We start from the raw sequence: 57,671 nt of genomic DNA on the forward strand, positions 1-57,671 counted from the left end.
ATGGCCGACAGCGCTACCCGAACCTGCCCGGGCCCCAGCGGAGCGTCGGCGTCGGGGATCCGTTCCAATCGCAGGTTCTCGAAGGTGCCGCGACTGCTCATGCCCAGCCGCCACGGGCCCTCGCCCGGTGGCACCAGGAGACCGCCGACCGCACGGCTGCCGTGGACACGGGCGATGTAAACCTTTGCACCACGCAGTAACACCTGCGGCTCGCCGGCGGCCAGTACCGCGGCGACCGCCTCGTCGTCGAGCGGTCCGTCGGTGTCGGCCAGCACGATCCGACCGGGATGCTCGGTCTGCGCCGACCGCACCAGGCCCCACACCGCAGCACCGGCCAGATCGGTGATGTCCTCCCCCGGCAACGTCATCGCGCCCCGGGTCACCACCACCAGCGTGCCTGCGCCCTCACGGGCCAACCACGACTGCAGCACCGGCAGCACCGCGCGGGTGGCGGCGTACACCCCGGCCAGAATGTCGTCGGCGACCGGTGCCGACTCGAACACCACCGCCGACCGTTGTCCCTCCACGGACTCCGATTCCGTTGCGCCCCAAGCGGACACCGAGACCGGTTGTACCGAGGATGACGGCTGCACGATCCAGTCGACTTCGAAGAGCCGGTCCGGGCCCGAGTTCGAGACCGCGGCCAGCAACTGTTGATCGGTGACGGGCCGGGCGACCATCGACGCCACCGAAAGCACCGGCAGCCCAAGGCCGTCCGCCAGCTCGATGGACACGGCAGAATCTCCTACCGGCACGATCCGCGCCCGCACTGCCGCCGCACCCGCGGCGTGCAGCGCGACCCGCTGCCAGGAGAACGGCACCAGCATCGAACCCTCGGCGAGTTCGTCGCCATCAGAAGCCAGGATCACCGCGTGCAGCGCGGCGTCGAGCATCACCGGGTGAACGCCGAATCCGGCCACCGACACCCCGGCGTCCGAAGGCAGCGTCACTTCGGCGAACACCTCATCACCGCGACGCCACATCGCGGTCAAGCCGCGGAACGCGGGCCCGTAGCCGTATCCGCGTTCGGCCAGCCGCTCATAGCCGTCGCCGATGTCGACCGCAACCGCACCGACCGGCGGCCAGGCCGACAGGTCGGCGCTCGGTTCGGGCGAGGCCGCGCGCAGCACGCCCTCGGCGTGCAACGACCAGCCGGAACCGGCCTCGCCGCGGGAGAACACCGACACCGCACGAGCACCTGCCTCGTCGGCACCGTCGACCACCACCTGGACCGCGACCGATCCGCCGGCCGGTAACACCAAGGGCGCCGCGAGATTCAATTCGTCGACGACTCCACAGCCGACCTCGTCGCCGGCGCGGATCGCCAGCTCGACGAATCCGGCTCCGGGGAACAGGACGACGCCACCGACGGCGTGGTCGTTCAACCAGGTCTGCACGCCCGGCGATAGCCGGCCGGTGAGCACCACCCCGCCCGAGGCCGGCAACTCGACCACCGCGCCCAGCAATGGATGTTCGCTGGCCGCCAGGCCCAGGCCGGCCGCGTCGGCCGGGCCTTTGTCACCGGCGAGCCAAAAACGCCGTCGCTCAAAGGCATAGGTGGGAAGCTCGACGAATTTGGCCCGGCCGATGGCGGCGCGCCAGTCCACGTCGATGCCGGCGACGTACCCCTGCGCGATCGCCGTGGCCAGAGTTTGCGGCTCCGGACGGTCTTTGCGCAGCGCGGACATCGTGACGATCGGTGCATCGGGAAGCGATTCTTCGATCGATGCCGTCAGGCCGCCGCTGGGTCCGACTTCGAGGAACCGGGTTGCACCAGCGGCGTTCACGAACCGGATGCTGTCAGCGAATCGCACCGCCTCGCGTACGTGCCGCTTCCAGTACGCCGCAGTGGCGAAGTCGTCGCCGGCCAGCTGCCCGGTCACATTCGACATGATCGGGATGGTGGGCTTGCCGATGGCGAGTCCGGCCGCGACCGTGCCGAATTCGTCTATCATCGGATCCATCAACGGCGAGTGGAACGCGTGCGAGACGGCCAGTTGGTGCACACGGCGGCCGTCGGAACGAAGCCGCTCGGCGATCGCGGTGACCCCGTCTTCGCCGCCCGAAATCACCACGGAGCCCGGCGCATTGACCGCCGCGATGCCGGTATCGGCGGTCAGCAACGGGCGCACCTCTTCTTCGGTGGCCTGCACGGCCAGCATCGCCCCGCCCGCGGGCAGCGCTTGCATGAAGCGACCGCGGGCGGCCACCAGTACCGCGGCGTTCTCCAGGGACAAGACACCGGCGACGTGCGCGGCGGCCACCTCGCCGATCGAATGACCGATCACGAAGTCGGGTCGCACACCCCAGGATTCGAGCAGCCGGAACAGGGCGACTTCCACCGCGAACAAGGCGGGTTGGGCGAATTCGGTGGTGTTGAGCAGGTCTTCGTCGTGACCCCACATGACGTCGCGCAGCGGGCGCAGCAGGTGCCGGTCGAGTTCGGCCACCACAGCGTTGAACGCCTCGGCAAACACCGGGTACCCGGCGTGCAATCCCATTCCCATTCCCAGCACCTGGGAGCCCTGACCGGGGAAGACGAAGACGGACTTGCCTGTCGTGGCACTGCCGCGAATCACCGAAGCTGCCTCACCGGTGGCCAATTCGTCCAGACCGGCCAGCAACTGATCGCGATCGGTGCCGGCGATGACGGCCCGATGTTCGAAGTGCGACCGGCCGGCAAGTGACCACGCCACATCGGCGGACTCGAGGTCACGGTGAGCACGCAGGTGCGCGGCCAGCCGGGACACGTGAGAGCCCAACGCCGACAACGACTTTGCCGAGACCACCCACGGCAGCACCGGTGCTGCTGCGCGCTCGACGGCGTCGTCAACGTCAGTGGGGGCAGCCTCGATGATGACGTGGGCATTGGTGCCGCTGATGCCGAACGAGGAGATCCCGGCGCGGCGTGGGTGATCCGCGGCCGACTTAACCTTCCAAGGCCGCGCCTCGGTCAGCAACGACACCGCACCCGCCGACCAATCCACATGCGGGCTGGGCTGATCCACGTGCAAGGTCGCCGGCAACAGCTCGTGGCGCATCGCGAGCACCATCTTGATCACACCGGCCACGCCCGCAGCGGCCTGGGTGTGCCCCATGTTCGACTTGATCGAGCCCAGCAGGAGCGGCTCGGTGCGGTGCTGCCCGTAGGTCGCCAACAAAGCCTGGGCCTCAATGGGGTCGCCCAAGGTGGTGCCGGTGCCGTGGCCCTCCACCACGTCGACGTCGGCCGTCGACAACCCGGCGCTGGCCAATGCGGCGCGCACCACACGTTGCTGCGACGGGCCGTTGGGCGCGGTCAACCCGTTGGAGGCACCGTCCTGATTGATGGCCGAACCGCGTACCACCGCCAGTACCGGATGACCCAGCCGACGGGCGTCCGACAGCCGCTCGACGACGAGCATGCCGCCGCCTTCGGAGAATCCGGTGCCGTCGGCGGCTCCCGCGTACGCCTTGCACCGACCGTCGACGGACAAGCCGCGCATCCGGCTGAACTCCACGAAGATGTCGGGGGTGGCGTTGACCGTGACACCGCCGGCCAGGGCCAGGTCGCACTCGCCAGACCGCAGCGACTGTGCGGCCATGTGCAGCGCGACCAACGACGACGAGCACGCGGTGTCCACCGACACCGCGGGACCCTCCAGCCCCAGCACGTAGGACACCCGGCCCGACGCGACGCTCGAGGATTGACCGGTCAGCCGGAAACCCTCCGCGGTCGGCGCGGCGCCGATTCCGTAACCCTGCGTGTAGACCCCGGCGAACATGCCCGTGGCGCTGCCGCGCAACGCGCCGGGCTCAATCCCAGCTCGTTCCAACGCTTCCCACGAAAGTTCGAGGAACATCCGCTGTTGCGGGTCCATCGCGAGTGCCTCGGTGGGCGTGATGCCGAAGAAGGCGGGATCAAAGTCCCCGACCCCCTCCACGAAGCCGCCGGTGCGGGTGTAGCAGGTGCCCGGAACATCGGGGTCCGGGTTGTAGACGCCGGCGATATCCCAGCCGCGGTCGCTCGGGAATTCGGTGAGCACATCACGGCGCTCGGTCAGCATCTCCCACAGGTCCTCGGGAGAGGTCACCCCACCCGGGTAGCGGCACGACATGCCCACGATCACGATCGGGTCGTCTCCGGTGACCGCAACGGCCGAGGGGGCCACGATTTCTTGCGGAACCCCGGCGAGTTCCTTGCGGATGTAGCCGGCCAGTCCATTGGGCGTCGGGTAGTCGAAGATCAATGTGGGCGAAAGCGCCAGTCCCGTCGCGGTTTTCAGCCGGTTGCGCATTTCGACCGCGGTCAGCGAGTCGAAGCCCAGGTCCTGGAACGCCTTGTCCGGGTCGATCGCCTCGACGGTCGTGTTGCCCAGCACGGTCGCGATGTGCGAGCGGACTAGATCCAACAGCACCGCATGCTGTTCGGGCTCGGCGAGCCCGTGCAGCCGGTGCGCCAGAGCAGATTTCGACTTCGCGGCGGCCAGCGAGTCGTCGACCTGGCGACGGGCCGGCGCATTGAGCAGGTCGGTGAACATCGGCGGTACGGCGGAGGCATGGGCCCGCAGCGCGGCCAGGTCGATGCGGGCGGGTGCGAGGAATGCCTCGTCGACAATCAACGCGGTGTCGAACAGTTCCATCGCTTCGTCCGACGACAACGCCCGAATGCCATCGCGGCTCAACCGGGCGAGGTCGGCGGCGTCGAGTCCACCGGTCATGGCGCTGGCCTGGTCCCACAGCCCCCACCCCAGCGAGATGGCCGGCAATCCGTGCGCCCGGCGATGCGCGGCCAACCCGTCCAGGAACGTGTTGCCCGCAGCGTAGTTGGCCTGGCCCGACGAACCCACCAGGCCGGCCATCGACGAAAACATCACGAACGCAGACACATCCAGTTCGCGAGTAAGCTCATGCAGGTTCCAGGCCGCAGCCACCTTGGCCCGCAACACCGCATCCACCCGCTCGGGCGTCAGGGAGGTCACCACGGCGTCGTCGAGCACACCGGCGGCGTGAATCACGGCGGACAGTGGCTGCTGCGCCGGGATCTCGGCGATCACCGCGGCCAGTGCGGCGCGGTCGGCCGCGTCGCAGGCGGCCACCTTCACCCGGGCGCCGGCCGCCTCCAATTCGGCGACCAGCTCGGCGGATCCTTGCGCATCCGGGCCACGCCGGCTCAACAGCACCAGGTTCTGCACGCCGTGGTGCGCCACCAGGTGACGGGCGAGCGTCGAGCCCGCCATCCCGGTCCCGCCGGTGATCAGTACGGTGCCGGCACCCAGCCCACCACCGGTCGCGCAAGGAAGAGTCATGACGACCTTGCCGATGTGGCGGGCCTGGCTCAGGTACCGCAACGCCGAACGGGCCCGTCGCACATCGAAAGTCGTTACCGGCAGCGGCCGTAGCACGCCCGTGTCGAACAGTTCCGCAAGCTCGAGCATCCACTCGTGCATCCGGGGACGGCCCGGCTCGAACAAGTCGAAGGCGCGGTAGCGCACGCCCGGGTACTCCCGGGCGACTACACCGGGATCGCGGATGTCGGTCTTGCCCATCTCCAAGAACACACCGCCGGGAGCGACCAGACGCAGCGATGCGTCGACGAATTCACCGGCCAGCGAGTCCAATACCACATCCATGCCGCGCCCCGCGGTGACCGCGCGGAATTTGTCCTCGAAGTCCAGGCTGCGCGAGTCGCCGATGTGGTCGTCGTCAAAGCCCATGGCCCGCAAGGTGTCCCACTTGCCGCGGCTGGCGGTGGCGAAAATCTCCAGACCCAGGTGCCGGCCGAGCTGTACGGCGGCCATACCCACGCCGCCGGCGGCCGCGTGCACCAACACCCGCTGACCAGGTTTGACGTCGGCAAGATGGATGAACGCCATGTACGCGGTGGTGAAAACCGCCGAGATGGCGGCGGCTTCGGCGTAGGACCAGTCGGCGGGCTTGGGCAGCAGCAGCCGGGTATCGCCGGGCACCAGCGTGCCGCTGCCGTCGGGGAAGAATCCGTAGACGGAATCGCCGACCGCGAATTCGGTGACGCCCGGACCGACTTCAACCACCACGCCGGCCCCCTCGCCGCCGAGCAGGGCGTCGTGGGTGAACATGCCCAGAGTGATCATGACGTCGCGGAAGTTGGTGGCGATAGCCCGCAGTGCCACCCGAACCTGGCCCGGTTCCAACGGTGCTCCAGCGTTGGGAACCGGCTCCAGGCATAGGTTTTCGAAGGTGCCTGCGCTGCCGATGCCCAGGCGCCAGGGCCCCTCGGCGGGCGGCACCAAGATATCGTCGACCGCGCGGCTGCCGTGTACTCGTGGGGTGTAAAGCGTTGCGCCACGTAGCAATACCTGAGGCTCGCCGGCCGCCACGACCGCGGCTGTCGTGTCATCGTCAAGGGGCGCATCGGAATCCACCAGCACGATCCGGCCCGGGTGCTCGGTCTGCGCCGATCGCACCAGGCCCCACACCGCGGCGCCCGGCAAATCGGTGATGTCCTCCCCCGGCATTCCCATCGCACCGCGGGTGGCCACGACCAGGACGCCCGAGTCGTGTTCGGTCAGCCACGACTGCACGGCCGCCAACGCGTGGTGGGTGCGCAGATACGTGGCCGCCACCGGATCGCCTTCCGCGGCAACGGATTCAAACAGCTGGTGGGAGGATCCGTGAGCGGTGGCGGCTGTCGGCGCGGGTGTCCACACCACCTCGAACAGCCGGTCCGGGCCGGAGCTCGAGATCGCCGCGCGAAGTTGCTGTTCGTTGACGGGGCGGGCGACCACGTTGCCCACCGAGAGCACCGGCAACCCGAGCCCGTCGGCAAGCTCGATCGAGAATCCCGAAGGCCCCGCCGGCGCAATGCGTGCGCGCACCGCCGACGCGCCCGCCGCGTGCAACGATATTCGCTGCCAGGCGAAAGGCAACACGACATCGGTGGCCTGGCCGTCGGCCTCCTGTGCCATGACCATGGAATGCATTGCCGCGTCGAGCAATGCGGGGTGCACTCCGAACCCGCTGACGCCGCCCGCCGCGTCCGGCAGTCGCACTTCGGCGAACACCTCATCGCCACGGACCCAGGTCGCGGTCAAGCCCTGGAACGCCGGGCCGTAGCCGTACCCGCGGGCCGCCAGCTTCTGGTAGCCGTCGGCCGCGTTCACCGCGATCGCGCCCGCCGGGGGCCACACCGACAAGTCGGTACCCGGCTCGACCGGCGCGGAGCTCAACGCCCCCTCGGCGTGGCACACCCACGAGGAGTCGGCGTCGGCGCGCGAGAAAATCGCGACACTGCGCTGCCCCGATTCTTCGGCCGGGCCCACCACGACTTGCACTGCCACGGAACCGAATCCGGAGTCGCCGACCGGCAGTAGCAACGGCGCCTGCAGCGTCAGCTCGTCGACCGTCGAATAACCGACTTCGTCGCCGGCGCGGATGGCGAGCTCCACGAACCCGGCGCCGGGGAACACCACCGTGCCGGACACGGCGTGATCGGCCAGCCAGCTCTGCGTGCTGGGTGACAGGCGGCCGGTCAGCGCCACTCCACCCGAAGCCGGCAGCTCGACGACCGCGGACAGCAGCGCGTGCTCGCTGGTGCCCAGCCCCAAGCCCGCGACGTCGGCGCCGATGCCTTCGCCCGAAAGCCAAAACCTGCGTCGGTCAAAGGCATACGTGGGCAGCTCGACGAAGCCGGCTCCGTCGAGGACCCCGCGCCAGTTCACGTTGACGCCCGCCGTGAAGGCGGCGGCGGCCGAGGTCAGGAACCGCTCGAGTCCGCCGTCGTCACGGCCGAGGGTGGGAATGACGATGGCCTCGGTGTCGCCGGCGGTGTTGCTGTGGTTGAAGGTGTCCTCGATGCCGGCGATCAACGCCGGATGCGGACTGGATTCGATGAACGTCCGGTATCCGTGTTCGCAGGCGGTACGCACCGCTTGCTCGAATTGCACGGTCTGTCGGATGTTGCGGTACCAGTAGGCGGGATCCAAACCGGCCGTGTCCAAACGAGTTCCGGATACGGTGGAGAAGAAGGCGACCCGCGAGGTGCGCGGTTCGATGCCGGCCAGCGCCGCGGTCAGCTCGTCACGAATCGCCTCGACCTCGATCGAATGGGATGCGTAGTCCACGTCGATACGGCGGGTCCGCAGATCGAGATCGGCGCAGAAACCGATGAGTTCCTCCAACGCGGCGACCTCACCCGACACCACGATTGCGGACGGGCCATTGACCGCGGCGATGCTGATCCGGTTGCCGTAGGGCGCCAGCAATTCTCGAGCACGCTCGGTGCTGCACGCGATCGAAACCATGCCGCCGGGGTGGGCCAGCGAGCGCAGCAGTTTGCTGCGCAGCGTCACCACGCGGGCGGCGTCGTGCAACGACAGCGCACCGGCGACATGCGCCGCGGCAATCTCGCCCTGAGAGTGGCCGATCACCGCGTCGGGGTTGACTCCGACCGACTTCCACAATTCGGCCAGCGACACCATCACCGCGAACAGCACCGGCTGCACCACGTCGACGCGGTCCATACCCGGAGCCCCCGGCGCCCCGCGCAGGACGTCGATCAGCGACCAGTCGACGAACTCGGCGAACGCGTCCGCGCACGCCTCGATGTGCTGGGCGAAAACCGGCGCGGTATCGAGCAATTCGATGCCCATGCCGACCCATTGCGAGCCCTGGCCCGGAAAGACGAAGACGTGTTTGCCTGCGGGCAACGCGGTGCCCCGGATGATCGAGGCGCCCGGATCGTCGCCGGCCAGTTCCTCCAGCGCGGCCAGCAACCGGTCGCGGTCACCACCGACCACAACGGCCCGGTGCTCGAAGGTCGCCCGGCCCGCCAATGACCACGCCACGTCGGCGATGTCGAGCCCGTCATCGGCGGCAACGTGCGCAGCCAACCGTGAAGCCTGAGACGCCAACGCCCGCAACGACTTTGCCGATAACACCCATGGCACGACCGCGGGGGTCGGCGCGGGTTCCCGCGGTTCTTGCGGCGGGGCGGATTCGACGATCACGTGGGCGTTGGTGCCGCTGATCCCGAACGACGAGATCCCCGCGCGGCGTGCGTGATCCGCGGCCGACTTAACCTCCCAGGGCCGCGCCTCGCTCAGCAACGACACCGCGCCCGCCGACCAATCGACGTGCGGGCTGGGCTGATCCACGTGCAACGTCGCGGGCAGCGTCTCATGGTGCATCGCCTGCACCATCTTGATCACGCCTGCCACCCCGGCGGCGGCCTGAGTGTGACCCATGTTCGACTTGATCGAGCCCAGCCACAGCGGCTCGGTACGATCCTGGCCGTAGGTCGCCAACAACGCTTGGGCCTCAATGGGATCGCCCAAGGTGGTGCCGGTGCCGTGGCCCTCCACGACATCGACCTCGGTGGCCGACAACCCAGCGTTGGCCAACGCCGCGCGCACCACCCGCTGCTGAGACGGACCGTTCGGCGCGGTCAACCCGTTGGAAGCGCCGTCCTGGTTGACCGCGGAGCCGCGCACCAGCGCCAGCACCGGATGACCGAGCCGGCGTGCATCCGACAACCGCTCCACGACCAGCATGGCGCCGCCCTCGGACCAGCCGACCCCGTCGGCCGCGCCGGCGTAGGCCTTGCACCGGCCGTCCGGGGCGAGCCCCCGGTGGCGGCTGAACTCGATGAAAACCGTGGGCGTGGCATTGACGGTCGCGCCGCCGGCCAGAGCCAGGTCGCACTCGCCGGACCGCAGCGACTGCACCGCCATGTGCAGGGCCACCAACGACGACGAGCACGCCGTGTCCACCGACACCGCCGGGCCCTCCAGCCCCAGCACGTAGGACACCCGCCCGGAGGCGACGCTGGAGGTCATCCCGGTCAGGCGGTAGCCCTCGATCTCCTCGGCGAGCATGCCGTAGCCCTGCACGATGAGTCCGGCGAAGACCCCGGTGGCGCTGCCGCGCAACCCGCTGGGGTCGATCCCGCCCCGCTCCAATGCCTCCCACGACAGTTCCAGCAGCATTCGATGCTGGGGGTCCATCGCGAGCGCCTCGGTGGGCGCGATACCGAAGAACGCGGGGTCGAAGTCCGCGACGTCGTCGACGAAGCCTCCGGTGCGCGCGTATGTCTTGTGCCGCGCGTCGGGGTCGGGGTCGTACAGCCCCGCCAGATCCCAGCCGCGATCGGTCGGAAAGTCCGAGATGACGTCGCGGCCGTCGGCCACCATTTGCCACAGCCGCTCGGGGGTATCGACCCCGCCCGGGAAGCGGCAGGACATGCCGACGATCGCGATCGGCTCGCTCGAGCGCTCCAGCAGCGCACGGTTGGTGCGCTTCAGGCGTTCAACCTGGACCAGCGCTTTCCGCAGCGCCTCGGTCGCATGCTGGAGTTGATCCACCTCAGTACCCCTTGCCTAACATTGGCCGTTCAACCACCGGATGCCGCGTCACGGCAGTTGCGACACGAACGACGTCGTCGTGCTGCTACGACCCAAGATGTCGCTGGTGAGTATGGCCAACTCCGACAGGATTTCAAAACGTCCCGTAATCCGCAGGAACGGCCGCCCGTCCATGGCGCGACTGTACCCGGCTCACCATTTGTCGTGGTCGAGTGCGGTCAGACGACGGCTCGACGCCAGCCGTCGGCGGCCTGGGCCGCGCGGATCAGCACTTCGCAGAGCTCGCGCAGTTCGGTCGCCTCGGCGCCTTCCTCCAACGCTGTCGCGACATCCTCCGCGGCGCATCGGACCTGGTAGACGCGATCTGATAGGTCGGATGCATCGTCGGCCGACAGCACCACGGCATCGACCGGTAGGGCCGTCACCTCGCCCCGGTTGATGGAGGCCCGCTGCTCGTAGGCCCGCTGCCGGCAAGACTGCCGACAGTATTGTCGGCGCCGACCCATCCCGACGTCGGTAACGTCTCGACCGCACCAGCGGCATGGTTGTGGGTGGGAACGGCGGCTCACGCCTGCCGACTTTAGTCGGCCCCACTGCGCGATCCCGGTATCATTGACGGTCGAGTCGCGTATGCCGCGTGTCGACTCGGGAACTACGCACAACGGCCTAACGTTTGCTATGCGAATAGAATCGCGTCACCGGAGCCTAGAGCTCAGAGCCATTAAAAGGAGTAACAGCCATGGCTGATCGTGTACTGAGGGGCAGTCGCCTCGGAGCCGTGAGCTATGAGACCGACCGCAACCACGACCTGGCGCCCCGCCAGCTCGCGAAGTACCGCACCGAGAACGGCGAGGAATTCGAGGTTCCGTTCGCCGACGACGCCGACATCCCCGGCACCTGGCTGTGCCGCAACGGCATGGAAGGCACTCTGATCGAGGGTGACCTGCCCGAGCCGAAAAAGGTCAAGCCGCCGCGCACCCACTGGGACATGCTGCTGGAGCGCCGCTCCGTCGAAGAACTCGAAGAACTGCTCAAGGAGCGCCTCGAGCTGATCCGCTCGAAGCGACGCGGCTGACCCGGGCGGTGCGCCCGGTCGGCTAGCTGTGGTTGGCCGCGCGAGCGGCCCGAGCGCCGTGCCGGCGGCTCTCAATGCCCCATTTAGCGACCTTCACCAGCGCCTCGCGAATGTTGGACCCACTCATTTTGGAGACGCCGAGTTCGCGCTCGGTGAAGGTGATCGGCACCTCGACGACGATGAATCCGTTGTCCAGGGTGCGCCGGGTCAAATCGATCTGGAAGCAGTAGCCCTTGGAGTCCACGCCGTCGAGATCGATCGCTTCGAGCACCTCGCGGCGGTAGGCCCGGTAGCCGGCGGTGATGTCATGGATGTCGATGTCGAGCGCCAGGCGTGCGTAGGTGTTGGCGGTCCAGGACAGGGCCCAGCGCCGCTTCGGCCAATTTCGCACCGCTCCGCCCTCGACGTAGCGCGAACCGATGGCCAGGTCGGCCCCGGCGTCGACGGCGTCCAGCAGACGGTGCAGCTGTTCGGGTGCGTGACTGCCGTCGGCGTCCATCTCGACGAGGACCGCGTAGCCCCGACTCAAACCCCAGCCGAAACCGGCAAGGTAAGCGGCGCCCAGGCCGTCCTTGGCCGTGCGGTGCATGACGTGGGTGCGACCACCGTCGGCGGCGGCCAGCTCGTCGGCGAGTTCGCCGGTCCCGTCGGGGCTGCCGTCGTCGACGATCAGCACGTGCACATCGGGGCAGGCGTCCGTCAGCCGCCGATGGATCAGGGGTAGGTTCTCCCGCTCATTGAAGGTCGGGATGATAACCAGGACACGCTGGCTTCCACGATTGCCCGGAGCCCGGGTCGCCTGCTCGCCGGTGGTCATTTATCTCCTCTGTGTCGCCCGAGATACCGCGGTTGTCGGCCGCCCTTTTGGTGGAGCGGAGTGTAGTCGCCGTCGGTGTCCGGCGGAGCGTCGTGCGCGGCCGCCAGGACTTCCTCGTCGGGCCCGGGTTCTTCCGGGGCTGCCCCGACGTCTGCCGATTCAGCCGGTGGCCTGGACCGCAGGCGAATCGAACGCGGGAAGCTCCCATTGTGCCGTATTCCGGCCAGAATGACCGCTCCGGCCGCCGCGACCAAGACCCACTGCACAATCGGGGCCCACCGAGTCGCCGGCGTCAGCATCGTCTTGAGGCGCACCTGGATGTCCAGGTAAGCGGGCTGGAAGAAGTCGGTACGGACCAGCTCGGCACCGTCGGGAGCGATCACCGCACTGATCCCGGTGGTACCGGCGACCACGACGTATCGGTCGTGCTCGACGGCGCGCACCTTGGCGAATGCGAGTTGTTGCTCACTCATGCGCTTGTTGAAGGTGGCATTGTTGGCAGGCACCGCCAACAGCTGGGCACCGTTGAGTACGGCCTTGCGCGGCACCCGGTCGAAGATCACCTCCCAGCAGGTGGCCACGCCGACGGGGACGCCGGCGATCTGCACCACGTCCGTGCCCTTGCCGGGGACGAAATTGCCCGCCAGGCCGGCCTTGCTGGACAGATGCTCGAAAAGCCACCGCATGGGCAGGTATTCGCCGAACGGCTGGACGATCTCTTTGTCGTGGCGATCGGCCGGGCCGGTGACCGGATTCCAGACGATGGCGGTGTTGGTGTACTGCTCGGGGCCGGGTCCCTGGTCGTGGCCCGGCACCGCGAGTACCGAACCAATCAGGATCGGCGCGTTGATCGCGTGCGCCGCCTCCGCGATGCGCTGGGCGGCATCGGCGTTGACGAAGGGGTCGATGTCGGAGGAATCCTCAGGCCAGATCACGAACTGGGGTTGCGGGGCCGCCCCCGCCCGGACGTCCTCGGCCAGCCGCAGGGTCTCGTCGACGTGGTTGTCGAGCACCGCGCGCCGTTGTTCGTTGAAGCCGAGGCCGAGCCTGGGCACGTTGCCCTGCACGGCCGCGACCGTGACCGTCGGTTCGCCCCCCGATCCGGCGCCGGAGTGCCGCACCGGTGGCCAGACCATGACCGCGGCGAAGAGCACCAGACAGAAGCAGACGCCGGGCAGCACGACCGCGGGCGGCGGGGCCGCTGCTACGCCGGTCTCGCCGGCCGAGGCGTCGCCGCGCGCGCGGCCGCCGGTCCGCCACCACTTGACGATTTCCAGCGCGATCGCGGTCGCGCTGAAGCCCAGCAGCACGACCCCCATGGAAAGCAGCGCCACCCCGCCGAGCTGGACCAACGGCAGCAGTGGGCCGTCGGCCTGGCCGTAGGCCACCGCGCCCCAGGGAAAGCCGCCGAACGGGACGATCGACTTCAGCCACTCCTGGGCCGTCCACAGCACTGCGAACCAGAGCGGCCACCCGGGCAGTCGACGCACCACGACGGCGAAGAAACCGAACAGGCCGCAGAACAGCGCGCACATCGTGGCCAACGTCAGCCACGGGACGGCGCCGACCAGCAGGCTGATCCATGGCAGCAGCGGGACATAGAACGCGAGCCCGAACAGGAATCCGTAACCGGATCCGCCCGCCAGTGTCGTACCGGGGTGTTTGAGCACCCAGGCCAGCAACGCGGCGGCGACGACGGCCGCCCACCACCAGTTCACCGACGGGAAGCTGGCACACAGCAGCGCTCCACCCCCGATGGTGGCCACCAGCCTCGGCACCCGGGGTGCCAGCGCGGCCCCCACGCCGGGGAGCCGGGCGATCGCCCCCGTGCCCAGCCGCGCTAGTCCGTGGCCGGTGGCGGCGGCCATTCGACGGGCCCGGCCTGCACGGTCGGGCTCCCGCTGGTCGGGCTTCGGCTGGTCGGGTTCCCGCTCTTCCTCGGCTTCGTCGTAATCCTCGGCCGCGTCGTCGACCGGCCGCGGTTCCTCCCTAGCCATGGATAACAGCACCTCGGTGGACGGTGCGCCGGCACCGCGGGAGCTCGTCGTCCGGGTCCAGGCGCGGCAACGCGGGAACCCGCGACCGCGGATCGGTCGACCACCGCTGCACAGTGTCGTCCGGGGCGTGGACGTCGAGGTCTCCGGCGTCCCAGACCGCGTAGGAGGCCGGAGCACCCGGCACCAGGGCGCCCATGTTCTCGTCACGGACACCACACGCGCGCCACCCGCCGCGAGTGGCACCGGCGAAGGCCGCCCGGGCCGATACGCCACTGCCGGCGGTGTGGTGATGGACGGCCGCGCGCACACTCCCCCAGGGGTCAAGCCCGGTCACCGGGGCGTCGGAACCTAGCGCGAGTGGCACGCCTTGGGATGCTAACAGCGCGAGTGGGTTGAGCCGGCTGCCTCGTTCTGGGCCAAGACGGTCGGCATACATGCCGTCGGGACCGCCCCAGCGGGCATCAAAATTGGGCTGAATGCTGGCGATGACGCCCCATGCGCCCAGTTTGGCGGCCTGGTCGGCGGTCACCATCTCCAGGTGCTCCAGCCGGTGCCCGCAGCGGGCGACGGCAACCACCCCGAGGTCGGCGACGACGCGTTCGAACGCGTCGACGGCCGCCGAGACCGCGGCATCGCCGATGACATGGAAGCCCGCCGTCACCTGCGCCTCGGTGCATGCCCGCAGGTGAGCTTCGATGACCTCGGCGTCCAGGTAGCAGGTGCCGACGCGGTCTGGGGCGTCGGTGTAGGGCTCGTGCAGCCAGGCGGTGTGTGAGCCCAGCGCGCCGTCGACGAACAGGTCACCGGCCAGCCCTCGGGCACCGGTCTGCTCCATCAGCGCGCGGGCCTGCGCGGGGGTGGCGACCGCCTCACCCCAATAGCCGATCACCTCGACGCCGTGGTCGAAGGCGTTCAGTTGCAGCCAGTCGTCGAGGCCACCGATGTCGGGTCCCGCGCATTCGTGGACGGAGACGATGCCGGCCGCGGCCGCGGCTCCCAGCGCGGCGGTTCTGGCCTGCGCTAACTGTGCGGGCGTGAGCAGGCCGCGGGCCACGGCCCGGACCAGGTGGTGCGCATCTGCGGCCAGCGGCCGGTCGGCGGTGAAACCGCGCGCGGCCGCCAGGTCTGCAACCAGCGTGCGCAGCCCGGTGGAGGCCAGCGCGGAGTGGACGTCGACGCGAGCCAGGTAGGCCGGCCGGTCACCGACCACCGCGTCGAGCTCGGCCGTGGACGGCGGGCAGTTTTCGGGCCACGACGACTCGTCCCAGCCGTGCCCCCAGATCGGCTCGCCGGGGTGGGCGGCGGCATAGTCGGCAACCATCCGCAGGCACTGCCCGCGCGAGGTGGCCCCCCGCAGATCCAGGCCGCTGAGGGTGAGGCCGGTCGCGGTCACATGGATGTGGCTATCGACGAATCCCGGGGCCACGAAGCCACCCTCGAGGTCCATCACCTCGGCGTCGGGAAATTGCCGGCGACCGACGTCGTCGCTGCCCAGCCACGCGACCACCTCGCCGCGCACCGCCATCGCGGTCGCGTCTGGATGGGTAGGGCTGTGCACCCGCCCGTTGAGCAGCAGCGTGGTCGGAATCGGAATCACAGCGCAAAACTACGTGGAGCAAGAGCCCATCAGTTCGGGCCGGACGCGTAGCGGGGCCCGCCCCAATGGTCGTCGGCGGGGCGGTTCTTCGGCAGCGCGGCCGGCTCGACGTCGTAGACGTCGATGACCTCGCCGTCGATGTAGTCCCCGCGATCGGAGGTGAACTCGGCCATGACCAGCGGCGCCTTTCGCTGGAAACTCCGCAGCGCCATCCTGGTCAATCCGGGCCCGGCGGCCGCACGCACCGGCGGCAGGAGCAGCAACGTACCCAACGCCGTCGTGACGAATCCCGGGGCCAGGACCAGCGCCGTCGCCATCGTCACCAGCGCGCCGTCACCCAGGGTGGTGCGAGGTTCCTTGAGACCGGAGCGCATCCGCCCGATGTCGCGAATCAGCTGAGACCCCGCGATCGGAGCCAGCAGGCCCCAGCCGAGAACGAACGTGACCAGCAGGCCCAGCAGGGTCCAGCCCCACCCGACCGTCCAGACCAGGGCGAAGACCGCCGCCAGTTCAACGACGGCGTAAACGAGTAACAACCGGCTCACCATGTGATGCCAACGTCCGTGCATTGCACTCGAGTTCCCCTGGTGATCGGTGTGGCGGCTGCAGTTAGATGACGATATGACCACGATTGAGATCGATACGCCGGATGGACCGATCGATGCGCTCCTGAACATTCCAGCCGGTGATGGCCCCTGGCCGGGTGTGGTGGTGATCCATGACGCCTTCGGCTACGGCCGTGACAAGGAGCAGACCAACGACCGCATCGCGCGGGCGGGCTATCTCGCGCTTACTCCGAACATGTACGCGCGGGGCGGCCGCATCCGTTGCATCACCCGGGTGATGCGTGAGCTGATGACACAACGTGGCCGCGCTCTCGACGACATTCTTGCGGCCCGCGATCACCTGCTCAAGCGGCCGGATTGCAGCGGGCAGGTTGGGATCGCCGGCTTCTGCATGGGCGGACAGTTTGCACTCGTCATGTCGCCCAAGGGTTTTGGCGCTTCCGCTCCGTTCTACGGCGCTCCCCTGCCCCGGCACCTGAGCGACACGCTGGAGGGGGCGTGCCCGATCGTGGCAAGCTTCGGCGGGCGCGACCCGCTGGGCAAGGGTGCACCTGAGAAGTTGCGCGAAGTGATTGCGGCCAAGCAGATCACCAGTGACGTCAAGGTTTACCCCGACGCCGGGCACAGTTTCGCGAATACGCTTCCCACCCAACCACTGCTGCGCATCGCCGGCTTCGGCTACGACGACGCCGCGACCGAAGACGCCTGGAGCCGCGTCTTCTCATTCTTCGGCGAGCATCTAAAGACGTAGTTTGTCGGACACGATGCCCGCGAAGGTGTGGGTGTCGCCGGGCCAACGCGCCGAGATGTAGTTGCCGTCGTCGACGACGAACGCGGGCCGCGAGTCGGTCGCCGTGTCCCGCGCTATCCCGGACGACTTGCGCCGCCAGTGCGGCGTACCGCGTGTGACGTCGCGGAAATCCGTCGGATCTTCAAGCGCGCGTGTGACTTCCGACTGCACGGACATGTAGCCCTGCACCTGGCCGGGCGCTTCGGTGTAGGTCCGGTAGTAATCGGGATCCCAGAATCGGGTGATCCGGGTCAGCCGCCAGGCCAACCGCTCCATCGCCCAGGTGAGCGCCGTGGTCTTGCGTCCGTAGAGCACCGAGCGACCCGTGTTGGGATCGACACTGCGCGCGGCCAGCAGCACACCGTGACAAATCGCCGCCACGATCATGTCGCGGGCAAAGGCCTCGACGACGAGGCGCTGCAGGATGTCGCTGTCGATGTAGCTACGCATCCCGCGGGCGCGATGACCGCCGGGCAGCAGCACCGCGTCGACGCCGTCCAGCGTGGCCGCAGTCCAGCTGACGGAATGCCGATGCTCCGGTGAATCCAGCATGGCGGCGTAGGCGTCGCGACCGTTCTTGTCGGCGCGCAGTGCCAGCCCGATGAATGGCAGTGCGCCCAGTACCGGCAGCGCGGACCAGATGTCCAGTCCTCGACCGGTCACCATGATGTCGTCTGCCACGCCGGGCGCGCCGCTTTCGGTCGCGAAGATCACTCGGTGACCGTTGTCGGTCAAGACCCGCCAGCTGACGGCGACCTCGGTCGGGTCGAAGTCACGGTCCGGGATCGGGATGAGCACCGTACTCATCAGCGCCCTGCGGCCTTCCTAGCCTTGGGCAACTCGGAGTTCGAGGCCGATGTTGCTTTCCATACCGCCGCGCAGCTTGCTGAAGAAGTTGAAGACCCTGCCAACGATGCCGTAGCGCTTGCCGATCGCGTCGTAAACGGCGCCGGTGTCCGACTTGTCGAGCAGGGCCGCGGTGCCCTCGACCGCCTCGCTGGTCGGGCGACCACGCATGGTGCAGGTCGCCATCGTCACGCGGGGTGTATTACGAATCCGCTTGACCTTCCAGGAGTTTGCCTGCGTGATCACTAGCAGGCGGTCCCGGTCCGGAGCGGTCCAGATCGGGGTTGGCTTGGCTCGACCGTCCTTGGTGAAGGTGGTCAGCAGGATGTATTGCGCCTTGGCGAGGTCGGCAAAAGTGGGCGTCACGGTCTCAACCTACCTGTGAACGTTGACATTCTCAGCAGTCAGCTGCCATGGTGTTAAGTGAAAACATTGTTTTCGTTTAAGCATCTGTCGCGACGACCCGAGCGAGGACCCGCGTGCGCGATCCGAACACGCCCATGGCATGGCTGCCGTTCTCGATCAACGAGGCAGCGCTGACCGGCTCCGACGCCGACGATGTCGACCTGTCCCAGGCGTGGTCGTATCTGCAGGACCGACTGGGCGACGCGGCGCGGATCGTGCAATCGGACCCGGCCGGCCGAAATCGGGTCGACCTCGCAGCGGGAATGCGCCACCTGCTGGTGCTGCTCACCGCCGGCATTCACCAGGTGCTGCGGTTCGATCCCGATCCCATCCTGTGTGTGCAACGCACCAGCACCGACGATCTCGTGACCTGGGGAATGGAGTGCCCGGACTGCATCTACACCAGCGCCGTGCTACGCGGGGGTGAAAGTTATCGGTTGTTCGGCAATCGGGGCACCGCACGCTACGTCGGTCTGCAGACGATGAACGGCATCGTCGCAACCGCCAACGAACTGGTCGACGAACTCGAGGTGGATGCCGACGGGGACTTCGAGGTGGTGCTGTCCGCTGCGGAGCAGTCGGCGGGCAATTGGATGCGGCTCGACGGCGATAATCCGACATTGACGGTGCGCCACTTCTTCTACGACTGGAACACCGAAGTCGCGTCGTCGTTGCGCATCGAACGGATCGGCGACCCGGTGGGGGCAGCCGGCCGCGCGGTCGATCCGGCGCTGGCTTTGTCACGCCAGCTGATCGCCCTCGGCGATTTCGTGCAGGACAACCTCGCGTTCTTTCTGCAGTTCGGCGCCGCGGCACCGACGAACGGATTCCTGCCGCCGATCGACCGCTCCGATATCGGCGCGGCCGCCGAAAACCGGCCGGTGATCGGCCGGTGGGAGCTGGGCCCGGGTGAGGCACTGATCGTGGAATCCGAACCGCCCGAAGGGATTTACTGGAGTTTCTCGATCGGCAATCCGTGGTGGGAGACGATTCATTACGGTCGTCATCAATCCAGCCTGAATGCCTTCCAGGCTGCCGTGGATTCCGACGGTCTGGTACGGGTGGTGCTGTGCTCGCAAGACCCGGGCGTCGCGAATTGGCTTGACACCGCAGGCTTCAGCAATGGGCCGATCATCTTGCGTTGCGTACGAACCAAAACGGCGCCGACGCCGTCGACGCGAGTCGTGCCGTTCGACGACATTCACGCGGCGTTGCCCCCGGACACCGCAATGGTGACGCCCGAGCAGCGCGCGGGCATCATCGCGGCGCGCCGCACCGCCGTGCGAGAAAGGTTCGACCAATGACGTTTGACGCCGACGATTTGGAAACCGGCGCCCGCGCCGCAACAGGTCTCGACGATTTCGGATCCTCGTACTACCGCGAGGGACTCGACCGTATCGTCGACGCGCTGAACACCGAGGCTGACCTCAACGAGATCGGCGCGGTCATCCAGCACGCGACCATCAGCAACGCGTTGATTCAGCGTCTGAAAATCGAGGACACCTACCGACAACATCCCGAGATCGACGACCAGGTGGTCGACGGCCCGGTGTTCGTGATCGGCCTGCCTCGCACGGGCACCACGGCATTGAGCCAACTGATCGCCGCCGATCCGCAATTCCGGTCGCTGCGGACGTGGGAATCTCAGGCGCCCACCCCGCCGCCGGAGGCCGCGACACAGCACACCGATCCGCGAATCGCGCAGGCCGAGGCGGGCCTGAAGATGCTCGACGACATGTTTCCGTTGATGAAGACGATGCACAACTCCGAAGCGACGGCCGCGACCGAATGCCAGGACCTGATGGGAATGAGCTTTCGTACCTTCCACTTTGACGGCGCGGTGCGCGCCCCCGGATATCTGGCGTGGCTGATGGACTGCGACATGCGCGAGACGTACATCTTTCACCGGCGGGTGTTGCGCCTGTTGCAATGGCACTGCCCGCCGACCCTGTGGCACCTCAAGACCCCGGTGCACATGTTCGCGCTCGACGCGCTCGTCGAGGCCTACCCGAACGCCAAATTCCTGTGGAGTCACCGCGATCCGGCCAAGGTGCTGGGTTCGGTGTGCAGCCTGATCCAGTACGTCCGCAGCTGGAGCAGCGATCGCAACGATCCGCATGAGCTGGGCGCCGAGCAACTCGACAGCTGGGTCGAAGCCGTCCGGCGAGCAATGGATTTCCGTTCCCGAATGGGGAATGACCGCTTCGCCGACGTCTCCTTCGCCGATTTGCAAACCGATCCGGTGCGCACGCTGCAGGCCGGTTACGAACGCCTGGGGCTGAGCTTCACCGACGCCGCGTCGAACGCGGTCAGGCGATGGGCCGAAGGGCACAAACCCGGCTCGCGCGGCGCGCATGACTATGACCTCGCCGAGTACGGCCTGACATCGGAAGGGGTTCGCGAACGCTTCGCGGACTACCGCGCCGCCTACGATGCGACCGCCTGACAGCGCGAGCGCTCCTCGAACCCGGCGCCGCGACAAGCTGGAGCCGGATCCGGCGGTGCGCCGCGAGATCCTGGCGGCCGCGTCGGCGACCCTGCGCGAGCAGGGGGTTCCCGGCTTGAGCATTGCCGCGGTGCTGGACCGCGCCAAGTTGAGTACCCGCGCCTTCTACCGGCATTTCGACTCGAAGGACGAACTGGTCGCGGCGGTGTTCCTGGAGACCGCCCGCGCGGAGAGGCGACGGTTGCAACGGCGAATGTCGGGCGCCGCCACGGAGATTGAAGCGGTCGCTGCCTGGATCGACGGGCGGCTCGACCTGGCGTTCGACGACAACATCAAATCCGATTTGCGGCGGCTGTCGCTGGAAGCGCAATCGCAAACCTCGATCTCCCCCAGCCTGATTCAGCCCGCGTACGCCGAGATGCTCAAGCCGCTCAGCGATGCGTTGCGGCGGGGATTGCAGGCCGGGGTGTTCCACCACATCGACCCGGTCAACGACGCGGAGTTCATCCAGGGCGTGGTGTGGGCAAGCATCAACCGGCAGTGGCGAACCGGCGATTGCGACCGCACCGAAGTCCGCGGCGACGCGCTCCGGTTCTGCTTACGTGCGTTGGGCGTAGCCCTCGCTGCGATCAACCAGACCTGTTCAACGACTGACTGAGGGAGTATCGATGGACCTGGGTTTTGCCGGATCGACGGCGGTGGTGACCGGTGGCAGCAAAGGGATGGGACTGGCCATCGCCGAAACGCTTGCGGCCGAAGGTGCCAGCGTGGCGGTGATGGCACGGAGCCGGGAAGCGCTCAATGCCGCGGTGGAATCGCTTCTGGAAGCCGGGGCTCCCGACGCCGTGGGAATCAGCGTGGACATGCGTGACGCGGAATCGATCGCCAACGGTTTCGCCGCCGTTTCCGAGCGCTGGGGTCGACTCAACAGCCTGGTCCACACCATCGGACCGGGCGACGGTTACTTCGAGCAGATGGACGACACGCAATGGGACGAGGCGTTCACGCTGGGCACCATGTCGGGCGTGCGGTCGATTCGCGCGGCGTTGCCACTGCTGCGCGCGGCGGACTGGGCCCGCATCGTGACGCTGTCCGCGCACTCCATTCAACGGCAGAACCCACGCATCGTGGCCTACACCGCGTCCAAGGCGGCGTTGGCCAGCGTCACCAAGAATCTGTCGAAAAGCCTTGCCGCCGATGGCATCTTGGTCAACTGTGTGTGTCCGGGAACCATCGTGACAGCCAGCTTCACCGAAAACCTGAAGGACATCCTGGCGGCCGACGGCCTGGACGCCACCGACCCGCACGACGTCATGACCTGGATCGACAACAACTTTCATCAACCCTGCGACCTTGGTCGCGCCGGGCTTCCAGAAGAGGTCGCGTCCATCACCGCCTACTTGGCCTCCCGGCGCAACGGCTACGTCACCGGGGCGACGGTGAACGTGGACGGCGGATCCGACTTCATCTAGCGGGCCGCATCAGCTCTCCAAGTCACCCTCGGTCTCCAGCAGCGCCTGGCGCAGCCCGTCCAGGGTTTGCTGCGTCGGCTCGGCCCACATGCCGCGCCCGGCCGCCTCCAGCAGCCGTTCGGCCATGCCGTGCAGCGCCCACGGGTTGGACTCCGTCATGAATTTGCGGTTCTCCGCATCCAGCACGTAGCGCTCGGTCAGCTGCTCGTACATCCAGTCCGCCATCACCCCGGCGGTGGCGTCGTAGCCGAAGAGGTAGTCGACGGTGGCCGCCATCTCGAATGCGCCCTTGTAGCCGTGCCGGCGCATCGCGGCCATCCAGCGGGGGTTGACCACCCGGGCGCGAAACACCCGCGTGGTCTCCTCGGACAGCGTGCGGGTGCGGATCGCGTCGGGTCGGGTGTTGTCGCCGATGTAGGCGGCGGGCGCCGTGCCGGTCAGCGCGCGCACGGTGGCGACCATGCCGCCGTGGTACTGGAAATAGTCGTCGGAGTCGGCGATGTCGTGCTCGCGGGTGTCGGTGTTCTTGGCGGCCACAACAATTCGCCGGTACTGGCGGTTCATGTCGTCGACCGCCTCGCGACCGTCGAGGTCGCGTCCGTAAGCGAACCCGCCCCAGGCCGTGTACACCTGGGCGAGGTCGGCGTCGTCGCGCCAGTTCCGGCTGTCGATAAGCTGCAGCAGCCCCGCGCCATACGTGCCCGGTTTAGAACCGAAAATCCTTGTGGTAGCGCGCCGTTGGTCGCCATGCTGGGACAGGTCGGCCTGCGCGTGCGCTCGGACGTAGTTGGCCTCGACGGGCTCGTCGAGTCCGGCGACCAAGCACACCGCGTCGTCAAGCATCGTGACGACATGCGGGAATGCGTCGCGGAAGAATCCCGAAATGCGCACCGTCACGTCGATGCGCGGGCGGTCCAGCTCGGCCAACGAAATGGGCGTGAGTCCGACGACCCGGCGCGATGCGTCGTCCCAGACCGGCCGAACGCCCAGCAGCGCAAGCACTTCGGCGATGTCGTCGCCGGAGGTGCGCATCGCCGAGGTGCCCCACACCGACAGCCCGACCGATTGCGGCCACTCTCCATGGTCGTTGCGATACCGGTCCAGCAGGGAATCCGCCAGCGCGACACCGGCTTCCCAGGCCAGCCGCGACGGCACCGCCTTGGGGTCGACGGAGTAGAAGTTGCGGCCGGTGGGCAGCACATTGACCAGGCCGCGCAGCGGGGAACCGGACGGTCCTGCCGGTATGAACCGGCCGTCGAGTGCCCGCAACACCTGGTCGATTTCGGCTGCGGTGCCGGCCAGCCGGGGCACTACTTCGGTGGCCGCGAATCGCAGCACCGTGGCCACGTCGGCGTTGTCGGTGATCGTGTCGGCGACATCGGGGTCCCAGCCGCCGGCTTGCAGCGATGCGACCAATTCGCGGGCGAGGGCCTCGGTTTGATCGACCGTCGTCCGCTCGTCGGTGCCGTCTTCGGCAAGACCGAGTGCTTGTCGCAAACCGGGGATCGCCTGCTCGCCACCGAACAGCTGGCGGGCTCGAAGAATGGCGAGTACCAGGTTGAGTTCTGCTTCCCCGGTGGGCTTTTGCCCGAGGATGTGCAGCCCGTCGCGGATCTGGACATCCTTGATCTCACACAGCCAGCCGTCGACGTGCAGCAGCATGTCGTCGAACGAGTCTTCTTCGGGCCGTTCGGTCAGGCCCAGATCATGGTCCATCTTGGCGGCCCGGATCAGCGTCCAGATCTGCTGGCGGATGGCGGGCAGCTTGCCGGGATCCAGGGCGGCGACGTTGGCGTGCTCGTCGAGCAGTTGCTCCAAACGGGCGATGTCGCCGTAGCTTTCGGCACGGGCCATCGGCGGAATCAGATGGTCGACGAGCACCGCGTGCGCCCGGCGCTTGGCCTGAGTGCCCTCGCCGGGATCGTTGACGAGGAACGGGTAAATCAGCGGCAGGTTGCCCAGTGCGGCGTCGGATCCGCAAGCCGCCGACATGCCCAGCGTCTTTCCCGGCAGCCACTCCAGGTTTCCGTGCTTGCCCAGGTGCACCACCGCGTGCGATCCGAATCCGGCGTCGAGCCAGCGGTAGGCGGCCAGATAGTGGTGACTCGGTGGCAGGTCCGGATCGTGATAGATGGCAACAGGGTTCTCGCCGAACCCGCGCGGCGGCTGTACCAGCAGTACCAGGTTGTCGGATTGCATTGCGGCGATGACGATCTCACCGTCGGGATCGTGGCTGCGATCGACGAACAACTCTCCGGGCGCCGCGCCCCAATGGGTTTCGACGGCCTCGCGGAATTCTTCCGGCAAGGTAGCGAACCAGGCGCGGTAGTCCGAGGCCGAAATCCTGACGGGGTTGCCGGCCAGCTTCTCTTCGGTCAGCCAGTCGGGGTCTTGCCCACCGCGTTCGATCAGCGCGTGGACCAGCGCGTCGCCGTCGTTGGCGTCGATTCCGGGCAGATCGCCGACCCGGTAGCCGCGGTCGCGCATCGCCCGCACCAAGGCCACCGCGCTGGCCGGGGTGTCCAGTCCCACCGCGTTGCCGATGCGGGCGTGCTTGGTGGGATACGCCGAGAACACCAGGGCCACCCGCTTGTCGGCGGGAGCGACGTGTCGCAGCTGCGCGTGCCGGATGGCCAGGCCCGCGACCCGCGCACAACGTTCGGCGTCGGCCGCATAAGAGATCAGCCCGTCGTCGTCGATCTCTTTGAACGAGAACGGAACCGTGATGATGCGCCCGTCGAACTCGGGCACCGCCACCTGAGTGGCCACATCGAGCGGGGACAGACCGTCGTCGTTCTGGCTCCACTGATCCCGCGAGGTCGTCAGGCACAGCCCCTGCAAGATCGGAATATCAAGGGCGGCAAGGTGTTCGACGTTCCAGCTGTCGTCGTCCCCACCGGCCGACACGGTCGCGGGCTTGAGTCCCCCGGCGGCCAGCACCGTGACCACCATGGCGTCGGCCTCGCCGAGCCGTTGCAGCAGCTCGGGCTCGGCGGTACGCAGCGACGCGCAGTAGACGGGCAGCGGTCGTCCGCCGGCTTCCTCGATCGCCGTGCACAGCGCGTCGATGTAGGCGGTGTTGCCGGCCAGATGTTGCGCGCGGTAGTAGAGCACCGCGATCGTGGGGCCCGACGTCTGCTGCGGCGCAGGCCGCTCGAGTTCGCCCCAGGTCGGGGTCACCACCGGCTCGGTGAAGCCGACTCCGGTCATCAGTACGGTGTCGGACAGGAAGGCGTGCAGCTGGCGCAGGTTCTCCACGCCACCGTGCGCCAGGTAGATGTGCGCCTGCACCGCGATTCCGGCGGCCAGGGTGGACAGTCCGGTCAACTCGGCGTCGGCGGCCTGCTCGCCGCTGACCAGGATCGCCGGAATGCCACTTGCGATGACGGTGTCGATGCCGCTTTGCCAGGCGCGATAGCCGCCGAGGATCCGGACCACCACAATTTCCGCGCCGGCTAACAGGTCGGGCAGCTCTTCATCGGATAGCCGCGCGGGGTTGGCCCACCGATAGTTTTTTCCGCTGGAACGCGCGCTGATCAAGTCGGTGTCGGATGTCGACAGCAGGACGATCGTCGGCTCAGCCACCCATCATTCGTACCGTAACGCGACCGGTGGGCGGACAGCGCCCGCTCAGGTCCCGGTACAGATGCTGATGAAACGTATCGGCGCGCAGATGCTGACCCAGACGTGCGGCCGTGGGCCGGACCACGCCGGGGGAGGCGGCGGGGGTGGCGGAGCAGCCGGGGGTGCCGGAGGCGGGCCCTGCGCGGCGACGACGCACGTGTTGGTTGGCGCGTCGTAGACGGTCCCTTCGCCACATTGGGCCGCTCGACTTATCGCCGGCGACATCGCCGTCGCGGTAACGGCGAGCGCGAACGCGGCCGGGAGGATGAGTGCTAAGCGATTCGCTATCCCGAACATCACAGCCCTCCGTGCGGACCAATTCCCCCCTCAGCAAACATTGCCACAAATGGCGCTGGGCCGCGCGTGTTCATGCTGTTTTCAATTGAGTACAGCCACGATTCGTGCGGCGACCTCGCCGGTCACGTTTGCCGGCTCGGCCGCGTGGTAGCGATCGGCGGCCGGGTCGTACGCCGCCCCGGCGATCGACCCGTGATCGGCCGCCAACTCCACCAGCTGCGCGGGCCACCCGACCCCTGCGAGCTGGGCGGCGAAGTCGCGGCTGGCCGTCACCGGAACCACGTCGTCGTCCCGGCCATGCAGCAAGGTGAACGGCGGACCGCTCCGGCCGGGAGTCAGTTCGTCGCCCGGGAGGCGACCCGTGATCGGGTCGGGGGCCGTGAAAGCGCCTGCCAGACAGACAGTATGGGTCAGTCGGACATCCCGGCAAGCAAGGGTCAGACCTGCCGCCGCAAGGCCGCCCATTGACCACCCGACGAGCACGAAGCGGTCGCTGCGCTGCTGCATGAATTCGACCGATCCCAACAAGTCCGCGCGGCCACCGTCGCGGGAGTGGGAATCCCAATCCACCACCACGACCGTGGCACCGTGGCCGGCCAGCAAGCGGGCCAGTGGCCGGACGACGGCGCGGGCATTGGCCTGCATGCCGTGCCATACGAGAACTGCCGGTTGATTCGGGTCACCGAAGACATCGGCCAAGCGTCCCGGGGCGTACTCCATCGTCTGCATTACCGGAGGGTGCCCAGCGCGACCCGCGGCAAATCTTCTGTCGGTGGCCGTCGCTACGATCGAAAGTATGTTCGATGGCTTGCAGGACACAGCTGAGCTGGCGCGCGCTGACGACGCGACCGTGGTCGCGGCGATCGGGGATTGGACGCGAGCCGAAGCCGCCGCTTCGTCGCGCCGGCTGGCGGCCATTGCCGAACTGGTGCGCCGCCACGCGATGGGCCCCGTCGACCATGCCATGTGGTCGTGTGACAACTGGGATGCGATGGCCGCCGAAGTCGCTGCTGCACAAGGCATTAGCCACGGCACGGCGTCCGGTCAGATGTATCTGGCTGTCGCACTGCGCGACCGGCTACCGCAAGTAGCTGCCCTCTTCTATGACGGCGCAATCGGCGCGCGGTTGGTCGCGGCCATCGTGTGGCACACGGATTTGATCAAGGATCCGGACACACTGCGACTGGTCGATACGGCACTGGCCAAGAATGCGGCCCGATATGGGCCGCTGTCGGCGAACAAGACGGCACAGGCCATCGACGCGATCGTCGACCGCTACGACCCCGGTGCCTTGCGGCGGATCCGGGCGGCCGCGCGCAGCCGCGACTTGGTGGTCGACCTGGCAAACGACGAGTCGGGAACCGCCGCGGTGTGGGGTCGGCTGTATGCCACCGACGCCGCGGCTTTGGACAGACGCCTCCTGGACATGGCCCTCGCTGTCTGCGACGACGACCCGCGCACCCTCGCGCAGCGCCGGGCCGATGCGTTGGGCGCGCTCGCCGCGGGAGCGCAGCGGCTCCGCTGCGGCTGCGACAACGCCGAATGCGCGGCGCGCCCAGAGTGCGACGAGCGCGCGACGGGTGTCGTCATCCACGTCGTCGCCGAGGCATCGGCGTTGGAGAGTGAACCCGCAACCTCGGGCGTCAACCGGCCCTCCGCGTTGATCGCCGGTGGCGGAACGGTTCCCGCGCCACGGCTGGCCGAGCTCGCCCGGGAGGGTGCGAAGGTGCGGCCGTTGCGTCATCCCGGCAACGACATCGCGGCCGAGTCGAGTTATCGCCCCTCGGCGGCGCTAGACGCATTTGTGCGATGCCGCGACCTGACCTGTCGATTCCCTAATTGCGATCGTCCCGCCGAGATCTGCGACATCGACCATACGATCCCCTATCCGTTCGGCCCCACGCATCCGTCAAATCTCAAGTGCCTGTGCCGAAAACATCATCTGCTCAAGACTTTTTGGACGGCCTGGCGCGACGAGCAGAGCCCGGACGGAGCGGTTGTCTGGACTTCGCCCAGTGGGCACACCTACACCACCCGGCCCGGCAGTCGCCTGCTGTTTCCGACGCTGTGCGTGTCAACAGGCGAATTACCCAGCGCGCCAAGCGCTGACGATCGGCTCGGCTGCCGCGGGGTGATGATGCCCCAGCGGCGGCGCTCCCGAGAGCAAGATCGCCTCTGCCGCATCAACGCCGAGCGTTCCCTCAACGCCGCTCACGTCGCCGAACGAAATCAAGCGCCGCCGTTCTGAATCTCCCTTAACGTGGAGACGTGGACCGAACCCGAGACAGCGATGCCTGCCCCGGTGCGCTGCAGGTGCATCAGGCCGCCGACGGCGCTCTGGTGCGCGTGCGACTGCCCGGCGGGATGATCACTGCCGCGCAGCTGGCGGCGCTGGCCGGCCTGTCCAGCGGCTTCGGCTCGGGAACCTTGGAACTGACCGCGCGCGGCAACGTGCAGTTGCGCGCGATCACCGACGTGGCGGCCGTCGCTGAGGGCATCGCCGAGGCCGGGCTGCTGCCGTCCGCGACGCACGAACGGGTGCGAAACATCGTCGCCTCGCCGCTGTCCGGGCGCGCGGGCGGACGTACGGACGTGCGGGCCTGGGTGAGCGCGCTGGATGCGGCGATCTGCGCCGAGCCCACGCTGGTGGATCTGGGCGGCCGGTTTTGGTTCAGCATCGACGACGGCCGTGGCGACGTGTCCGGACTGGGCGCCGACGTCGGCGTGCACGTGTGCGAGGACGGGTACGCGCTACTGCTGATGGGACGCGACACCGGCCTGCGTATGACGGCCGACGACGTGGTCACCACGCTGGTCGGGGTCGCCGTCCGGTTCACCGAAATACGCGAAAGTGCTTGGCGTATCAATGAACTGGACGACATCGAAGATCTAGTGCCCGGCGCCGATTTCGGTGCCGCCCCGGTTGCGCCGGTCTCCAAACCACCGGTGGGCTGGATAGCCCAGGACCGGCCAGGTCAGGAAGGCCGGGTTGCGTTGGGCGCCGCGGTACCGCTGGGTGTGCTGCCCGCGCAAGTCGCGGAGTATCTCGCCGTGATCGAGGCCCCGATGGTGATCACGCCGTGGCGCTCGGTGCTGGTGTGCGACCTCGACGAGGGCGTGGCCGACGCCGCGCTGCGGGTGCTGGCACCGCTGGGTCTGGTGTTCGACGAGAACTCCCCCTGGCTCGACATCAGCGCCTGCACGGGCAGCCCGGGCTGCGCGCGCTCGGCCACGGACGTGCGGGCGGACGCGGCGAACCTTGTCGGGACGGATTCGTCGGTGCATCGTCACTACGTCGGCTGCGAACGCGCCTGCGGCAGCCCGCCGACCGGACAGGTGCTGGTCGCTACCGGCGACGGATACCGGCTGCTTCGGCCGTAGGGTGAGCAGGTGCTCGACTACATCCGCGACGCGGCGGAGATCTATCGCCAGTCGTTCGCGATCATCCGCGCCGAAGCCGACTTGGCCCGATTCCCCGCCGATGTGGCGCAGGTCGTCGTCCGGTTGATCCATACCTGCGGGCAGGTCGACGTCGCCGAGCATGTGGCCTTCACCCGGGACGTGGTGGCGCGGACCGGCGCCGCACTGCGAGATGGCGCTCCCGTGCTGTGCGACTCGTCGATGGTGGCCGCCGGGATCACCAAAGCACGGTTGCCCGCCGGAAACCAGGTCGTGTCGTTGGTGGCCGACCCTCGCGCACCCGAGTTGGCCGCGCGACGACAGATCACCCGCTCCGCGGCGGGCGTGGAACTGTGGGCCGACCGGCTCGACGGCGCGGTGTTGGCCATCGGCAATGCGCCAACCGCGCTGTTCCGGCTGCTCGAGCTGATCGACGAGGGCGCCGCGGCGCCGGTGGCGGTGCTGGGTGGACCGGTGGGATTCGTCGGCTCGGCACAGTCCAAGGTGGAGCTGATCGAACGCCCACGCGGGATGTCGTATCTGGTGGTGCGGGGCCGCCGCGGCGGCAGCGCGATGGCCGCCGCCGCCGTCAACGCAATCGCGAGCGACACCGAATGACCACCCGGGGCACGCTGTGGGGCGTCGGCCTGGGCCCCGGCGATCCGGAGCTGGTGACCGTCAAGGCGGCGCGGGTGATCGGCGAGGCTGACGTCGTCGCCTACCACAGCGCCCGGCACGGCCGCAGCATCGCCCGCGGCATCGCCGAACCGTATCTGCGGCCAGGTCAGATCGAGGAGCACCTCGTCTATCCGGTGACCACCGAAGTGACCGATCATCCCGGCGGCTACGCCGGGGCGATCGAGGACTTCTATATCGAGGCCACCCAGCGCATCGCCGGGCACCTCGACGCGGGGCGCAATGTGGCGCTGCTGGCCGAAGGCGATCCGCTGTTCTACAGCTCGTATATGCATCTGCACACCCGGCTGACACAGCGGTTCGACGCCGTCATAGTGCCCGGCGTGACATCGGTAAGCGCCGCGTCGGCGGCCGTCGCAACCCCACTGGTGGCCGGCGACGAGGTGCTGACGGTGCTGCCGGGAACCCTGCCCGTCGCCGAGCTGACCCGCCGGCTCGCCGACGCGGACGCCGCTGTGGTGCTCAAGCTGGGTCGTTCGTATCACGCTGTGCGGGAAGCTCTTTCGGCATCCGGGCGACTGGGCGAAGCGTTCTACGTGGAGCGGGCCAGCACTGCCGCGCAACGGATCTCGCCGGCCGCCGACGTCGACGAGGCCAGCGTGCCCTACTTCTCCCTGGCCATGCTGCCGGGCGGACGCCGGTTCGAGGAACGCTCGCCGGTCGGGGGGGTCGCCGTCGTGGGACTGGGCCCGGGAGACCACGACTGGATGACGCCACAGAGCCGGCGAGAGCTGGCCGCCGCGACCGACCTGATCGGCTACGGCAACTACCTCGATCGCGTCCCGGTGCGCGACGGGCAGCAGCGCCACCCCAGCGATAACACCGACGAACCCGCGCGGGCCCGCCTGGCCTGCGCGCTGGCCGAACAGGGCCGCGCGGTGGCGGTGGTGTCGTCGGGCGATCCGGGCGTGTTCGCGATGGCCACCGCCGTGCTGGAAGAGGCCAAACAATGGCCCGGCGTCCAGGTGCGCGTGATCCCGGCGATGACCGCGGCGCAGGCCGTCGCCAGCCGCGTCGGTGCGCCGCTGGGTCACGACTATGCGGTGCTGTCGCTGTCGGATCGGCTCAAGCCGTGGGACGTGATCGAGACGCGCCTGACGGCCGCGGCGGCGGCCGATCTGGTGCTGGCCATCTACAACCCGGCGTCCAAGAGCCGGACCTGGCAGGTCGGCGCCATGCGAGACATCCTGCTGACCCATCGCGAACCGGGAACGCCGGTGGTCATCGGCCGCAACGTGTCCGGTCCCGACGAGAACGTCCGCGTGGTGCGGCTCGCCGACCTTGATCCGGCCGACGTCGACATGCGCTGCCTGCTGATCGTTGGGTCGTCTCAAACCCAGTGGTACACAGACGATTCCGGTGACAAGGTGTTCACGCCGCGGCGCTACCCGGGCTAGTCGCTACCCCAGCTGCTCGGCAGCATCGGCACGGACGGACCGTCATTCAGCTGGTCACCGGTCAGCGTCGTCAGTCCTGCGGCGTGGTCCGCGCCGGATTTGGCTGCGGCACCGGCGAATCCGAGCGGCCCGGCGCCGGACCCCCCGGCCGTGGTGACGGGCTCCTCGTCGGGGCCGGGGGCCACGTCCTCGAGGTCCATGTACTCGTAGCGGTAGGCCTTGTCCTTCGCGGTTCCGCCGCGACGGCGGCGGGCCTTCACTTTCTGCTTTCCGGCAGCCGACGCGGCGGCTGCCGGGGCGTCGGCATCGTCCGGCGCCGGCTCCTCGGTCTTGCGGCGGGACCGGTTCCGCGCGCTGGCGCTCCCCGAAAGTCCGGACAGCCCAACGGCGTACAGCGCGTCAGACAGGCCCGCGCCGAGTCCGGTCGTGCTGGTCGGGCCGAAGCCGACGCCGGGTGGGGCGCCGGCCGGCGGGGCGCCGCTCGCCGGGGCGGCGGTCGCGGAAGCGGGGGCAGGCGCGGGGGCGGTGGCGCTCGAACTGGTCGGCACATTGCCGAATCCCGCTGGGGCCGGCGTGGTGGGCATCGGCGTCGGTGCCATTGCGGGCAACGGCGGCTGGATCGCCAGGGGAACCGCGGTGCTCACCGCAATCGCCGCGGCGCCCGCTGCTGCCCCGGCAGCGCCGGCCGCGGCGACGACCATCATGGCCGGGATGGCGACGACGGCCAGTTGAACCGCCACCTGAATGAACGGCCAGAAGATCATCAGCGTGTGGAAGATGGCCCAGCCCATGGCGCTGGCCAGCGTGGGCGACAGCCCCAACTGCGTGAAGAAGGAGGCGAGGCTGTTGACCCAGGGCACCGGCGGGAAGGGCCAGCCGCCGGGGTTGAGGTCCTTGGACACCGGCCACGCAAAACTGGTCGTGTACTGCCGAATCCACGCCTCGAGCTGATCCATCCAGGACGGGTACTGCTGCGCCGCCGTGGTCGCTTGCTGCTGGGTGGTCGACGTGTTGGCGGCCGCCACCATGATCTGCGGCGCGGGCGTCGACGGCGGCACCGCGGCGAGCGCGGATTCGCTGACGGCCTCGTAGGTGCTCATCGTCGTGGCGGCCTGCACCCACATCCGCGCATAGTCGGCCTCGTTCACGGCGATCGGGATCGTGTTGATGCCGAAGAAGTTCGTCGCGACCAGGGCGCCGTGAATCGCGTGGTTCGCGGCGAGCTCGCCCATCGTGGGCATGGCGGCCAGCGCGGCGGTGTAGGCGCCGGCGGCCGTTTCGTGCAACGCAGCCGCGGCCGTGCTGTCCGCGGAGCTGGTCAGCAGCCAGGTCAGATACGGGGCGTGGGCGGCGACGTACTGCTGCGCGCTCGGGCCTTGCCACTCTCCGGCCTGCACCGCACCGAGCAGCCCGGTGAGTTCGTCGGCGGCGTCGGCGTATTCGGTGCTCAGCGCCGACCACGCACCGGCCGCGGCCAACAGTGGCCCCGGCCCGGGCCCACTGCTCAACAGCGTGGAATGCACCTCTGGTGGAAACGCGAGCCAGACGGGGGCGGTCATTGAAGCGGGCCTTCCGGGGCGATGTGGGCTGTGCTTAGTGGTCGTCGCGCCGCGCGATTTAGTTCCCACCGGGTTTCTTCTTTGCGCGCGGCGCACGCATGCGCAACGATGCAGGGATGCGGTGTGATGTTGCGCGTGAAGCGCTTTCCGCCCGATTGGACGGCGAGCGAACAGACGTGCCCGTCCAGCAGGTGGATGCCCATCTGGAGACGTGCCGCGGGTGCCGCACCTGGTTGATCGGCGCGGCCACGCAGACTCGTCGGCTGGCCTCGATCGAGCCCGGTGACGGCCCGGACCTGGTCGCGCGGATCATGGCGAGCATCGACGAGGACCCCGCAGCACGTCATGGCTGGATGCGTGCCGTACGGGCGCGCTACGCGCGGTGGGGACTCATCGCGGTGGGTGCCTTTCAGGTAGTGCTCGCGGCTGCTCAGATTGGCGGAGTGAACTTCGGCATGGTGTCGCATCACATGCACGGCGCGATGTCCGGCGAGCACCTGCTGCACGAGTCCACGGCCTGGTTGCTGGCGTTGGGGACAGCCATGATCGCGGCCGGCGTCTGGCCCGTGATGGCGACCGGCGTAGCGGCGATAGCGGGTGCGTATTCCCTAGGGCTGATCTGTTACGTGGCCGCCGACGCCCTGGACGGCCAGGTGACCGCGACGCGCGTCGCAAGTCACGTGCCCGTGCTGCTGGGGCTGGCGTTCGCGGTGCTGGTGGCGCGCGAACGAACCGGCGGTCGCGGGTCAGGCGAGTCCGACTTCGACGCTTTCGAAGGCCAGCTGCCCGCCAGTTTCCCCACTCGTCGCCGCGGCCATCTGCGGCCGATCAATCGGTCTCCGTCGGACCTCGCCGCAAACTCTACGACGACCTGTCGTAGACTGACCGGACCCGCGCAACTAAGGTGGTTGGCCATGACCGCGTCCAGCAACGACGAGGCCGTAACCGAACTGGCCTTGGCAGCCGCGCGCGGGAACGAGCGAGCTCTCGAAGCCTTCATCAAGGCCACCCAGCAAGACGTATGGCGGTTCGTCACCTACCTTTCCGACGCGGGCAGCGCCGACGATCTGACTCAGGAAACCTTCCTGCGGGCAATCGGGGCGATCGAGCGGTTCGCCGGCCGCTCCAGCGCCCGCACCTGGCTGCTGTCCATCGCGCGCCGCGTGGTCGCCGATCACATTCGCCACATCCAGTCGCGGCCACGCGCCACCCCGGGTGCCAACCCCGAGCACGTGCGCAACGGCGACCGGCACGCGCGCGGATTCGAGGACGTGGTCGAGGTGACGACGATGATCGCCAACCTCGCTCCCGAGCAACGCGAGGCGCTGCTGCTGACCCAGCTGCTCGGGCTGCCCTACGCCGACGCCGCCGCCGTGTGCGGCTGCCCGGTGGGCACCATCCGGTCCCGTGTCGCCCGGGCCCGCGATGCGCTGCTGGCCGACGCGGAACGCGACGACCTGACCGGTTAGGCTTGGCGCGCAACCCAATCCGCGGCTTGTTCGACGGTGTCGGCCTTGTGCACGTCCTTCGGCAGCGGCGGGCGGTCCACCATGACCACCGGGATGTCCAGTGCCACAGCGGCATCCAACTTCGCCTTCGTCATGTCGCCACCGCTGTTCTTGGTCACCAGGGCGTCGATGCGGTGCTCGCGCATGATCGCGATTTCGCTGTCGTAGTCATATGGCCCCCGGGACAACAGCAACTGGTGGTTTCGGGGTAAGGCATGGACATCGGGTTCGGTGACCGCGCGGATCAAAAACCACGCGTCGCTGCCGACGAAGGCGCTGGTGCCCGAGCGGCCGGTGGTGAGAAATATCCGTTCATAGCGTTGGGCAGCAACGGCTTTCGCGGCTTCGCTGTCGGATGTGACGACTGTTGCGGCGCCGTGATCCCAGGGCGGGCGGGCCAGCACCAGGTGATTGATGCGCAGTTCTTTACAGGCCTGCGCGGCGTGCGCGGTCATGGTCGCCGCGAACGGGTGGGTGGCGTCGACAACCGCGTCGATGTCGTGTTCTCGCAACCAGCTTTTGAGGCCGTCTACACCGCCGAACCCGCCGATGCGCACTTCACCGACGGGCAGCGCCGGGTCGGGGACCCGCCCGGCCAGTGAGCTGATCACGTCGACATCGGGGTGCAAGGTCTTGGCGAGCGCGCGGCCCTCGGCGGTGCCCCCGAGCAGCAGCACTCGCATCAGTGTGGGCCTTTTGCTCGGCGCGCGGTCGAGTATAGGTAGCTGTCGGTAAAGCCTTCGGCGGCAAGCACGTCGCCGACGATGATGACGGCGGTCTTGGTGATGTCGGCCTCGTGCATCTGGTCGGCGATGTCGGACAGCGTGCCGCGCAAGGTTACTTCTTGCGGCCAGCTCGCGAAAGCAACGACCGCTGTTGGGGTTTCGGGCCGGTAGCCGGCTTTAAGGAGTTGCGGAACAATGGTGTCGATCTGGGCAGCAGCCAGATGCAGTACCAGTGTGCCGCCCGATTGGGCGAGGGTATGCAGGTCTTCGCCGGCCGGCATGGCGGTCGACAGCGTCGATACCCGGGTCAGCGTGACGGTCTGCGCCACTCCCGGGACGGTGAGCTCGCGGTTGAGGGCGGCGGCCGCTGCGGCGAAAGCCGGTACACCAGGCACGATTTCGTAGCCGATTCCCAGCGCGTCGAGTCGTCGGCACTGCTCGGCAAGGGCGCTGTACAGCGACGGATCACCGGAGTGCAGCCGGGCGACGTCGTGACCTTTGTCACTCGAATCGGCGAGTTCAGCGACGATCTGCTCGAGCGTCAACGGACCGGTGTCAACGATTTTCGCGCCGGGCGGACACAGGGCCAGCAGCTCGTCCGGCATGATCGAACCCGCGTACAGGCACGTTTCGCATCGTTGCAGAAGTCGTTGGCCGCGAACGGTGATCAGGTCGGCGGCCCCGGGGCCGGCGCCGATGAAGTAAACGGTCACTTCGTCACCGCCCACTGCGTGACCGGGTATTGCGGGCGCCAGCCGGTGAAGTCGCCCAGCGGTTCGCCCTGGTAGAGCTGAAAGCGTCGCAGTTCACCGCCGATTGTCGAGTGCGCGCGTAGCAGTTCAGCTTCCGATTCTGTGGTCACGACGTTGGCGACCAGTCGGCCGCCTGGTGGAAGGCGGTCAAGGCAGGCATCGAGAAGGCCGGGATGGGTAAGTCCGCCACCGATGAAGATGGCGTCGGGCGTCGGGGCACCGTCGAACTCGCCCGGCGCTTGGCCGCGCACGTCGATCGTGACGCCGAAGGCGACGGCATTGAATTCGATGTTGGCGCAACGTTTCTCGTCTTGCTCGAAGGCCACGGCGGTGCAGGTGGGCCAACTGCGACACCACTCGACGGCGATGCTGCCCGCCCCAGCGCCGACGTCCCACAACCGCTCGCCGGGCCGAGGCTGGAGGGCCGCGAGGGTGACCGCCCGGATGCCGTGCTTGGTGATCTGTCCGTCGTGTGCGAACGCTTCGTCGGGCAATGGCGTGACGCGTTCGTCGGGCAGGTAGCGGATGGCGATCACGTTGAGGTCGTCGACGTTGCTGTTGACCCAGTTGCGGGCGACGCCGTCGCGGCGGCGTTCGGCCGGGCCGCCCAGTTGTTCGAGCACGCTGATTTCGGAGTCGCCGCGGCCGTGTGCAGTGAGCAATTCTGTGAGGGCTCGTGGTGTTGCGCTGCTTTGCGACAGCACGATCGCTTGGCCGCCGCGGCGTACCGCGGTGCTCGGCGGAGCGGTGACCAGGCTGATCACCTCGGTGTCGTGGACGTTCCACCCCATTCGGGCGCAGGCCAGCGTCACCGATGAGACGTGCGGTACTACGCGGACGTTTTCGGTGCCGTAGATGCGGATCAGGGTGCCGCCGATACCGTGCATGAGCGGGTCGCCGCTAGCGACGATGTGGATGTCTGGGCCGTCGACCGGAAGTGCTTGCAGCGCAGGCAGCATCGGCGACGGCCACTCGATGCGCTTGGCGGCGAGTGTGTCGTCGAGCAATGCGAGTTGCCTTTCGGCACCGTAAATAACTGTGGCCGTTTGCAATTCGCGTCTTGATTTTGCGGAGAGACCGGCCATGCCGTCGGCGCCGATGCCGACCACGACGATCATCGCGGCATCCTGCGCCAGACGAACTGCGGCAGCATCCGCATGACGGCCGCCGCGGGTCCCAACGCCCACGGGATCCACACCGTGCGCCGGCCCTTGGTGAGGGCCCGGGCCGTCGCGGCGGCCACCTGTTCCGGGGTGCTGGATAGCGGAGCCGGGGTCATGCCCTCTGTCATACGCCCGATGACGAATCCCGGGCGCGAGATGAGCAGGTGCACGCCGGTGCCGTGCAGCGCGTCGGCTAGGCCGCTGGCGAAGCCGTCGAGCCCGGCCTTGGCCGAACCGTAGACGTAATTGGCCCGACGCACGCGGGCGCCGGCGATCGAGGAGAACACCACCAACGATCCGCGGTTTGAGGCGCGCATGGCGTTGGCCAGATGAGTAAGCATGCTGACCTGGGCGACGTAGTCGGTGTGCACGACGGCCACGGCGTGGTCGGCATCGGCCTCGGCGCGGGCCTGATCGCCGAGGATCCCGAAGGCCAGCACGGCGGTGCCGATGGGCCCGTGCTCGGCGATGACTTCGGCGACCAGCGGGCCGTGCGAGGCCAGGTCGTCGGCGTCGAATTCACGGGTGTGGACCGCCTTCGCGCCGGCAGTTTTGACCGCGGTGACCTGCTCGTCGAGCTGATCGGCTCGGCGCGCGGCCAGCACCACCGTTGCTCCTTTCGCAAGGTGGCATGCGAGTTCAATGCCGATCTCGCTGCGGCCGCCGAGAATTAGAACTGGACCTGCGCCCGTGTCGTCCACGGCTGCGATTATCACCTGCGCTAGCGTGGACGGTGATGGCGAACACCACGACGCGGCTCACCAACGACGCTTTGGCCTTTCTGTCCGAACGTCATCTGGCGATGCTGACGACGCTGCGGGCGGACAACTCGCCGCACGTGGTGGCCGTCGGATTCACCTTCGATCCCACGACTCACATCGCGCGGGTGATCACGAGTGGGGGCACGCAGAAGGCTGTCAACGCCGACCGTGCCGGGGTGGCCGTGCTCAGCCAGGTCGATGGCGCACGATGGATATCACTCGAGGGCCGGTCCAAGGTCAACAACGATGCCGATGCCGTGCGCGATGCCGAGCTGCGGTATGCGCAGCGCTACCGCACGCCCCGGCCGAATCCACGACGCGTGGTCATCGAGGTGCAGATCGAGCGGGTGCTTGGGTCCTCAGATCTGCTCGACCGTGGCGGCGAGTAAGCCAATCTCGTTTACCTCTCTACACAGGGGTTCCACGATTATTGCCGGGCCTTTGTAGCAGTAGATCATCGTGCTCATGCTTACGACAAGCCTGTACGAATTCGATCGCCGCTGTGCGGTCACCTAGAAAATTGCGATATTGATCTGGCGTTAGTTCATAATACTCTTCGTAGTCAACGATGCCATTGCTTACCGGTATTGACGCATAATGTCGACCGGAGACGGACTCGATTCCGATTGAGTATCTGTCGTCTCTCGAAAAGTACGTGTCTTCAAATTTCATACGATTTTCGCAGCCTCCATACGATCACCGAGAGTTCCACCCTACGCGTCGCCCTACCTCGTGAAGCACTTCTGCCGATAGCTCCGGATGCCGCTCGTGAAGTCGCCTTAAGATATTGTTAAGCCCTTCTTCCAACGTCATGCTGCCCCATTCGATGGGCATACTCACAGCCGCGCGAATGGAGATCGGAAACCCACATGCTCTGCATTGCTGCCTCGGCTGATCCAAAAACTTGGAGCAGCTTAGTTTTATCTACCCCTGGAATAGCGGTGTCTTTCACAGCGACGATGATCGCGGAGTTAAGGGTGTCTGGGTTCAAGGTTCAGCTTCTCAGCGCTCGAAGCTAGTCGTCACAGAACCGTCTCACGGTCAATGATCATAATTTTAGTCGCATTCGGGTTATCCATAGCCATGGTAGTTCGAGTTCCCTAGACGTTATCGGTACGATCGATTCGATTCGATAACGGCGTGAACCTGGCCTACGACGTTCTCGGCCAACATTCCGGCTGCTGAGGTCGCCAGACCTACTCGACCGCAGCGGCGAGTAGTTTAAGGCGGATAGCCCTCCAGAATTATCGGAGTTCAAAGATCGGCTTTCCGTCCGGATCGAGAACAGCGGTGCAGATGTCTTCAATTGTTGCCGTCAGATATAAAGACAGTTTGACGAGATCGGCAGTTCCAGTTGTTTGATCCGTACTGCCAATAGCGACGAGAGTGCTATCTGCCTTGATTAAAGCCCAGTGTTCAACATCATCGAATCCTCGCATCTCAATATTGAAGCCGGGCGACAATTCCTCCCGTGAGGTTGGCACCTTTACCCGAGGCAAGCTTCGCTGACTTCTTATCTCCAAACCAAATCTGCCAAATAGATATCGCTCAATGGTTCTCATTAAAGGCGCAGCCAATATAAATTGTTCAGGACCCATCCGGTCGGAGTCTGTGATGACAAAAAGGCCATTCTCACTTCGGCGGCCTATCAGAAGACGAATCTCACCTAAGGACGCCGAGAATGTTGCTCGTCCATCCGCCGTCTGGGATCCGTGGGCAACACTATAACCTGCAACCTTGGCCCAAGCCGCCAGTTCCGGTGCGATTTCTACGGGCTCAGTCATCGCAACACGCCCCCGATCTCGATTAGTTCTTCGACCGTCATCGCCCTTCCCGCACTGTCGAGTATTCGAACTTGAATCGACCCACCCGGTTGGCCCAACCCAGGAGCGACTTCCGAAACTTCAATTTTCCAGCCCTTCGGAACATTTTCGAGCACATAGGCATGGTACGGATCGGCGAGGCTGTTGACATGGAGCGCGCGCTCCTCCCATGACACCGGTCGACCGTCTTCCATCGCTGCCAAAAACTTACCCGAGTCTTTACCAATTCGATCTAACTCTCTGCCGTAGAACTTAGCGAACTGATCTAGATCCGTAAAAGCAACTTTTGTACCCGGAACTGCACCAGCGTTACCTGGAAAATTCATCCATTGATCGCCTGTCGGGCTCAATTTATTGAAACGCTCGGCGTATTGCTGCTCAGTATATGCGTGACCTAGTGGGTCGCGCCCAAAAGGTGCCTCCGGATCACGCATCAGACTCGCGACCGACGGCGTGATGGTGTCTGGATCGGCGGGGCTCTCTACGAAGTCCCAATGTTCAGGCAGAGGCTCGCCATAATGCGGGTCGATCTGTTCATCCGGAAGTCGATGCCATCCATTGCCCGAAGGCTCGTGGGAATGCACCGGATCTTTTGGCTCATCGTCCCGCGGGCCCCCAAGATCATGTGTCGGCGGCCCATCACCATGGCCGCCAGAAGGGCTGCCATCGCCGAGTTCATTCGGTCTTCCACCGCCCGGTGCGCCGCCGCCCGGCTCATGCCAGCTCCGTCCACCCGGTGCGGGCAATTCTGGCGGATGGCCGCCGCCTGGCGGTGCCGCAAGATGTGGAACTGATCCGTTGGGCGCCGCCGATGGGAGCGCCGGTGCGTGCTGCGCTGAGGGCGCGGCTGGCGATGTTTCAAGCGGAGCACCATCGGCCGCCAGCGGGACGCGAGACGGATTGGGTTCTTCGGGCTGCGGATTGCGTGACGGCAAGTGCTCGGTCGATGCGGCCGACACCGGTGCGGGCTCTCGTGGGCCGGCCGGGGGCGCTGACACTGGTTCGTGCGGAACGACCGGCGACTCTGGGCGACCCGGGGCCGAACCACCCGGCGCTGTTGGCGAATGAGGTGCTGGCGTACCTGGCGGGGCAGATTCCACGGGCCGCGGTTGCGGCGCGTGTGGAACCTCAGCCGGTGGCGCGCTGACCGGACGGCCGCCAGCCGGAAGGTCTGTCTTGGGCAAATCAAGTTTGAGGTTGTCGAGGTCTCTCGTCAGGTCGGTGCCGACCTTGCCAATGTCGCCTAGCGCACCGGTCGTCGACGCAAACTCCCCGACCTCGCCGACCCGCCCTGCCGCGCCTGCGCTTTCTGCGGCGTCTTCGGCGCCACGCGCAGCCGCAGATCCTGCTTTCGCCCCCACGCCGGCCTCTCCGAATCCAGGCAGAAATAAGGTCGCGCCATCGAAGACGTTCTCCCCGACTCCCAAGCCCGGCCGAGCTGTGCTCCAATCATCAAGGTGCAGAAGGGATTTCCACATCTGCAGGTCAGCAGTCCCGCCTTCCCGTGGATGCAGAATGAGGTTAAGCGTGCCTGCTTTGAACTGGCTCTGCACCATGTCCTGCCACGTGGTCTCCGCTCCCTTGGGATCGAGGAGCAACCACGGTGCTGCTAAATCGCTTAGGCCTAGGGCCGTTTGGGCGGCTCCTTTGACAACTCCCTCATTTGCGTTGACGAAAGTGTCGAAAACAGTGGCGGCCTGGTTTCCGACTGCGTCGCCCAGGAAGTGGGTGAACTGGCCGCGCGTGAACTTCTCCATGTCTACGACCAGGCCGTCGGCGACCTGCATCAGCAGTCTGATCCCGTGCTCGAATTCTCGCGCTTGCCGTCCCAAGTCGTGCAATACGGCGTTGACGTCACGCGCGATCTCTTTGACTTCTTCGAGCGCATCGCCGTCGAGTATCGAGACGACGTCATGCCAGACGTCAGTCAGCGACTCCAAGCGGTGCAACAGGTTTCGGATGTCGTTTTGCGCACGGACAACCTCGTTGGCAAAGTCGTCGAGTTTGCCTGCCAATTCCCCGCACTGCGCGCCCAACTTCGTCATATTGCCGCCTATGACGGACAGCACGTGATCTATCTTTTCGCCCTCGGGGATCTGCTGGGCACCCACTAGCGTCCTGGACCCATTCAGGGCCCCTTGCATTCCGCTCACCGCCGAAGCGAACGTGCGCCAGCACCCGGCTGCCGCGTGCAACCCCGCCACGTCGCCGTTAGGCCACACATCGTCGACGAATGACTGCACGACCGCCCACAACAGTGGCGGGGGCTCCCCTGGGCCCAATGTTGCCGGTGGCCCGGGAGCGCCGATCTTGGTCGGCTCCGCTGGCGCCGGCAGCACACTGGCACCGCCGCCAAGCTTCGAGGCAGCTTCGGCCGTCGACCAGTTCGACGCGTCGACTTGGATCATGACGCCATTGCGCCGACACGCATTGATCGCTGCCGCAGCAGCATTCAACAACGACTCCGCTGACGCCTGATACGACAGCCCAAACACCTCACCGGCGACATCCAGACCCGTGTTGGCGCTAAAACCCGCCGCCAACACGGTCATGGCCGCGTCCAGACCGTCGCCCGCCGCAAGCACGGCGCTGCCCGCAGCGGACAGCGCGTCTGGGTCGACAGCAATAGGGGCCACACGCGAGATTTTTGCCTGGGCAGGCCGTCGACGCTATTCACCCGCAACTCATTGATTGCCAGTGGCGTCGGGGATGTCGGCGGCGTCTGGGCCAGGTGTCTGCGACCGCCAGCGGCGTAGTGAATTGACCAGCATTCACACCGCCGTTAACCTCGCCACTAAGGCATGGGGGCACGTAAATCGTGGTAGCCGGGAGGGTGACATGGTCGTCGACACTGCCCTGCTCCCCACAGTTCCGTGTGGGAGGTCGAAATGACCGGCGACCGGATACAAATAGACCTCGATTCGCTGGCGAAATTGGGCGGCGGGCCGCCACCTCCGGGGATAACGCCCGATCAGCTCGCTACAGGCCGCTCGCTCATGAGCCAATTACTGAGAATCTTTGGGATAGCTGCTAATACGGGTGATCCCGCCGACATGTCTGGTACCGAGTCCGGCTATGCCGAACGAAGCACGAAAACCGGTGACGCTCTGGCCAAATTCCCTGCAAACGAAGCAGAGTCAGCCGGGAAGTTAGGCGGTGCCGGCAGCCCCGCCGAGATGGCTCAGCAGATCCCGCAGATGATCTCCGGAGTCGCCGGCGGTATCTCGGGTGCCATGCAAGGTTTGCTGCAACCGTTAAGCCAGCTTCCGCAGCAGGCTGCTCAAATCGGACAGCAGATGATGCAAGCCGGCATGGGGGCGATGCAGCACGGCGCCGGAGAAGCGGCGGCCATCCCGGGTGAACTGACGGGATCGACCAGCGGCGCCGGTGCAGGCGCGCGCGGTGGCGGTGTGGGCGGCGGCGGACTCGGCGGCGCCACCACGCCGACAGGAGGCCTCAATCCACTGCCCGCACCATCAGCCGGCACTGAGCCCGCGTCAGCGCGCTCCACGTCGATACCACCACCAAGCCCCGCGGCGCCGACGAGTGCATCGAGGGGCGGGATGGGCGCGATGCCGATGATGCCGCCCGGTGCGATGCATGGAGCCGGTGGCGGCGGCAAGGATGAGAAGCCCGATACCAAACGCATTGTCGCGCCGTCTGTGAAGAATGGGGCTCCGGTCCAGGGCCGAATCACGACGCCTCCGCCCGTGGCAGAGGTCGTAAAACGTGTTGAGGGTAAACCGGTTGCGAGCCGCCGCATCATCTTGCCGGACCGGACGCGGGATGACGATGATTCAGACTCAAACCGTTAGAAGAACGGTGCACGCCGTTAGTTGCACACCAGATCACCTTCGCTGGAACGCATTTCGATACTCATTGCGACTTAGTCAGTCAGAGCCCTGCGGCGGCGCCGAGAATCAGATACCTTCCGCAATCGTGGACGGGCGATAGGATCGGGCTGTGACGGACCTCACTCCACCTCCACCGATGCCGCCACTCCCACAGCCTTGGCAGCCATCGCTACCCGTTCGGCCTACGCGACAGTGGCCGATGTTTGCATTTTTCACAGTTGCACTCTTAGTGACCCTCGCCGTTGCGATCGTCGGCTGGTTCCGACCTGCGCCAGCAAAGCCGCCCGCCGCGCCTACGTACACCGACCAACAGGTTGCTAAGGCCAAAGCCAAGGTGTGCGCAGCATACGAAAAAGTACGCAACTCGATAAGTGCGAGTACAGCGCGAGACAGAGGCGCCGATCCCACGTCCCAGCTCGTGTTCGCCATTAACGGACAGCAGGCGATTTTTACTGGAAGCGAGTACCTTCGAACCACGCTTGCTCAAGAGCCGGCAACTTCAAGCGAACTAGCCAAAACGATTCGACAATTAACGGACATTTATCAAGAGCTCGTCATTGAATATCAAAATAACTTGCCAGATTCAGAAGAGGCACCGACGGTGCGCGCCGCCGATGATACTGCGGTGGCCGTTCAAAGACTTTGCAAATGATTTTTCCTCCAGACGAATGGTCTTTTCTGCTAATCGGCAAACAATGGCCTTATGACGAGGACTTGGCGCACTATCTCACGGCAAGCTAAATCGCGGACAGATCAAGTCGGGTTTCATGCACTTTGCGGATCTGTTGCGTGGCGCCCAAACCGGACCGCTGTCCCAACACGAGGGCTATACGATCGACGACCTCCGCAGCGCCTTTAGCCGAGGCGAGGAGCACGCTCGAGAGGTAGCCGAGAAGAACGGTGCCAAAGAGAGAGCGCGTATGGTACCGCCTTCGACAGCATGGTAAGCCTCCAGCATGCTCTAGCTAATGTGGCCGATGAAGGCAATCAGCAAATCAAAGAAATTCAAAACTCAAAACAACCGGTTGAAATCAAAGTGCCACAGAATCGTCGAGGCGATCCACCGCTACCGAGCTCAGGCAAATATAGTCGCAGCCAAGTACAGCGGAAACGTTTCTGATGCAATGCAGAAGGTTCTCAACGCCGGCATGCCCGGGCAATCCGGTCGCCAATTCGCCCAGTCGCACGGCCTCGAAATGGGCCAGATGTTCAGGGGACCGAATCAGGAGAATCTTCAGGAGCAGGTTAAGGGAATCCTCAACAGCAGCCACACAACCGGTGGCCTGCCGCCAGATCTCAATACCCGTCCGCCGGCCTCGACCTCGCCGACAGGGCTAAACACACCAGCTCCCACCGCCCAGGGACAGCAAGCTCCAGTTGCTCCAGGCTCGCCGCCACGCCTGATGCCAGGTGTCAACCGGCCGCCCGCGCCGCCCGTTTCAGCAGCACCAGCTACCCCCGCCCCAGCCACGGGGCCTATGCCTGGCGCGCCCTCGCTGTCGCACGGGGGCACCCCATCATTAGGGGTGCCAGCAGGTGGAGGCGCCCAAAGCGTTCCGCCCGTCACGGCAACACCCCTAACGGGCGCACCAACCGCGCCTGCAAGCCCGGTTCAACCGGTCATCCCGGCCGACTTGGTGCATAGCTTCGACAAGGGAATGCAAGCGGGAACACCGATTTCGGCGACGGCTGGCGCCGTGCCGCCGCCTCAGCCCCCAGAGCCGCAAGCCCCACCGACAACGCCAACGTCCGGCATGGGCAGCGTCCCTGTCAATGCGCCCGGACGCGGGATGACGATGACACGGACGCGAACAATTTGTGACGCTTGTCGGGCGATCGCTCACCACCGTCGGCATCACGGAAATCTTTGCCCGAGAGCATGTTACGGCTGATTTCGTTGGCTGCGGCATTGGAGCCGAACGATTGATGTGCTCCAGTCTGAAGGTCATGTACTGGCCAAGTTGGTGCGCCAATTGCGCTGCCGTTGCGAAGCCTTAAGTGACTACCGGTATCGCGACAGGACGATACGATAAATGCCGTGTCGAACTTCGGACCGCTTTCTTCGTCGCCTGTTCCGCCGCCCTGGCCAGAAGGGCTGCCGCCCCCACGCACGCGGCAGTGGCCGATGTTCACCTTCCTACTCGTCGCCTTGCTGTTGACGCTCGGTGTCGCCATTGTCGGATGGTTCCGACCCGTACCGGCTAAATCTCCGGGGCCGACGACATACACCGATCAACAGATCGCGGAAGCTAAAGCGAAGGTGTGTTCCACCTATGAGCAGGTACGTAAGGCCGTTGTTACCAATACGAGCCGCAACGGCGGCGATGACCCCACTGCAACCCTCGCTGTAGCTGCGAATGCACGAGCTGCACTCTATAACGGCGGAGATTACCTTTCGAAAGCGTTGAGGCAAGAACCAGCGGCCCCACCTGAGCTAACAAAAGCAATAAATACGCTGGTTAATTCGTATCAGAAACTGGCGATCGATTTTCTGTCCGATGCCCCCGACTCTGAACAACAAACATCGCGCGATGCGGTTAGCAACGCCGGCACGGCAGTTTACGGCCTTTGCAAATGAGTCCATTTCCTCCCGGCGAGTGGTCCATGCTCCTTGTAGGCCATCAATGGCCTTATGATCAGGATTTGATGGCATTATCGCACGGCAGGCTGAATCGCGGACAAATCAAATCGGATTTTATCGATTTTGCTGAGATGCTGCGCAATGCTCGGTCCGGTCCGCTTGCCCAGCAGCAAGGTTATACGATCGACGATCTTCGAAATGCTTTCAGCCAAGGTGAGATCCGAGCGCGCGAGGTTGCCGATAAGAATGGCACTAAGGAATACGCGTATAGCACGGCCTATGACAGCATGATGGGCCTCCAACACGATCTGACCACCTTGGCCGAAGAGGGAAATAAGCAGATCGACAAAATCCAACAGTCCAAAGAGCCTGCGGAAGCCAAAGTTCCGCAAATCATCGCCGCGGTACACCAATATCAAGCGCTATCGAATCTTGCAGCTGCGAAATATAGCGGCAATGTACTAGATGCAATGCAGCGCATCCTGGCCGGAGAGGGACATGGGCAGTCGGCTCGTCAGTTCGCACAAGACCATGGCCTCGATGTCGGTCGTATGTTTAAGGGCCAAAACGATCTCGAAGAGCAGGTACGACGCCAATTAGGTGAAGCCGGTTCATCCAACCCCGGGTCTACAGATCCGCCAGGGTCCGCGCCGCCACAACTCGGCGCATCCGGGGGCGGTACCCCAACTGGGGGCCCGCAACCGGCATCGTTCAGTACTGATTCTGCGCCGCCACAACTCGGCGCAGCCGGAGGAAACACACCAACCGAGCAGCCGCCACAGACAACCTTCGCGACCGGCTCCAAGTTGCCACCGCAGGTCGGCACGCCAGGAGGTCCAACGTTACCAGGCCTTCGTGGAACGCCCGTGCCTTCAGCGAGCTATTCCAGCAACGCACCAGCGCCCATAGCACCGTCCGGGCCGACTCCATCGATGGCAGCGGGTGGCGCCCCGCATCTGCCCTCCACTTCGGTGTCCCCCCTGACCAGTGCGGCGGGCGCACCAACCGCACCGGCGAGCCCGGTTCAACCGGTCACCCCGGGCGACTTGATGCATAGCTTCGATAAGGGAATGCAAGCGGGAACACCGATTTCGGCGACAGCCGGCGCAATGCCGCCACCTCAACCCGCGGAGCCGCAAGCCCCGCCGACAACGCCCACATCGGGGATGGGCAGCGTTCCGGTCAACGCAGCGGCATATGACTCCCCCGCCCCGGTCGCCCACGCGGCAGCCCCTGATGCGACCCCGGCACCGCAGGTCGTTGCGGGACCATCGGCACCCGCCGCCGCGGCCACACCTACACCCGCGGGCCCGCTGCCCGCTTATGCCTCCGACATTCGGCCGGCGGTCCCCGCGGCCTCCGCCCCTGTTGTCCCGTCGAGCGCACCGCCCTCGGCGATGGCAAGCTCGGCACCGGTACACCCCTCGGCGGGACAGGCGAGCCCCGCCGGACCCGCGGTCGTGCGTCAGGCGCCCACCCCGCCGCCTCCATCGTCGCCGTCGAGTTTGGGAACCGAGGCCGCCGCTGCCACCGCCACCGGAGCGGTCGCCGGAGCGGCATCGGCCAGCGCCGCCGAGCGGGCGCGGCTGGAACGTCTCGTCGCCGCGGTCGCCCGTCAGCAACCTCGATTGGCCTGGGCCGCAGGAGATCGACCTGACGAAACCACCGTGCTGATAACCGATCTCGCGAGCGGCTGGATTCCACCGGGCATCCAGCTTCCGGCTGCGGTCACGCTGCTCTCCCCCGAACGCCGCCGCGGCGATATCGAAACGCTGCTCGGCGAAGTCACCCTCGCCGCCGGCTACACCCCGATCCACGCCGTCCCCGAGGAAGACGAACCGATACCCACCTCGCCGCGCCCGCGACGGGTGCCCGAAATTGACGAACTCGGTTGGGAACTCAACCAAGCGACCCAGTGGCGCGACGGTCTACCAAGGCTCGCCCACACCCTGGCCAAGGCTGCCACCAGCGGCACCGGAGTGCTGGAAAAGGAAGTCGAACTTCTTCAGACGCATCTGCGCGAAGTCAGCACCCGCGTTCTGGACAACTACCCCGACGACGTGGACTGCCACGATATCGGCAACTGGCAGCTGCTGGCCGCGATCGAAGCCCTGGTGGCCGGCAACAAGTCGGAAGCTAACTATCACCTCGCCTGGTTCCGGGCCTGCAGCACCACGATGAGCCAGTAAGGAGGGCAGCGATGTTCGTCGACACGGGATTACTGCACTCAGGCGGCAGCCAGACACAGCGCGCGGGCGGGCATGCCCAAGACGCGGCTGATCGCCTGGCGCGAGGACCCGTGATGTCTGGAATGTTCGGTGACTTCTCCGCCGCCGACGCGTTCCATGATGCGGTGAGTGTGGCCCACGGCAAGCACGTGAAAAACCTTCAGGCCCATGGCGAAACGCTCATCGATATCGGCGGCAAGGCATTCCGGGCCGCCACGGGCTTCACCGATATGGAATCGCACAACTCCGCAGACTTGCGGGCCGTGCGACCTGACTCCGTGACATAAGCATCTGCTACCCGGCGTATCTAGCGCTGGGCGACATCATATCCGCGACTCATTTGGCGGTGATCAACATCAGGTACTGCGCTGCTACCATTTCGCGAACGTCGGGATCAGAGTCGGACACCTCGATCACATACCTGTCGGCCTGCGCCACGCAGTAAAAATTTTGAGACGCTGCGTCCTTAAGCTTGAAACATTTGGCGGCAGGCAGCCCCCGCACCCCCGCGGCCGCGGTCCCGTGAGCTACCGCGTCCGCAACGAAACCCTCCAGAGCCCGCGCCGCCGCTGGGGCATCCGGCATCTGGTAAACATTGTCTTTGCCAACTGAACCGTATTGCAAACCAACGGAATCGAACAGCTGCTTCGAGCGCGGCGGGTTCTCCTGGAAATGCAATATCGCGCGCGAATCATAGACGCCTTCGTCAACGGTGGTCGTTTCTTCCGACAAGGTACGCGCCCAGAGCCCCGAGGGGTCGATTTGCAAATCAGGAAGCTGTTCGACCGGGGTCGGCGAAAACTGATCAATTAGCGGCCCTTGGAGGTCGAGCGTCGCAGCCACCATGTTGACGAGCGCATCGGCTCCCTCGGTGCCATCGGCATGTTGGGATAGAACGTAGGGTCCGTGTGCGGTATATGCGAAAACATTTACTTGCGAAGTCGCCTCGTACGTATAGGCAGTAGCGCCCGGATGGCGAGGAATCGGAATGGGGTGAGTCGGCTGCGGCCCGCTATACCTCGTTTGGATACTCGCGCTCTTTGCACTCATATCGGCGGCAGCGGCCATCGCGTCTTCCGGTGTGGCGAAGCGCAACACCATATTTATCAGTTCCTTTGTCATCGCTCTGCGGGCGGTGACAAACCCTGTGACGAAGTTATGGTTCGCGGCACCGCTTGGAATCGGTTCGGGCAGAGCCAAACTCACCGCGTCAGCGCTTTGCAGTGGGTTAGCAAGCGTCGTCGTCCGACCGGCACCATGTGACGTTCAGCAGTCGGGTCGTCGCGGTGTCAGGTTAGCTTCGGCCGTCATCGTGCCGCGTCGATCTTGGCCGCAATCGGTTTGATCAGAGCCGGTACAACAGAATCGGACACGTTGTACCCGCAGTCGGAAACGTCAATAATGACGTTGTTGCGCACAGATACACCACGTTGACAGTTCCTGCCATCGCCGCCCTCCCACAGCAGCGACGTGGAGACTATCCCGTCTTTCTCGGACACCTGGCCGACCATCTCGAACGCTGCTCTGGAATTAGGCACATTAACCTCGCGGACGTTGAGAGTCCGATTTGCGCACTGGTGAAATCTATCCGTCGCTCGCTGGTAGAACTTGGCCGCAGCCCCAGCATCCTGATAGGCAACCACCGCTTCGACCACGGAATACTTTATTGCAGCACTGTCCGGCGCATCCGCTAACTCTTGCCTGCGCATGGAGACCCAACCAGTACCGTCATAAAAGGACTGGACTACCGCTAAAATCACGCCAACACAATTATTGTCGGCGATCTCGTCATCGAAAAACGAATGAGACTCTGCGGGCTTTGTGAGAGAGACCAACGGGGGTGCCGACACCGCAGCAGCGACGTCAGCCGGGCTTGCCAGCAGGCCGTCGAGCGCAGTTATCGGAACTGGCGGCACAGACGAGGTCGACGGCACGGTGGTGTTCATGGTCGCCTGCCGGGAATCAGAATTGCCCGAAAATTTGACGACAACAAGGCCAGCTACTACGGCCGCAACGACAAATACCGCTAGGCCGCCGAGCAGCCACCATCGCCGTGTACGACGGGGTTTGCCGGCCGGTACCCAATCTCCGTAGCCCGTTGGCGCCCCAATGCCCATCGCGGGCGGGCCCAGATTTAACCCGTTCCCGCGCCACGCCGCGTCAACTGGCGGTGGATGTCCTCCTGGCGGAAACGGCGGGCCAAAATGTAAAGGCGGCGGCGCGGGGGATCCGCTCGGCATCCGGTAACTCGGTGGGCGCGCACCACCCGCTGCATCTTCGTTCACAACCGCCCCATTTCGAACTGCAAAATGCGATAAACCAAAGGTACCGGAGGTGTCACGACCGGTAATAGAAGAAATCCCTGGTACTTGTTTACACACGAAGGGCCGATCGCGGTAGCCACGTTGGTGCTCGAGCGGGCGCTACCGTTACAGGCCACCCGAGGACCCGCTAACACCCCACCTAGGGCACCGGCACCACCACGAGTTCGTGCGGCCGGTTGTTGACGGGCAGCGCGCCGTCCTCGGTCACGACGACAATGTCTTCGATGCGAGCCCCCCAGCGGCCCGGGAAGTAGATGCCCGGTTCGATCGAAAAGGCCATTCCCGCAGTCAAAGGCAGATCATTGCCCTTGACGATGTACGGCTCTTCGTGCACCGAGAGCCCGATGCCGTGACCGGTGCGGTGCACGAAAAACTCACCCAGCCCGGCCTCGGTCAGCACATCGCGCGCCGCGGCATCGACCTGCGAGGCGGTCACGCCCGGGCGAACCGCATCATAAGCCGCTCGCTGCGCCCGTTGCAGCAGCGAATACTGTTCTGCGACAACGGCATCAGGCTCACCCAGGCTATAGGTCCGCGTCGAGTCGGAATGGTAGCCCGGCTCGTAGGCTCCCCCGATGTCGACGACAACGAGGTCGCCGGCCTGCAGTTCGCGATCAGAATAGCTGTGGTGCGGGTCGGCCCCGTGTGGCCCGGAGCCGACGATGATGAACGATACATCCGAATGCCCTTCGGCGACAATGGCTTCGGCGATATCGGCAGCAACGTCGGCCTCGGTGCGGCCCGGGATCAAAAACTCGGGCACCCGGGCGTGCACCCGGTCGATAGCCGAACCGGCCTTGCGCAGCGCGTCAATCTCACACTCTTCCTTGACCATCCGCAGCGTGCGCAGGATGTCGGTGGCCAACACCGGTGACACGCCGAGCAGCCCGGCTAACGGCAACAGATGCAGCGCCGGCATCGAATCGGTGACGGCAACAGCAGCCGGACCGCCCAGCGCCGCGAGAACCAACTGGTAGGGGTCGTCGCCGTCGACCCAATCGCGCACCGCCAAGCCCAGTTCCGCAATCGCCGATCCTTTGAGCGAGGCCAGCTCCAGCCGCGGCACCACGACGGTCGGATCACCGGAGGCCGGCACCACCAGCGCAGTCAGCCGCTCGAAGGTCTGCGCGCGCGAACCGCTGAGGTAGCGCAGGTCGTATCCGGGCGTAATCACCAGGCCGCCGAGTCCGGCCTCGGCGGTCGCCGCGGCGGCCGCCGCCAGGCGCCGGGCGTAGACGTCGGCGTCGAATCGGTGAGAGTCCATGGCAGCCAGGCTAACCGCGCTGGCAGGATAGCCGCATGCCTGCACCTGTGTTGCTGCTGGACGGCGCCAGCATGTGGTTCCGCTCGTATTTCGGGGTGCCGTCGTCGATCACCGCCCCCGACGGGCGCCCGGTCAACGCCGTCCGCGGATTCATCGACTCGATGGCCGTCGTGATCACTCAACAGCGGCCGAAACGGTTGGCGGTCTGCCTCGACCTGGACTGGCGCCCGCAGTTTCGGGTTGACCTGATTCCGTCGTACAAGGCGCATCGGGTGGCCGAACCCGAACCCGAAGGCACGCCCGACATCGAGGAAGTGCCCGACGACCTGACGCCGCAGGTGGACATGATCATGCAACTGCTGGACGCCTTTGGGATTTCGACGGCCGGTTCGGAAGGCTTCGAGGCCGACGACGTACTGGGCACGCTGGCCGCACAGGAACGCGACGACCCGGTCGTCGTGGTCAGCGGAGACCGCGACCTGCTGCAAGTGGTGTCCGACGACCCGGTCCCGGTTCGGGTGCTCTACCTGGGCCGCGGCCTGGCCAAAGCCACCCTGTTCGGGCCCGCCGAAGTGGCCGAGCAGTACGGCGTTCCGGCGGAAAACGCCGGGCCGGCCTACGCCGAACTCGCGCTGCTGCGCGGCGACCCGTCTGATGGCCTGCCGGGTGTGCCGGGCGTCGGTGAGAAGACGGCCGCCACCCTGCTGGCCCAGCACGGCTCGCTGGATCGGATCCTGGCCGCCGCCCACGACCCGAAATCCAAACTCGCCAAGGGATTGCGAGCCAAATTGCTGGGCGCGACCGACTACATCGAGGCCGCCGGCCAGGTGGTGCGGGTGGCCACCGATGCACCGATCACCTGGTCGACGCCCACCGACGAACTACCGCTGGTCGCCGCCGACCCGCAGCGCACCGCGGCGCTGGCCACGGAATTCGGCGTGGGGTCCTCGATCGCCCGACTGCAGAAAGCGCTCGACTCGTTGCCGCAGTGAATTACTGCGGCCGGCCGACCTCGTAAGTGCCCTTGTCGTCCTGGAAGGTCACCGTCACGCGCTTCTGAGCCCCGTCGATGCTGACGGCGCAGTCAAAGGTGGCGCCCTTCGTCACGGTCGGGTCGGCGCCGTTGTTGCACTTGACGTCCTTGACGTTCTTGGCGCCGTAGCCGTTGGTTTCGTCGGTCAGGACCTGCTGCACACCGGCCTGCGCTTTGTTGACGTCCAGCTTGGTGGTGACGAAGAAGCCGGGCTCCCAGAAACCGAGCACCAATACGATCGCGATCAGCAGGAAGGCGACCGCACCAGCTATGCCGCCGATCAGCGCCATCGAACGCTTCTTCTGCGGCTGAGCGGGGTACTGCTGCGGGTACTGGCCGGGCTGGCCGTACTGGCCCGGTTGCCCGTATTGGCCGTACTGACCGGGCTGCTGACCGTACTGACCAGGCTGGCCGTACTGACCGGGTTGGCCATATTGCCCCGGCTGGCCATACTGGCCGGGCTGACCGTACTGCGGCTGCTCGGGCTGCCCGTAGCCCGGCTGCTGTTGCTGGGGATACGGCTGCTGGTACTGGGGGTACTCGGCGGGCGGCGTATACGCCGGCGCCTGCCAGGTACCCTCCTGGGTCGGCGGTTGCTGCTGTTGCCAGGGCGAGCCCACCTGACCCACCTGAGTCGGTTCCTGGGAGCGATCGCCACCCTCGGCGGGCGGGTGCCACTGCTGGCCCGGGTCCGATCCGTGCGGTCCGCTCATCATGTCTCCTCAATCGCCTCGTGTTTTGGCCCTGTAACGGTAGCTCGGAGCCAGCCTACCCGGCGTCAACTGCGACGACGCCGCGCCGAACATCGTTGATAGCGCGCTTCGCCGTCGCCCGCAGTTCAGCATCCGGCGCGGCATTGCGAACCTGGTCCAACAAGTCGAGCACCTGGCGACACCACCGTACGAAATCGCCTGCCAACAACGGCGAACCGCCGCCGGTCGCGTCGGCCGCGGACAACGAGGCGGCCAGATCGCCGGTCCGGGCCCAGCGGTAGACGACGGCGACAAAGCCGTCGTCGGGTTCGCGGCTCGGCGCGATCCGGTGTGTTTGCTCGTCGGCGCGCAGCGCGAACGACAACTTCGCTGTCTGCAGCAACGCCTGTCGTAAACGCGGTGTGGGCGCCTCGGCGGCAAACGGGGCGCTGGGGCCGTCACCGCCGCGGGTCTCGTACAGCACCGACGAGACGACGGCGGCCAACTCGGCGGGCTTGAGCTCCGCCCACGCGCCGGTGCGCAGGCATTCGGCGACCAGCAGGTCGCTCTCGCTGTAGATGCGGGCCAACAACCGGCCGTCGTCGGTGACGCGCGGATCACCCCCGGCGGCCTGGATGAACTCGCGCTCGGTGAGCAGCCCGACGATCCGGTCGAACGTGCGCGCCAGCGAGTTGGTGGCGGCAGCGACCTTCTTTTCCAGCTGCGCGTTGTCGCGTTCGATGCGCAGATAGCGCTCGGCCTCACGAACCTGCGCCTCGACGCCGGGGCTGCTATGGGCCGGGTGGCGGCGCAACTCCTCCCGTAACGACGCCAGCTCCGGGTCGTGGAAGCCGCCGTCAGAATTCGCGGCGCGACGACGCGACGGAACGTCGAGCGGAGCGGCGGCCGATCGCAGCGCCGAGGCCAGATCGCGACGGACCCTTGGCTGGCGATGTTCGACACGCTTGGGCAATGACATCGACCCCAGCGGCGCGGTGGCCCCCGAGTAGTCGGCCGACGAAATCCGGCCCGCCCAACGGTGTTCGGTGAGCACCAGCGGCCGCGGGTCGTCGCCGTCGCGCGCCGATTCCAGCACCACCGCCAGGCCGCTGTGCCGGCCGTTGGTGATCGTGATGATGTCGCCGCGGCGCAGTCCGGCCAGCGCCTCGTTGGCCGCCTGGCGCCGGTGCAGCCGCGACGCCCGGGACTGCGCGCGTTCCATCTCGGTAATCCGTGCGCGCATCCGGGCGTATTCCAGGATCGGCGCGTCGGCCCCACCGAGTTCGGCGGCGATTTCGTCCTGCACCCGCTTGCCGCGGTCGATGCCTTTTACCAATCCGACGACAGACCGGTCGGCCTGGTACTGCGCGAACGACTGCTCCAAAAGTTGGTGCGCCTGCTCCGGACCCATGTGCTGGACCAGGTTGATCGTCATGTTGTACGACGGCGCGAACGAGCTTTTCAGCGGGAACGTCCGGGTGGACGCGAGCCCGGCCACCGCCGACGGTTCGGAGGTCTCCTCGGCGGGATGCCAGAGCACCACCGCGTGGCCCTCGACGTCGATCCCGCGCCGGCCGGCCCGTCCGGTCAACTGCGTGTACTCCCCCGGCGTCAGCGGCACGTGCGCCTCGCCGTTGAACTTCACCAGCCGCTCGAGCACCACCGTGCGGGCGGGCATGTTGATGCCCAGCGCCAGGGTTTCGGTGGCGAACACGGCCTTGACCAGGCCGGCCGTGAACAGCTCCTCGACCGTATGCCGGAAGGCCGGCAACATGCCGGCGTGGTGGGCCGCCAACCCGCGCAGCAACCCCTCCCGCCACTCGTAGTAGCCGAGCACCGCGAGGTCGGCGTCGTCGAGGTCGCCACACCGGTGTTCGATCACCTCGGCGATCTGGGCGCGTTCCTCCTCGCTGGTGAGCCGCAGCGGCGAGCGCAGGCACTGCTGCACCGCGGCATCGCACCCCGCGCGGGAGAACACGAACGTGATGGCCGGCAACAGCCCCTCGGAGTCCAGCGTCGCGATCACGTCCGGCCGTGCCGGCGGCCGGTAGAAGCGCGGCCGGTCCGGCCTGCCCCTGCCCGTCTGCCGGCGGGGACCACGCCAATCACCCATCCGGTCGGCCTCGCGGCGGTGCGCAATATGGCGCAGCAGTTCGGGATTCACCCGCGGATGACGATCCGCGGCCGGCTTCTGGTTCTCATAGTCGAACAGATCCAGCAGGCGCCTGCCGACCAATACGTGTTGCCATAGCGGCACCGGCCGATGCTCGTCGACCACGACCGTGGTGTCGCCGCGCACGGTCTGGATCCAGCCGCCGAACTCCTCGGCGTTGCTCACCGTCGCCGACAGGCTCACCAGCCGTACTTCGTCGGGCAGATGCAGGATCACCTCCTCCCACACCGGACCCCGCATCCGATCGGCAAGGAAATGCACCTCATCCATCACCACATGGGAAAGTCCTTGCAGCGCAGCCGAATCAGCGTAAAGCATGTTGCGCAGCACCTCGGTGGTCATCACCACCACGGGCGCATCGGCGTTCAGCGACACATCGCCGGTCAACAACCCGATCCGGTCGCGTCCATAGCGTGCCGTCAGGTCGGTGTGCTTCTGGTTGCTCAACGCCTTGATCGGAGTGGTGTAGAAGCACTTGCTGCCGGCGGCCAGCGCCAGGTGGACGGCGAATTCGCCGACCACCGTCTTGCCGGCACCCGTTGGGGCGCAAACCAATACGCCGTGACCGCGCTCTAGCGCCGCACAGGCCCGGGTCTGGAAATCGTCGAGCCGAAATGGCAATTCCGCGGTGAACCGTGGCAGCTCAGTCAGTTCGGTCACGCCGCCGTCCGGTGGTGCAGTCATCTACGTGACGTCGTCGTGTTGCCCGACGCGCAACGACGGCTCGGGCTGCAGGTGGGACGGGGCCTCGGATAGGGGTCCGGCCGGCTCGATGACCGACGCTTGGTCGTCGGGGATCGCGGTCTGGGCTTCGCGCTTGGCTTTTCGCTTGTCGTGGACGCGGGCGATCTGGATGGCCAGCTCTTGCAGCACGGACAGCGCGACGCCCAGCGCGGTCATCGAAAACGGGTCGGAGCCGGGGGTGAACACCGCCGCGAACACGAACATCGCGAAGATCAGGCCGCGCCGCCACGCCTTGAGCTTCTCGTAGGGCAGCACACCAACCATGTTGAGCATGACGATCAGCAGCGGGAATTCGAAGCTGAATCCGAACACCAGCAGCAGGTTGATCAGGAAGCCGAAATAGCGATCGCCCGACAGCGCGGTCACCTGCACGTCGCTGCCGACGGTCAGCAGGAAGCCCAGCGCCTGGGACAGCACGAAATAAGCCAGGATCGCACCGCCGACGAACAGCAACGCGGCGGGAATCACGAACCCGATCGCGAAGCGGCGTTCCTTTTGATACAACCCGGGCGTGATGAACGCCCACAGCTCGTAGAACCACACCGGGCAGGCCATCACGATCCCGGCCGTCATCCCGACCTTGAGCCGCAGCATGAACTGGTCGAACGGCGCGGTGGCCAGCAACCGGCATTGCCCGTCGGCGCTGATGTCCGCGCGCGCCGACTGCGGCAGTGAGCAATAAGGATGGCGGAGCCACTCGCCCAGGCTCTGAAGCCCGAACAAAGGATGCCCGTACCAGACGAA

The 57,671-nt window shown here is 66.5% G+C and carries 42 protein-coding genes and 2 pseudogenes (2 of these 44 only partly in view); 19 read left to right on the plus strand and 25 right to left on the minus strand.

Features of this window, described 5'->3' with window-relative positions; translation table 11 throughout:
• The 3 genes in view from MJO58_RS15715 to MJO58_RS15725 are tightly spaced (at most 48 nt apart) and all read right to left on the minus strand, a layout consistent with a single transcriptional unit that may run on beyond the window.
• A protein-coding gene (locus tag MJO58_RS15715) for a type I polyketide synthase (protein WP_239719987.1) crosses the window boundary here: on the minus strand, positions 1-10,319 show its 5' portion. Its footprint begins 2,206 nt before the window's first position; only the first 10,319 of its 12,525 coding nucleotides appear in the window; its start codon is at positions 10,317-10,319; its stop codon lies beyond the left edge, outside the window.
• Positions 10,320-10,367: 48 nt separating this feature from the next.
• Positions 10,368-10,493 (minus strand): hypothetical protein, encoded by a 126-nt coding sequence (locus MJO58_RS15720; RefSeq protein WP_259608707.1) that lies wholly within the window; start codon positions 10,491-10,493, stop codon positions 10,368-10,370.
• 44 nt (positions 10,494-10,537) lie between these two features.
• Positions 10,538-10,888, minus strand: coding sequence for a hypothetical protein (locus tag MJO58_RS15725; protein WP_090603106.1), 351 nt, complete (start codon positions 10,886-10,888; stop codon positions 10,538-10,540).
• A 170-nt stretch (positions 10,889-11,058) separates the two neighbouring features.
• Here MJO58_RS15725 and rbpA point away from each other — a divergent pair, with 170 nt between their 5' ends.
• Positions 11,059-11,394: an RNA polymerase-binding protein RbpA gene (rbpA, locus tag MJO58_RS15730; RefSeq protein WP_090603109.1), complete on the plus strand. Its 336-nt coding sequence runs from the start codon at positions 11,059-11,061 to the stop codon at positions 11,392-11,394.
• On the opposite strand, the pseudogene lnt reads toward rbpA, so the two are convergent.
• The 3 genes and pseudogenes from lnt to MJO58_RS15745 all read right to left on the minus strand — a co-directional run.
• A pseudogene (gene lnt / locus MJO58_RS15735) lies at positions 11,362-14,079 on the minus strand (apolipoprotein N-acyltransferase); the annotation flags it as partial. The gene rbpA and the pseudogene lnt sit on opposite strands and share 33 nt — an antisense overlap.
• A gap of 121 nt (positions 14,080-14,200) precedes the next feature.
• Positions 14,201-15,733, minus strand: coding sequence for an amidohydrolase (locus tag MJO58_RS15740; protein WP_239723304.1), 1,533 nt, complete (start codon positions 15,731-15,733; stop codon positions 14,201-14,203).
• 101 nt (positions 15,734-15,834) lie between these two features.
• A complete protein-coding gene (locus tag MJO58_RS15745; RefSeq protein WP_239719988.1) occupies positions 15,835-16,353 on the minus strand; it encodes an FxsA family protein in 519 nt (172 codons plus the stop codon).
• Positions 16,354-16,426: 73 nt separating this feature from the next.
• Here MJO58_RS15745 and MJO58_RS15750 point away from each other — a divergent pair, with 73 nt between their 5' ends.
• A complete protein-coding gene (locus tag MJO58_RS15750) occupies positions 16,427-17,122 on the plus strand; it encodes a dienelactone hydrolase family protein (protein WP_239719989.1) in 696 nt (231 codons plus the stop codon).
• On the opposite strand, the gene MJO58_RS15755 is transcribed toward MJO58_RS15750, so the two are convergent.
• Both MJO58_RS15755 and MJO58_RS15760 read right to left on the minus strand, forming a co-directional pair.
• On the minus strand, positions 17,111-17,968 hold the full coding sequence (locus tag MJO58_RS15755; RefSeq protein ID WP_239719990.1) for a type 1 glutamine amidotransferase domain-containing protein: 858 nt from the start codon (positions 17,966-17,968) through the stop codon (positions 17,111-17,113). The genes MJO58_RS15750 and MJO58_RS15755 overlap by 12 nt on opposite strands.
• A gap of 18 nt (positions 17,969-17,986) precedes the next feature.
• A complete protein-coding gene (locus tag MJO58_RS15760) occupies positions 17,987-18,373 on the minus strand; it encodes a PPOX class F420-dependent oxidoreductase (RefSeq protein ID WP_090603121.1) in 387 nt (128 codons plus the stop codon).
• 134 nt (positions 18,374-18,507) lie between these two features.
• On the opposite strand from MJO58_RS15760, the gene MJO58_RS15765 reads away from it, so the two are divergent.
• The 4 genes from MJO58_RS15765 to MJO58_RS15780 are packed head-to-tail and all read left to right on the plus strand — an operon-like array spanning position 18,508 to position 22,330.
• A complete protein-coding gene (locus tag MJO58_RS15765) occupies positions 18,508-19,716 on the plus strand; it encodes a hypothetical protein (RefSeq protein WP_239723305.1) in 1,209 nt (402 codons plus the stop codon).
• On the plus strand, positions 19,713-20,858 hold the full coding sequence (locus MJO58_RS15770; protein WP_239719991.1) for a sulfotransferase family protein: 1,146 nt from the start codon (positions 19,713-19,715) through the stop codon (positions 20,856-20,858). The genes MJO58_RS15765 and MJO58_RS15770 overlap by 4 nt, the downstream gene beginning before the upstream one ends.
• Positions 20,845-21,516 carry a TetR/AcrR family transcriptional regulator gene (locus tag MJO58_RS15775; protein ID WP_239719992.1) on the plus strand — a complete coding sequence of 224 codons (672 nt, stop codon included), beginning with the start codon at positions 20,845-20,847 and terminating at the stop codon, positions 21,514-21,516. The genes MJO58_RS15770 and MJO58_RS15775 overlap by 14 nt, the downstream gene beginning before the upstream one ends.
• 10 nt (positions 21,517-21,526) lie before the next feature.
• Positions 21,527-22,330, plus strand: coding sequence for an SDR family NAD(P)-dependent oxidoreductase (locus MJO58_RS15780; protein ID WP_239719993.1), 804 nt, complete (start codon positions 21,527-21,529; stop codon positions 22,328-22,330).
• A 9-nt stretch (positions 22,331-22,339) separates the two neighbouring features.
• Here MJO58_RS15780 and cobN read toward each other — a convergent pair whose 3' ends face one another.
• Positions 22,340-25,915 (minus strand): cobaltochelatase subunit CobN, encoded by a 3,576-nt coding sequence (gene cobN, locus MJO58_RS15785; RefSeq protein WP_239719994.1) that lies wholly within the window; start codon positions 25,913-25,915, stop codon positions 22,340-22,342.
• A gap of 417 nt (positions 25,916-26,332) precedes the next feature.
• The gene (locus MJO58_RS15790) at positions 26,333-26,980 is read right to left on the minus strand and encodes an alpha/beta hydrolase (protein WP_239719995.1); all 648 of its coding nucleotides are present in this window, start codon (positions 26,978-26,980) and stop codon (positions 26,333-26,335) included.
• Positions 26,981-27,047: 67 nt separating this feature from the next.
• On the opposite strand from MJO58_RS15790, the gene MJO58_RS15795 reads away from it, so the two are divergent.
• The 4 genes from MJO58_RS15795 to MJO58_RS15810 are packed head-to-tail and all read left to right on the plus strand — an operon-like array spanning position 27,048 to position 31,743.
• Positions 27,048-28,499: an HNH endonuclease signature motif containing protein gene (locus tag MJO58_RS15795; RefSeq protein WP_239719996.1), complete on the plus strand. Its 1,452-nt coding sequence runs from the start codon at positions 27,048-27,050 to the stop codon at positions 28,497-28,499.
• Positions 28,500-28,519: 20 nt separating this feature from the next.
• Positions 28,520-29,632: a precorrin-3B synthase gene (gene cobG, locus MJO58_RS15800; RefSeq protein ID WP_239719998.1), complete on the plus strand. Its 1,113-nt coding sequence runs from the start codon at positions 28,520-28,522 to the stop codon at positions 29,630-29,632.
• Positions 29,633-29,641: 9 nt separating this feature from the next.
• Complete coding sequence (locus MJO58_RS15805) at positions 29,642-30,268, plus strand: precorrin-8X methylmutase (protein ID WP_239720000.1); 627 nt, start codon at positions 29,642-29,644, stop codon at positions 30,266-30,268.
• The gene (locus MJO58_RS15810) at positions 30,265-31,743 is read left to right on the plus strand and encodes a precorrin-2 C(20)-methyltransferase (RefSeq protein ID WP_239720002.1); all 1,479 of its coding nucleotides are present in this window, start codon (positions 30,265-30,267) and stop codon (positions 31,741-31,743) included. Before MJO58_RS15805 ends, MJO58_RS15810 begins: the two co-directional genes overlap by 4 nt.
• Here the strand turns inward: MJO58_RS15810 and MJO58_RS15815 are convergent.
• The gene (locus MJO58_RS15815) at positions 31,740-33,302 is read right to left on the minus strand and encodes a PPE family protein (protein ID WP_239720003.1); all 1,563 of its coding nucleotides are present in this window, start codon (positions 33,300-33,302) and stop codon (positions 31,740-31,742) included. The two genes, MJO58_RS15810 and MJO58_RS15815, sit on opposite strands and share 4 nt — an antisense overlap.
• A 116-nt stretch (positions 33,303-33,418) precedes the next feature.
• On the opposite strand from MJO58_RS15815, the pseudogene MJO58_RS15820 reads away from it, so the two are divergent.
• Positions 33,419-34,036 (plus strand): annotated as a pseudogene (locus MJO58_RS15820) (DUF2275 domain-containing protein); the annotation flags it as partial.
• Between the two features lie 180 nt (positions 34,037-34,216).
• Positions 34,217-34,771: an RNA polymerase sigma factor SigC gene (sigC, locus tag MJO58_RS15825; RefSeq protein WP_239723306.1), complete on the plus strand. Its 555-nt coding sequence runs from the start codon at positions 34,217-34,219 to the stop codon at positions 34,769-34,771.
• On the opposite strand, the gene MJO58_RS15830 is transcribed toward sigC, so the two are convergent.
• The 4 genes from MJO58_RS15830 to dprE2 are packed head-to-tail and all read right to left on the minus strand — an operon-like array spanning position 34,768 to position 38,151.
• Entirely contained in the window at positions 34,768-35,493 is a 726-nt protein-coding gene (locus tag MJO58_RS15830) for a cobalt-precorrin-6A reductase (RefSeq protein WP_239720006.1), read from the minus strand. The genes sigC and MJO58_RS15830 overlap by 4 nt on opposite strands.
• A complete protein-coding gene (gene cobM / locus MJO58_RS15835) occupies positions 35,493-36,248 on the minus strand; it encodes a precorrin-4 C(11)-methyltransferase (protein ID WP_239720007.1) in 756 nt (251 codons plus the stop codon). The genes MJO58_RS15830 and cobM overlap by 1 nt, the downstream gene beginning before the upstream one ends.
• Positions 36,245-37,405 (minus strand): precorrin-6y C5,15-methyltransferase (decarboxylating) subunit CbiE, encoded by a 1,161-nt coding sequence (gene cbiE / locus MJO58_RS15840; protein WP_239720008.1) that lies wholly within the window; start codon positions 37,403-37,405, stop codon positions 36,245-36,247. The genes cobM and cbiE overlap by 4 nt, the downstream gene beginning before the upstream one ends.
• The gene (gene dprE2, locus MJO58_RS15845; protein ID WP_239720009.1) at positions 37,402-38,151 is read right to left on the minus strand and encodes a decaprenylphospho-beta-D-erythro-pentofuranosid-2-ulose 2-reductase; all 750 of its coding nucleotides are present in this window, start codon (positions 38,149-38,151) and stop codon (positions 37,402-37,404) included. The genes cbiE and dprE2 overlap by 4 nt, the downstream gene beginning before the upstream one ends.
• 35 nt (positions 38,152-38,186) lie before the next feature.
• Here dprE2 and MJO58_RS15850 point away from each other — a divergent pair, with 35 nt between their 5' ends.
• Positions 38,187-38,600, plus strand: coding sequence for a F420-dependent biliverdin reductase (locus MJO58_RS15850; RefSeq protein WP_090603160.1), 414 nt, complete (start codon positions 38,187-38,189; stop codon positions 38,598-38,600).
• 19 nt (positions 38,601-38,619) lie between these two features.
• Here MJO58_RS15850 and MJO58_RS15855 read toward each other — a convergent pair whose 3' ends face one another.
• The 3 genes from MJO58_RS15855 to MJO58_RS28730 all read right to left on the minus strand — a co-directional run bounded on the left by MJO58_RS15855 (position 38,620) and on the right by MJO58_RS28730 (position 42,670).
• On the minus strand, positions 38,620-38,883 hold the full coding sequence (locus MJO58_RS15855) for a hypothetical protein (protein ID WP_239720010.1): 264 nt from the start codon (positions 38,881-38,883) through the stop codon (positions 38,620-38,622).
• Between the two features lie 572 nt (positions 38,884-39,455).
• Entirely contained in the window at positions 39,456-39,995 is a 540-nt protein-coding gene (locus MJO58_RS15860; protein ID WP_239720011.1) for a TNT antitoxin family protein, read from the minus strand.
• A complete protein-coding gene (locus MJO58_RS28730) occupies positions 39,992-42,670 on the minus strand; it encodes a glycohydrolase toxin TNT-related protein (protein ID WP_276553168.1) in 2,679 nt (892 codons plus the stop codon). The genes MJO58_RS15860 and MJO58_RS28730 overlap by 4 nt, the downstream gene beginning before the upstream one ends.
• A gap of 252 nt (positions 42,671-42,922) precedes the next feature.
• Here MJO58_RS28730 and MJO58_RS15870 point away from each other — a divergent pair, with 252 nt between their 5' ends.
• The 3 genes from MJO58_RS15870 (at position 42,923) to MJO58_RS15880 (ending at position 46,466) form a co-directional block, all read left to right on the plus strand.
• Positions 42,923-43,849: a hypothetical protein gene (locus tag MJO58_RS15870; RefSeq protein ID WP_239720012.1), complete on the plus strand. Its 927-nt coding sequence runs from the start codon at positions 42,923-42,925 to the stop codon at positions 43,847-43,849.
• Between the two features lie 238 nt (positions 43,850-44,087).
• Complete coding sequence (locus MJO58_RS15875) at positions 44,088-44,540, plus strand: hypothetical protein (RefSeq protein WP_239720013.1); 453 nt, start codon at positions 44,088-44,090, stop codon at positions 44,538-44,540.
• A 1,386-nt stretch (positions 44,541-45,926) separates the two neighbouring features.
• Complete coding sequence (locus tag MJO58_RS15880) at positions 45,927-46,466, plus strand: hypothetical protein (protein WP_239720014.1); 540 nt, start codon at positions 45,927-45,929, stop codon at positions 46,464-46,466.
• A gap of 74 nt (positions 46,467-46,540) precedes the next feature.
• Here MJO58_RS15880 and MJO58_RS15885 read toward each other — a convergent pair whose 3' ends face one another.
• The gene (locus MJO58_RS15885) at positions 46,541-46,879 is read right to left on the minus strand and encodes a hypothetical protein (RefSeq protein ID WP_239720015.1); all 339 of its coding nucleotides are present in this window, start codon (positions 46,877-46,879) and stop codon (positions 46,541-46,543) included.
• A 639-nt stretch (positions 46,880-47,518) separates the two neighbouring features.
• Here MJO58_RS15885 and MJO58_RS15890 point away from each other — a divergent pair.
• Both MJO58_RS15890 and MJO58_RS15895 read left to right on the plus strand, forming a co-directional pair.
• Entirely contained in the window at positions 47,519-48,658 is a 1,140-nt protein-coding gene (locus tag MJO58_RS15890; protein ID WP_276553169.1) for a DUF5631 domain-containing protein, read from the plus strand.
• Between the two features lie 11 nt (positions 48,659-48,669).
• Positions 48,670-48,984 (plus strand): DUF2563 family protein, encoded by a 315-nt coding sequence (locus MJO58_RS15895; protein ID WP_239720016.1) that lies wholly within the window; start codon positions 48,670-48,672, stop codon positions 48,982-48,984.
• Positions 48,985-49,033: 49 nt separating this feature from the next.
• Here the strand turns inward: MJO58_RS15895 and MJO58_RS15900 are convergent, their stop codons facing one another.
• The 3 genes from MJO58_RS15900 to MJO58_RS15910 form a co-directional block, all read right to left on the minus strand.
• The gene (locus MJO58_RS15900) at positions 49,034-49,921 is read right to left on the minus strand and encodes a DUF7373 family lipoprotein (protein WP_434086375.1); all 888 of its coding nucleotides are present in this window, start codon (positions 49,919-49,921) and stop codon (positions 49,034-49,036) included.
• Between the two features lie 83 nt (positions 49,922-50,004).
• Entirely contained in the window at positions 50,005-50,643 is a 639-nt protein-coding gene (locus MJO58_RS15905; protein WP_239720018.1) for a sensor domain-containing protein, read from the minus strand.
• A 517-nt stretch (positions 50,644-51,160) separates the two neighbouring features.
• On the minus strand, positions 51,161-52,285 hold the full coding sequence (locus tag MJO58_RS15910) for a M24 family metallopeptidase (RefSeq protein ID WP_239720019.1): 1,125 nt from the start codon (positions 52,283-52,285) through the stop codon (positions 51,161-51,163).
• 35 nt (positions 52,286-52,320) lie between these two features.
• Here MJO58_RS15910 and MJO58_RS15915 point away from each other — a divergent pair, with 35 nt between their 5' ends.
• Entirely contained in the window at positions 52,321-53,277 is a 957-nt protein-coding gene (locus MJO58_RS15915; RefSeq protein ID WP_090603182.1) for a 5'-3' exonuclease, read from the plus strand.
• A gap of 1 nt (position 53,278) precedes the next feature.
• Here the strand turns inward: MJO58_RS15915 and MJO58_RS15920 are convergent, their stop codons facing one another.
• The 3 genes in view from MJO58_RS15920 to tatC are tightly spaced (at most 55 nt apart) and all read right to left on the minus strand, a layout consistent with a single transcriptional unit that may run on beyond the window.
• On the minus strand, positions 53,279-54,031 hold the full coding sequence (locus tag MJO58_RS15920) for a DUF4333 domain-containing protein (RefSeq protein ID WP_090609141.1): 753 nt from the start codon (positions 54,029-54,031) through the stop codon (positions 53,279-53,281).
• 55 nt (positions 54,032-54,086) lie between these two features.
• On the minus strand, positions 54,087-56,843 hold the full coding sequence (locus MJO58_RS15925) for a DEAD/DEAH box helicase (protein ID WP_090609143.1): 2,757 nt from the start codon (positions 56,841-56,843) through the stop codon (positions 54,087-54,089).
• A 24-nt stretch (positions 56,844-56,867) separates the two neighbouring features.
• Positions 56,868-57,671, minus strand: partial view of a twin-arginine translocase subunit TatC gene (tatC, locus tag MJO58_RS15930; protein ID WP_420845358.1) — the 3' portion only. Its footprint extends 177 nt past the window's final position; the window shows 804 of its 981 coding nt (coding positions 178-981); the start codon falls outside the window, past its right edge; it ends in the stop codon at positions 56,868-56,870.

Origin of the sequence: Mycobacterium lentiflavum (genome assembly GCF_022374895.2) — a bacterium.
Classification (GTDB): domain Bacteria; phylum Actinomycetota; class Actinomycetes; order Mycobacteriales; family Mycobacteriaceae; genus Mycobacterium; species Mycobacterium lentiflavum.

Excerpts from the sequence above, each read along its gene's own strand:
- MJO58_RS15720 (WP_259608707.1), bottom strand. The coding sequence starts at position 10,493 with ATGGACGGGCGGCCGTTCCTGCGGATTACGGGACGTTTTGAAATCCTG.
- rbpA (WP_090603109.1), top strand. The coding sequence starts at position 11,059 with ATGGCTGATCGTGTACTGAGGGGCAGTCGCCTCGGAGCCGTGAGCTAT.
- MJO58_RS15740 (WP_239723304.1), bottom strand. The coding sequence starts at position 15,733 with ATGGCGGTGCGCGGCGAGGTGGTCGCGTGGCTGGGCAGCGACGACGTC.
- MJO58_RS15745 (WP_239719988.1), bottom strand. The coding sequence starts at position 16,353 with ATGGTGAGCCGGTTGTTACTCGTTTACGCCGTCGTTGAACTGGCGGCG.
- MJO58_RS15750 (WP_239719989.1), top strand. The coding sequence starts at position 16,427 with ATGACCACGATTGAGATCGATACGCCGGATGGACCGATCGATGCGCTC.
- MJO58_RS15755 (WP_239719990.1), bottom strand. The coding sequence starts at position 17,968 with ATGAGTACGGTGCTCATCCCGATCCCGGACCGTGACTTCGACCCGACC.
- MJO58_RS15765 (WP_239723305.1), top strand. The coding sequence starts at position 18,508 with ATGGCATGGCTGCCGTTCTCGATCAACGAGGCAGCGCTGACCGGCTCC.
- MJO58_RS15770 (WP_239719991.1), top strand. The coding sequence starts at position 19,713 with ATGACGTTTGACGCCGACGATTTGGAAACCGGCGCCCGCGCCGCAACA.
- MJO58_RS15775 (WP_239719992.1), top strand. The coding sequence starts at position 20,845 with ATGCGACCGCCTGACAGCGCGAGCGCTCCTCGAACCCGGCGCCGCGAC.
- MJO58_RS15780 (WP_239719993.1), top strand. The coding sequence starts at position 21,527 with ATGGACCTGGGTTTTGCCGGATCGACGGCGGTGGTGACCGGTGGCAGC.
- MJO58_RS15790 (WP_239719995.1), bottom strand. The coding sequence starts at position 26,980 with ATGCAGACGATGGAGTACGCCCCGGGACGCTTGGCCGATGTCTTCGGT.
- MJO58_RS15795 (WP_239719996.1), top strand. The coding sequence starts at position 27,048 with ATGTTCGATGGCTTGCAGGACACAGCTGAGCTGGCGCGCGCTGACGAC.
- MJO58_RS15810 (WP_239720002.1), top strand. The coding sequence starts at position 30,265 with ATGACCACCCGGGGCACGCTGTGGGGCGTCGGCCTGGGCCCCGGCGAT.
- MJO58_RS15815 (WP_239720003.1), bottom strand. The coding sequence starts at position 33,302 with ATGACCGCCCCCGTCTGGCTCGCGTTTCCACCAGAGGTGCATTCCACG.
- sigC (WP_239723306.1), top strand. The coding sequence starts at position 34,217 with ATGACCGCGTCCAGCAACGACGAGGCCGTAACCGAACTGGCCTTGGCA.
- MJO58_RS15830 (WP_239720006.1), bottom strand. The coding sequence starts at position 35,493 with ATGCGAGTGCTGCTGCTCGGGGGCACCGCCGAGGGCCGCGCGCTCGCC.
- cbiE (WP_239720008.1), bottom strand. The coding sequence starts at position 37,405 with ATGATCGTCGTGGTCGGCATCGGCGCCGACGGCATGGCCGGTCTCTCC.
- MJO58_RS15850 (WP_090603160.1), top strand. The coding sequence starts at position 38,187 with ATGGCGAACACCACGACGCGGCTCACCAACGACGCTTTGGCCTTTCTG.
- MJO58_RS15855 (WP_239720010.1), bottom strand. The coding sequence starts at position 38,883 with ATGAAATTTGAAGACACGTACTTTTCGAGAGACGACAGATACTCAATC.
- MJO58_RS15860 (WP_239720011.1), bottom strand. The coding sequence starts at position 39,995 with ATGACTGAGCCCGTAGAAATCGCACCGGAACTGGCGGCTTGGGCCAAG.
- MJO58_RS15870 (WP_239720012.1), top strand. The coding sequence starts at position 42,923 with ATGACCGGCGACCGGATACAAATAGACCTCGATTCGCTGGCGAAATTG.
- MJO58_RS15875 (WP_239720013.1), top strand. The coding sequence starts at position 44,088 with ATGTTTGCATTTTTCACAGTTGCACTCTTAGTGACCCTCGCCGTTGCG.
- MJO58_RS15890 (WP_276553169.1), top strand. The coding sequence starts at position 47,519 with ATGCATAGCTTCGATAAGGGAATGCAAGCGGGAACACCGATTTCGGCG.
- MJO58_RS15895 (WP_239720016.1), top strand. The coding sequence starts at position 48,670 with ATGTTCGTCGACACGGGATTACTGCACTCAGGCGGCAGCCAGACACAG.
- MJO58_RS15905 (WP_239720018.1), bottom strand. The coding sequence starts at position 50,643 with ATGAACACCACCGTGCCGTCGACCTCGTCTGTGCCGCCAGTTCCGATA.
- MJO58_RS15910 (WP_239720019.1), bottom strand. The coding sequence starts at position 52,285 with ATGGACTCTCACCGATTCGACGCCGACGTCTACGCCCGGCGCCTGGCG.
- MJO58_RS15915 (WP_090603182.1), top strand. The coding sequence starts at position 52,321 with ATGCCTGCACCTGTGTTGCTGCTGGACGGCGCCAGCATGTGGTTCCGC.
- MJO58_RS15920 (WP_090609141.1), bottom strand. The coding sequence starts at position 54,031 with ATGAGCGGACCGCACGGATCGGACCCGGGCCAGCAGTGGCACCCGCCC.